A 56992-nucleotide genomic window follows, 5' to 3' on the forward strand; every position below is an offset into this window, starting at 1 on the left:
GTCCATGATGACGCCCTTGGCCAGATGATGCAGGCAGCCCAGCTGATCGGCATCCATGACGAACTTCTCGTAGCTCGACACCAGCCCGCCCTCAAGCCAGCCGCAGGCATGCAGCATGAAGTTCACACCGGCCAGCAGCGCCATGTTCAGGCTGTTCGCCGTCTCATAAGCAGCCTGCGCGTCCGGCAGTTTCGAGCCGCAGAAAGATCCACCCGAACGGTAGGGAAGGCCCAGACGGCGGGCGAGTTGTCCCGCGCCATAGGTGATATGCGCAGCCTCCGGCGTGCCAAAGGTCGGCGCGCCCGAGTTCATGTCGATCGAGGTCACGAAAGCACCGAAGATCACCGGTGCGCCGGGCCGGATCAACTGGCTGTAGGCCACGCCCGCCAGAACCTCGGCCAGAACCTGCGTCAGCGTGCCGGCCACCGTCACCGGTGCCATCGCGCCGCCCACGATAAAGGGGCTGATGATCGCGGCCTGATTGGCCTTCGCATAGACCTCCAGCGCGCCCATCATGACCGAATCAAAGGTCAGCGGGCTGTTGATGTTGATCAGGCTGGTCATCACCGTGTTCTGGTCAACGAAATCCGCCCCGAACAGGATCTTGGACATCTCGACCGAATCCGCGGCACGAACCGGCTCTGTCACCGACCCCATGAAGGGCTTGTCCGACAGCGTCATATGGGCATGCAGCATGTCCAGATGGCGCTTGTTCACCGCCACATCGGTTGGCTCGCAGACGGTTCCACCGGAATGGTGCAGCCACTTGGACATGTAGCCAAGTTTCACGAAGTTGCGGAAATCCTCGATCGTCGCATAGCGGCGACCACCCTCCAGATCACGGACGAAGGGGGGGCCATAGACCGGCGCCAGCACCAGACCCTTGCCACCGATCACCACATTCCGCTCGGGGTTGCGGGCATGCTGGGTGAAGCTTCCCGGCGCGGTAGAGCAGAGCTTGCGGGCCAGACCACGCGGAATATGCACCCGCTCGCCACGCACATCGGCACCAGCGGCCTTCCACAGCGCCAGCGCGCCCGGATTTTCCAGGAAGTTTACACCAATCTCCTCCAGCACCGTCTCGGCGTTGTGCTCGATGATCTGAAGCGCCTCTTCGTTCAGGATCTCGAAATTCGGGATGTTGCGCTCAATGAAGCGCGCGGTCTCGAAGCTGACCCCGGTGCGCTCGGCCCGCCGTGCCGCACCACCACCCCGCGCCCGCCGGCTGCCTGCTGCCACATCACTCATAGAAGAATCCTCCGTTCGCGCCCGCAGGCGCCCGACCTTGCCCCCTATATGCAACCGAAGGCGCGCCAACCGACACCCATTTCCGCCGCATCCGTCCTGAAAACGACATGCAGCCCTTCACGCTGGTTCAAATACCTCACGGGGGGCGCGGCGGTGTGAAACCCCCGCTGCGACAGGGGCCATGGGCGCGATTCCGCCTTGCGATTTTGCCCCTTCAAAGCTAATGCCCGGCCATGACACATCCGCATCAACGCCTGCTTATCATCGACTTCGGCTCTCAGGTCACGCAGCTGATTGCGCGGCGCCTGCGCGAGCTGAACGTCTATTGCGAAATCCACCCCTTCAACCGTGTGGATGACGCCTTCCTCAAGTCCTTTGCACCGCGCGCCGTGATCCTGTCTGGCGGCCCTGCCTCGGTCTATGCGGACGGCGCGCCGATGCCACCGGCGGGGGTCTTTGACCTGGGCGTGCCGATCCTTGGCATCTGCTACGGCCAGCAGGTGATGATGCATTGCCTCGGCGGCAAAGTCGAAGGCGGGCATGGCACGGCCGAGTTTGGCCGCGCCTTTGTCACGCCCACCGCAGACAAGCTCTCGATCCTCGATGGCTGGTTCACGCAAGGCGACGAACAGGTGTGGATGAGCCACGGCGACCACGTCTCGAAACTCGCGCCCGGCTTTCAGGTCTACGGCACCTCGCCGAATGCGCCGTTTGCCATTACCGCTGATGTGGCCCGCAACTTCTATGCCGTGCAGTTCCATCCCGAGGTGCACCACACCCCGCGCGGCGCAAAGCTCTATGAGAACTTCGTGCGTCTTGCGGGCTTCACCAGCGACTGGACCATGTCGTCCTACCGCGAGGACGCGATCGAGAAGATCCGCGCCCAGGTTGGCGACAAACAGGTCATCTGCGGCCTCTCCGGTGGCGTCGACAGTTCGGTCGCAGCCATCCTGATCCATGAGGCCATCGGCGATCAGCTGACCTGCGTCTTTGTCGACCACGGCCTTCTGCGCAAGAACGAGGCGGCAGAAGTCGTCCGCATGTTCCGCGACAACTACAACATCAAGCTCATCCACGCCGATGAGAGCGATCTGTTCCTTGGTGCGCTGGAGGGCATCTCTGACCCTGAAACCAAGCGCAAGACGATCGGGCGGCTGTTCATCGACGTCTTCCAGAAATACGCCAACCAGATCGAGGGCGCCGAGTTTCTGGCACAGGGCACGCTCTATCCCGACGTCATCGAAAGCGTCTCGTTCTCGGGTGGGCCTTCGGTCACGATCAAAAGCCACCACAACGTCGGCGGCCTGCCCGAGAAGATGGGGCTCAAGCTGGTCGAACCCCTGCGCGAGCTGTTCAAGGACGAGGTCCGCGCGCTTGGTCGCGAACTTGGCTTGCCGCAGTCGTTCATCGGCCGCCACCCCTTCCCCGGCCCCGGCCTTGCCATCCGCTGCCCCGGCGAGATCACCCGCGAAAAGCTTGCAATCCTGCGCGAGGCGGATGCGGTCTATATCGACCAGATCCGCAAGCACGGTCTTTATGACGAGATCTGGCAGGCTTTCGCCGCGATCCTTCCGATGAAGACGGTGGGCGTGATGGGCGACGGGCGCACCTACGATTACGCGGTGGCGATCCGCGCGGTGACCAGCGTCGATGGGATGACCGCCGACACCTACCCCTTCACCAATGAGTTCCTGGGCGAAACGATGACCCGCATCATCAACGAGGTGAAGGGCGTGAACCGTGTGTTCTACGACCTGACCTCGAAGCCCCCAGGCACGATCGAGCTGGAATGATCCGGCTGCGCGGTCAGTTGGTCTGCATGACCGCCGAGGAACGCTCGGCGGTGCTTGCCCATATGGGCGAACATATCCGTCTGACGCAGACCGAGCCGGGCTGCCTGTCCTTTGACATCAGCGAAACCGACGATCCGTTCACGTTCGAGGTGATGGAGGCCTTTCGCGACCGCGAGGCCTTTGATCTTCATCAGGCGCGCACGCGCGAGAGCGACTGGTTCATGGCCACCCGCGGTATCCTGCGCGACTTCAGGGTTGAGGAAGTGGGCGACTGATCGCCCGCTTCAATGCACGTCGAGGTGACGCCCGACCGAGCATTGCTCCCAGATCGCGACAAGCACAAGGATCGTGGTCGAGGCAATGTTGAGCGCCAGCAGGTTCATCCATGGCAGGACCAACATCAGGGCCACGCAAAGCCCCAGGCCAACCAGATGCGACAGCGGGAAGTTGCGCCCCGAAATGCGCTTGAACCAGCCATTCCCCGCCAGAAACATCGCAACCCCGCCCAGAACTGACGCAGCCTCGGCAAGGTTTGCCGGATCTGCGGGATGCGCGATCGACCGTTCCGCCCCCACTGCCGTCAGAACGATACCCGCGACAATCGGAATATGGGCATAGGTGAAGGCCAGTCGTGCAAGGCGGCCCGGGTCATCGGAATGCTCGATCTGATGGGCGCCACGTCGAAACCCGACATGGAAATAGACCCACCACAATCCGATTGCCCCGGCCAGCGACGAAAGGAAGGCCACTGTTCCGGGTGTCGTCCACTCCATGCCCGAGAAGGTCGCACCCGACACCAGCAGCGTCTCGCCCAGACAAATGATGACGAACAGCCCGCAACGCTCGGCGATGTGGCCCCCCTTCACGGTCCAGTTCGTCGTAGTGTCGCGTCCCAGTCCGGGCACATATAGCCCGGTCAGCGGACCCGCGTATTCGATGGCAAGCGCGATGGCCCAAAGCTGCAAGCGCCCGTGGTGCGGATCGGCCAGTGCCCCGGCGATCCAGAAGACGGCAGACGCGCAAAACCAGATCGCGATCCGCAGATATGTTCCGCGCAGCAACGCATTGCCTTTGGAGACGACGAACATGAACAGCGAACGCCCCAGTTGCATCGCGATGAAGGCAAGGGCGAACGTCAATCCGCGTTCACCGAAGGCCTGCGGGATCGACATGGAGAGGAACAGCCCCGCCGCCATCAGGGCAAAGAGCAGCCCCCTCACCTCTATCCGTTCGGGATCAAGCCGGTTCAGAACCCAGGTCGTGTAAATCCAGACCCACCAGATCGCCAGAAAGATCAGGGCGGTCTCAAGTGCCCCGGCCAGAGAATAGTGATGCAGCAGAAGGTGGCTGACCTGAGTGATCGCAAAGACGAAGACGAGATCGAAAAACAGTTCGGCAAATCCGACACGGGTGTCGGCATCGCGCAAGATGGGTCTGATCATTGTGATACTCGATCAAGTTCTGTTCGCAGCCAAAGGCTAGGCCTACTGGACAATCCGCGCAAGCGCGGCCACGACTGCCGCGAGGAGCACGCGCATGCAGACCTATCGCCCTATGGCCGCCGCCGTCTGGATGGTCGGTTCCATTTTATCCTTCACCGCTATGGCCATCGCAGGCCGGTCTGTAGCCGCTGTGCATGACACCTTCGAAGTCATGCTCTGGCGGTCTGTCACGGGCTTTGTACTTGTGGTGCTGGTTGCCGGCCTTACGGGCCAGCTTGACGCCGTCCAGACACGCAATCTGCCGCAGCATGTCATGCGAAACGTTGTGCATTTCACCGGACAGAACCTGTGGTTCTGGGCGCTCACCGCGATCCCGCTGGCACAGGTCTTCGCGCTGGAGTTCACCTCGCCGATCTGGGTAATCCTGCTGTCACCACTTTTTCTGGGCGAACGGCTGACGCGGTTCAAACTGCTCGCCGCCGCCATGGGGTTTGCCGGGGCGCTGATCGTGGCTCAGCCCGATTTCAGGTCGCTCGATCCCGGCATGCTGGCGGCTGCCGGCTCTGCCATTTGTTTCGCCTGTACCGCGATTCTGACCAAAAGGCTGACGCGCGGCGAAAGCATTGTCTCGATTCTGTTCTGGCTCACCTTGATGCAGGCTTTCTTTGGACTTGTGGCCGCCTCGCTGGACGGCTCGGTTGCCATGCCGACAACCAAAACCCTGCCCTGGCTTGCCCTGATTGGCGCAGCAGGCGTGATTGCGCATCTCTGTCTGACAAAGGCGCTCGCGCTCGCCCCAGCCAGTATCGTCGTTCCCATCGACTTTGCCCGTCTACCTCTGATTGCATTCGTAGGCGCATCGCTCTACGGTGAGCCCATTAGCCTTGCCGTTCTGGCAGGCGGAACTCTCGTTTTCCTTGCAAACTGGTTGAACATCCGATCCGATGCATGGCAACGGGGTCGCAGTGCGTGACGTAACTTCTTTTTTACGTGGCGTTACGAATTGACCGGGCCAAAATGCGCTGGATAGGGTTTTCTCAACCGGTCGAGGAGGAAGACCGGCACCAACGGGGATGGAAACATGAAGAATTTTACCGCGATCTGCGGAATTCTGTGCGCGATGGCCGGTGCGGCCCATGCTGGCGGGATCGACCGCTCTGGCCAGCCGATCAGCATCATTTTTGAAAAGGGCAACTACGCCGAGTTGAGCTACGGCTGGATCAACCCCAGTGTGTCGGGCAATGACGACGCCATGTTCGGCGGCCGTGCCACCGGCAGCGTCGCGGGGGATCACAACCTGCCGGGGCTCGCGCTGAAGTACGACTTCACCGACAAGCTTTCGGGCGCGATCATCTACGATCAGGCCTATGGCGCAGACATTCTGTACCCCATCGGGCAATCGATCGCCCTGGGTGGCACTAGCGCCCAGATGGACAGCGAAGGTCTGACCGGCCTGCTGCGCTACAAGTTCAACGAGAATTTCTCGGTCCACGGCGGTATCCGGGCCTCGAAGGCAGGTGGCGAAGTGACCTTGGCGGGCCTCGCCTATGGACCGCTCAATGGCTATAACGTCAACTTCGACAACGCCTGGGGCACCGGCTATGTCGCTGGCGTGGCCTACGAGCGGCCCGAGATCGCGCTGCGCGTCGCACTGACCTACTTCTCGAAGGTCGAGCATGAACTCGACACCGTCGAAGCCCTGCCGGTCGGTTTGGGTGGCGCCTCGATCGCCTCGGTGACCACCGTGGACACGCCGCAAGCCTGGCACCTTGATGCCCAGACCGGCGTTGCCGAAGACACGCTGATCTTCGCTAACGTCCGCTGGGTGGACTGGAGCGAGTTCCTGATCAACCCGCAGACCCTTGAGGCGTTGACCGGTCAGGGTCTTGTCAGCCTTGATGATACCACGACCTACACCCTCGGTGTGGGCCGCAAGTTCAACGAGAACTGGTCGGGTACCGCCTTCATTACGTACGAGCCCTCGACAGGTGATGATCTGGTCTCGCCGCTTGCGCCGACCAACGGGTACAAAGGCATCGGCTTTGCCGCGATCTACACGAAGGACAATATGCGTGTGACCGCGGGGGCGCGTTATCTCGATCTGGGTGATGCAGATCCGGAAACCGGCACCCCCGACACCGCCCGCGCCTCGATGACCGGCAACGATGCTGTCGCGCTCGGGATCAAGGTCGGTTTCAGCTTCTGATCGCGACCGATCAGCACGAAACGACATCAAGGCCCCGCGGGATCGGCGGGGCCTTTCTTTATCCAGCATTTTCCGCGTGAATCCGGTTGCGGAACGGGCTAGGAACAGGCCCGGACCGATGGGAAGGCAGATGATGATCTACGCAAGCTCGGCAGAATGGCGCGATGCTGCACGCAAGCGTGTGCTGCTCTTCGGCATGTCGGGTCTGGGCAAGACGCATCTTGCCGCCATGCTTCGCAGCGCCGGTGGCTGGTTTCACTACTCTGTCGACTACCGCATCGGCACCCGATACATGGGCGAATTCATCGCGGACAATTTCAAGCGCGAAGCGATGAAGGTGCCGTTCCTGCGCGAGCTGCTGCTGAGCGACAGCGTCTACATCGCCTCGAACATCACCTTCGACAATCTCGCGCCGCTCTCCACTTATATGGGCAAACCCGGAAACCCCGAGAAGGGCGGCCTGCCCTTTGACGAATACCTGCGCCGGCAAGAGCAGCACCGCGTGGCCGAGGTCGCGGCGCTGACCGATACCACCCGCTTTATCGAGCGCGCCGCCGACATCTATGGCTATGACAATTTCATTTGCGACAGCGGTGGGTCGATCTGCGAAGTCGTGGACCCGTGGAACCCCTCTGATCCGGTGATGACCGAGTTGTCAGAGCATCTGCTGCTTGTCTGGATCAAAGGGTCCGAGGACCATACCGCCGACCTGATCCGGCGCTTTGACCGGGCGCCAAAGCCCATGTACTATCAACCACATTTTCTTGAACGAATGTGGGGCCAGTATCGCGCCGACACGGGGCTTGTTGCAGACCAGGTCGACCCGGATGCCTTTGTCCGCTGGACCTATGCCCAGGCCCTCGCCCATCGCCAGCCGCGCTATCAGGCCATGGCCGATGGCTGGGGCGTGACGGTCACCGCCGAAGAGGTTGCGCAGGTGCGCGACAGCCAAGGCTTCAACGACCTGATCGCCACCGCCATCGACCGCCGCGCTTGAACAGCCCGCCTCCCCTGATTACCTCCTCCGCCGAACGGAGACCGAAATGCCCATTACCCTGCCCGAGAACCTGCCCGCCTTTGACGTCCTCAGCCGCGAGGGCGTGATGGTCATGACACCTGAGCGCGCCGCGCGTCAGGATATTCGCCCGCTGCGCATCGCGCTGCTCAATCTGATGCCCAAGAAGATCCAGACCGAGAACCAGTTTGCCCGGCTGATCGGTGCCACGCCCCTGCAGATCGATTTCCACCTGATCCGCATGACCGAGCATCTGACCAAGAACACGGCCGCCGAGCATATGGAGACCTTCTACCGCCCGTTCGCCGAGGTCGAGGCGAGCGGCGAGAAGTTCGACGGCCTGATCATCACCGGCGCCCCGATCGAGCACCTGCCGTTCGAAGAGGTCACCTATTGGGACGAACTGACCCGCGTCTTCGACTGGACGCAGACCCATGTGCAATCCACCTTCGGCGTCTGCTGGGGCGGCATGGCGATGATCTACCATTTCCACGGGGTCAAGAAGCACATCCTTGACCACAAGGCCTTTGGCTGCTTCCGCCACCGTAACCTTGTCGCGGCCTCGCCCTATCTGCGTGGGTTCTCGGATGACTTCGTGATCCCGGTCAGCCGCTGGACAGAAATGAAGCAGGCCGAGATTGATACGAAGCCCGGTCTGCGCACGCTGCTTGGCTCTGACGAGGTCGGGCCCTGTCTGGTCGAGGATGAGGGACACCGCGCGCTCTATATCTTCAACCATTTTGAATATGAGAGCGACACGCTGAAGCAGGAATATGACCGCGACGTCGCCAACGGCACGCCGATCAATGTGCCAATGAACTACTACCCCGATGACGATCCGTCGCGACCGCCGCTCAACCGCTGGCGCAGCCATGCCCATCTGCTCTACGGCAACTGGGTGAATGAGATCTATCAGAGCACGCCGTTCCGGCTGGACGACATCGGCACCTGACCTGCTACTTGCGCGCCGCGATGTCGCTTGCGGCGCGCCCCTTGGGCCGCCTAGACTTTGGCACTATCCGGAAGGGGAGGATGTGCATGGAACTGCCGTTCGACGGAGCAATCAGCCGGTATTTCGAGAAAGACGCACCAAAGGCCGTGCGAAAGGCGATCAAGGAGGGTGGCGAGCACGACATCCTGTCCAAGGGCTATGCCTATCGGACCGAAATGCCCAAGGCAGACTACGAGCGGACGATGGAGGCGCTTCAGGTCCAACTCGTGCGCATGCAGGCTGGCATCCGCAAGACCGGCCAGCGTGTCATCGTGGTCTTCGAGGGCCGCGACGCCGCAGGCAAGGGCGGCACAATCGGCGCGCTGACCGAAAACCTGAACCCCCGTGGCTGCCAGATCGTCGCGCTGTCCAAACCCTCGGATCGCGAGGCGACGCAATGGTATTTCCAGCGCTACATCGACTGGTTCCCCGGCGCGGGCGAGATCGCGCTCTTCGACCGCAGTTGGTACAATCGCGGCATCGTCGAGCCCGTTTTCGGTTTTTGTACCGATGATCAGCGCGAGGCGTTCTTTCAGCAACTGCCAGATTTTGAACGGCTGATCACGCGTGAGGGGATCATTTTCCTCAAGTTCTGGCTGGATGTCAGCCGGCCCGAGCAATTGCGCCGGATGCTTGCGCGCGAGAAAGACCCGCTGAAGCAGTGGAAGCTGTCGTCCATCGACATCGAGGGGTTGTCGAAGTGGAAGGAATACTGCGATGTGATCGGCGACACGCTGGCGCGTAGTCACCTGCCCGAAGCCCCGTGGACGGTCGTGCGCTCTGATGACAAGCGACGCGCCCGTATCGCGACAATCCAGACCATCCTGCGCGCCGTCGATTTCGAGGGACGCGACAAGGACCTGATCGGCAAGCCCGATCCGCTGATCTGCGGAGGCCCCGAACTGTGGTCCGACGGCGAGAATGACTAAGCGCGGATACCATCACGGCAACCTGCGGCAGGCATTGGTCGAAGCGGCGCTGGCGCTGATCGCCGAACGCGGCCCGCAAGGCTTCAGCCTGTCCGAGGCTGCCAAGCAGGCCGATGTGACACCGGCCGCCGTCTATCGGCATTTCGCCGGTCGGGACGAACTGCTGGCCGAGGTGGCACGGCAAGGATACGAGATCTTCGCCGCATTGATGGAATATGCCTTCGACGAAGGCAAACCCTCCGCACTTGCGGCATTCGAGGCGACTGGCCGAGCCTATCTGGCCTTTGCCCGCAAATACCCCGGCCATTACGTCGCAATGTTTGAAAGCGGTCTTAGCCCACAAGCATGGCCCGAGCTTGCCCCGGTGGCGACCAAGGCCCGTGACGTGCTGGAACGTGCGGCGGCGGGGCTTTCGGGCCACCTGCCCCCTGACCGTCGCCCGCCGCCCTCAATGGTATCGGCCCATGTCTGGGCGATGAGCCACGGCGTAGTCGAGCTTTACATGCGTGGCGCGGCCAAAAGCCCATTTGCACCAGAAGATCTGCTTGAGGCCGGCATTGGCATCTATCTGCGGGGTCTGGGTCTTTTGCCACCTGACAAATGAAAAGGGCCGACGCGTTGCGCCAGCCCTTCGCATTTCCCTAGCCGATCTTAACGGAACAGCACCGCAGCGCTCGGGCTCCAGCCCAGACGTGCCTTGGCGCCGATGTCCAGCACCGGACGCCCCGGCACGTTGCGCATCGACAGACGCAGCGGTTCGGCCGCGCCATCGAGGCGGACGTCGTAATAGGTCATGTCACCGTAGTAAACGACCTCTTCCACCGTGCCGAAAACCTCACGATCGGTCGCATTCTGGCCATCGAACAGGATCGTCAGCGTCTCGGGCCGCAGGCCGATGGTGTTGCCCTCGGACGTGGCGCCGCCCATCACCTGATCGGGCGACAGCGTCATCCGGCCAAAGCCCTGGGCATCGACCTCGACCCCGCTTGCGTCCTCGGACAGAACCGCCGCCGGGGCAAAATTCATCGTGCCGATGAAGTCTGCAACCTTCCGGCTTGCCGGACGACGATACAGCGTCTCCGGGTCGGCAAGCTGGGCGATCTGGCCTTCGAACATCACGGCGATCCGGTCTGACATCACCAGCGCCTCTTCCTGGTCATGGGTCACCAGAATGAAGGTGATGCCAACCTGACGCTGCAGCTTGATCAACTCGACCTGCATCTGTTCGCGCATCTTCTTGTCAAGCGCCGACAGGGGTTCATCGAGCAGCAGCACCTTGGGCTTCAGGATCAGCGCCCGCGCAAGTGCCACACGCTGGCGTTGACCACCCGAAAGCGCATGTGCCGCGCGCTTGCCATAGCCTTTCAGGCCCACCATCTCCAGCGCCTCGGCCACGGCCTTGGCCTTTTCGTCCTTCGAGCGCGGGTCCTTGCGCAAACCGAAACCGACGTTCTCTTCCACCGTCAGGTGGGGGAAGATCGCATAGCTCTGGAACACCATGTTGGTCGGGCGCACGTTGGCCGGCACATTAGCCATATCCTTGCTGTCGATCAGCACGACGCCCGAAGAGATATCCTCGAACCCCGCGATGGTGCGCAGGAGCGTGGTCTTGCCACAGCCCGAAGGCCCAAGCAGAGAGAAGAACTCACCCGCCTTGATAGTGGCGTTGATCCCGCGCAAGGCGTGATAGTCGCCATAATATTTGTGCACATCCCGAAACTCGATCATGTTCGGTTTTTCGGCAGAGAACGTCACAGGAAGCCTCCGGTATCCTTGCCACCCGTCTTGGCGATGCCACGGCGGCGGAAATATTCAGCGATGGTCAGCAGGCAGATCGACACACAGACAAGGATGAACCCGAGCGCCATGACGGCAGGCACCTTGGCCGGGAAGCGGAACTGCCCGAAGATATAGACCGACAGCACCGTCTGGTTGCCGCCGAGGAAGTACGAGATGATGAATTCGTCCAGGCTGATCGTGAAGCAGATCAGCAGCGACGAGATGATGCCGGGCATGACCAGCGGCAGGATGATCAGCCGGAAGGTCGAGGCTGGCGTCTCCCCCAGGTCATAGGCCGCCTCTTCAAGCGAGCGGTCCAGCGACTGGAAGGCCGAGGTCAGGATCGCCATCGCAAAGGGTGTGCACAGCAGCACATGGCCCAGAATGATGGTGAAAAGCGAGAGCGGCACGCCCACCGCCACCAGCACCACAAGCAGGGCCATGGCGAAGATCATCTCGGGCAGCACCATCGGCAACATGATCAGGCCGAGGATCCCGCCCTTGCCCGGAAACTTGTACCGGGTCGAGGCACGGGCCGCGAAGATCCCCAGGATCGTGGCAAAGATCGACGAGGTCACCGCGATCAGCAGCGAATTGCGGAACGCCACGAACAACTGCTGATCCGCCCACATTTCGGCAAACCAGTTTGTGGTGAACCCCTGCAGCGGGAAGGCAATCACCTTGCTGTCGTTGAATGCAAACAGCGGCAGCAGAATGATCGGTGCGTAGAGGAAGATCAGGTAGGCGATCGTGTAGATCTTGAGCGTCGGGTTCCGGTTCATTTCTGCCCCTTCAGGAAACGCTTGTTCAGGAGCAGGAAGGCAACCGATACCAGCGCGACAATCGCCATGGCCGTCATCGCGATGGCCGAGCCGAGCGCCTTGTCGTTCTGCTTGAGCATCACAGCCTCGATCCGGTTTGCGATCATTGGAAGCTTGCCGCCGCCGATCAGCTCGGGCGTCACATAGTCACCGATCGTGGGGATGAAGACGATGAGCACAGCCGCGATCACGCCCGGCATCGACAGGGGCAGCGTCACGCGCCAGAAGGTGCGCAGCTTGCTCTCACCCAGATCCTGCCCGGCCTCAAGCAGCGAGCGGTCGATCTTTTCAAGGCTCACGAAGATCGGCAGGATTGCGAAGGCCGCATAGGCATGGGCCAGCGTCATGATCATGGACCCGATCGAATAGTTGATGATCGTCAGCGGCTCTCCAATGATGCCGAGGCTCATCAGGCCCGAGTTGATGACGCCGTTGTAGCCGAGGATCACCTTCCACAGGAACACCCGGATCAAATACGAGGTCCAGAACGGAATGGTGATCAGGAAAAGCCACAGCGACTTGCGGTCCTGCCGGATGTGGAAGCTGACGAAATACGCCACCGGATAGGCGAGCAGCACCGTGACCAGCGTCACCATCGCCGAAACCGTCAAGGACCGCAGCATCAACGCGCGGTCGATGCGCCCGGTCCAGACCTCGATATAGTTCTGAAAGGTCAGACCGCCGGCGAGACCCGCCTTGCTGTCCACCATCAATGAATACACCACAACGGCAAACAGCGGCGCGGCCAGAAGCAGCGTCGCATAGATTGCCGTCGGGGATATCAGCAGAAGGCCATTGGCGGCTTCTGAACCGCCAAAGCGGCCCTTCTTGGACCCCTGTTCCATCATTCACCCTGTTGAGACCCGCCAAGGCGGAGAAGCTTTTTCATTTTTTGTGGCATGCCGGGCTTGGAAAAAAAAGGGGGCAAATCCCGGGACGCTGCCCATTTCGTGGGGTAAAGAGGGAACGACCACCGAGAAACAATTGATTTTCTGTGGAAAATAATTTGATCATTTTTTTCGTCGGAACGTGCCGGAATCGTCAGACGGCCATGTCGGATGGCGGTTTTTCGAGCAACCGTGCCAGCGTTTCGACCGCCGTCTGATAGCGGTTCAGCGGAATTGCCCCTGCAATGGCAATACGCAGGGCATGGGGTGCGCGACCGTGAATCAGCGCGTATTCATCCGCCTGCCGCACCAGAACCCCCTCGGCTTCCGCTGTGCGGGCAAAGGTTGACCCGCGCCAGCCCGATGGCAACGGGACCCATGCGAAAGGCAGACCGGGTTGCCAGCGCACATCAAAGCGCTGCAATCCGCTGACCAATATCTGCAACCGGCTTGAGAACTCTGCCTGAACCGCGCGCCGCAATTCGGCGGCGGCACCGCTGCGCACAAGGTCAAGCACCAGATCCGACACTGGCCGTGCTAGTGCGAAGAACCCGTGCTGCGCGGTCAACCGCCCAGCCTCGCCCATGCCGACCGGGCAGACCACATAGCCAAAGCGCAGCGCGGGCGAGATGGATTTGGACAGCGAGGCCACATACCAGGTCCGCTCGGGTACGAAGGACCGCAACGACGGAAGATCGCTTTCCGCGATGGAATAGCAGTCATCCTCAACCACCTGCAGGTCATAGCGGCGGGCAATTTCGGCGATACGCGCCCGGCGCTCGGCGCCCATTCGGCTCGCCGTGGGGTTCTGCGCTTCAGGGGTCAGCACAAGGATCTGCGCGCCGTGTCGTTGGCAGGCCGCCTCAAGCGCTTCGGGCACCATGCCCTCACGGTCAATCTCAACCCCCACTACGTCGGCGCGCGTCAACTTGGCTGCGTGACGGATGCCGGGATAGGCCAGATCTTCGGTCAGGATCACGGGTCTATCGCCACGCAGGCAGCACAAGAAGACCAAGAGCAGCGCGTTCTGCCCGCCATGCGTCAGCATGATGTCGTCCGCCGTCACGCCGCCCAGTCGACGATCCGAGAGCCAGTCCACCATGGCAGCCCGCAGCGGCGCCTCACCCCGTTGTGTGGGGTAGTCATCCCAGGAATGCCCAAGATCGGCGCTGATGCGCTGCATCGCGGCCGAAAAAGCCGCACCCTGCCCCACGTCCGGCAACTGCGGCGATCGGAAATCGACCAGCCACGGCTCGGACGACAGGTCGCGCTCCTGAAACAGGGCCTGTGTGGGGCCAAGGCGCGGCGCCCGCGCCGCGACAAAGGTCCCGCGCCCGACCGTCGCCGCCAGCAACCCTTCCTGCGTGGCGAGCTGATAGGCGCGACTGACGGTGCCAGGCGTCACATGCAGATCCCAGGCCAGATCCCGCACCGTGGGCAGCTGCGATCCCGGCGGCAACTCCCCTGCCCGGATCGCCTCACGCAGGGCGCGGGTCAGGGCCAGATACTTCGGGCCGGGAAATTGAGTCAGGTCTGGGCGCCAAGTTGTATCAGTCACAATGTTCCTCTGGCAGCGGCCGGCAAAGTTTTGTATCAATATACTTACGCAATAACGCGCATTGTATCAACACAAAAGGTGCTATCATGGCCCGGTCACAGATGACCGCCCCGACGCTTCGTCCGCTCTCAGTTCAGCCGCTGCCGCCGGTTTCGCGCGTATTCGTCGCGCTGGCGCAGACCGTGCTCACTTGGGAGTTGCGCCGCGCTGGACGCCATGCCCTGCGTGATCTTGATGCGCATCTCCTTGATGACATCGGTCTGACCGCCGTTGACGCGCGGATCGAGGCTGACAAGCCGTTCTGGCAGGACTGACCGCCTGCCTCCTCAACACCGTGATCGGTGTACCCCTGAACTGGCCGGGCTTTGCCCGGCCTTCTTTTTTGCCCCCCCACGCCCCCGAGGGCGCAATCCACCCCCGACCCAAAGCAAAAGGCCCGCGGAAACCGCGGGCCTTTCGGTCTGCCATGGGGCAGAAATCAGCGCTTCGAGAACTGGAAGCTGCGGCGAGCCTTGGCCTTGCCGTACTTCTTGCGTTCCACCACGCGGCTGTCGCGGGTCAGGAAGCCTGCCGCTTTCAGCGCACCGCGCAGCGAGGGTTCGTAAAGCTGCAGGGCTTTCGAGATGCCGTGCTTCACAGCACCAGCCTGGCCCGACAGACCACCACCGGCGACGGTGGCGTACACGTCGAACTGGCCTTCGACATTGGCAACCTGGAAGGGCTGCTTCAGGATCATCTGCAGAACCGGACGGGCGAAGTAGACGGCCATTTCCTTGCCGTTCACCACGACCTTGCCCGAGCCGGGCTTGACCCACACGCGCGCCACAGCGTCTTTACGCTTGCCGGTCGCATAGGAACGACCGAGGGCGTCACGCTTGGGCTCACGCGCAACAGCTTCGGCAACAGCCGGAGCGGCAGCGGCGCCCGAGACGGCCGATTTCAGATCGTCGAGAGATTTGATGTCAGCCATGATCACGCGCTCCGGGTATTTTTCGGGTTCAGCACCTTCACGTCGAGGACGGTCGGTTGCTGCGCTTCATGCGGGTGCTCGGCGCCGGCGTAAACCCGGAGGTTCGCCATTTGCTTGGCGCCCAGCGAGTTGCGGGTGATCATGCGCTCAACGGCCTTGATCACGACGCGCTCGGGGTGCTTGCCTTCAAGGATTTCGCGCGCAGTGCGCGACTTGATGCCGCCCGGGTGGCCGGTGTGCCAGTAGTAGCGCTTGTCGGCGCGCTTGTTGCCGGTCATCTGCACCTTGTCGGCGTTGATGACGATCACGTTGTCACCCATGTCCATATGGGGGGTGAACGTCGGCTTGTTCTTGCCGCGCAGGATGTTGGCGACGATCGTGGCGAGGCGGCCCAGAACAACGCCTTCAGCGTCGATCAGGATCCACTTCTTCTCGATATCCGCCGGTGTAGCGGTGAAGGTTTTCATATCGGAACCCATGGAATTGGCGGGGTAACTGCACCCCGGAATCTCGGATGGGGGCTTTTCCCTGATATCGGCGCGCAGGTCAAGCGCAGTGACATTTATTAAATTACATAAATTCAATGACTTGCAAAATAGGTATCAATATACCCCATGCAACCGCCCTTGATGGGGCCCTTTGCCCCAGCCACAGGCACGGCGCCCGCCCCGCCCTCTTAGCGCAGGACAGGCGGCTTGTCGGGGTTCATGCCGGGCGCCGCGGGCGATGGTGCCTCGGGTGCCTCCGGCACCGGAAGATCGAAGCGCAGCGCCACGCGCGCCAAAGCCTTCGCGGCAACGCTTCCCGATGCAAGGAAGGTTACGTCCATCTCACCCGCCTCGATCCCCGAGAATGTCAGCACCTCGGACGCGGCCCGCGCAAGTGCACCCTCTGCCCCTTCGACCGCGTCGATAAAGGCGAGCACATGGCCCTGACGCCCGTCAGAGTAGCGGACGGTCGCAAGAAGGGCATGTGCCGCAAGCCCGCCTGCCCGCGCCAGTTTGGCATCGAGTCCCGAAAGCAGGCTTTCCGGCAGCGCCCCCGGTGCGGCAAAGGATTCAGGTACCGCCTCCGCCTCGCTTGGGCCATGGGACAGCGCGTCCGCTAGCCAATCCACCGCAAAGGCGGGCAGCAGCAGCGATGAAGGCGCAACCCCAAGGTTGATCCCGAGACCAATGCCCTTGCCCGCCAGAAGCTGCGCGACAACCCGCCCCGGCAGCGCAGCATAGGGGGCTGGCACACCGGTAAATGCCCCAAGCCGTTCTTCATTGTCAAAGATCAGCACAAAGGGTCCGTCCTCAAGCTCGAACACACGCGGCGACAGATCCTCACCCTGTGCTTCCTGCTCAAGCAGCAGGATCATCTCGCCATCGGCCAGGCGCTCGTAGAACCGCAGCCGCGGCGCGTCATCACCGTCCGGAGCGGTGACCATCGCCTCATAGGCCAGATCAAGCGGGGTCATGGCATATCTCCTTGTCCGATGCAGCACCTGTCGCAATGGGCCACGTCTCGTGCTTTGCCTCGGCCTAGCCCCTTGGGCTGCGCCCGGCAAGCGGCGAAATCAGCGCACCCTGGGCGCGCAGGGGCGCAGGCGCAAGCGGGGGCTCGCGCACGGCGTGAGCGCATCGCGCGCGACCATTGCCCTGACGCCCGGTCAACGTTATGCGGAACGCTATCGCAACTGGGCGGCCTCTATGTATCGCGTCTCGACCTTCATCCGGAATTTCGCAATCGCACTGGCTATCGGCAGCCTCGTTGCGACGATTTGGGTGAACCTCTCGCCGGAAAGTTACTACGACGTGATGGAGGCGCGGCTTTTCACGCTGTCCGCCCCCAACTGGATCATGCCTGACCATGCACGGATCACGCTGATCTCGGTCACATCCCAATTGCTGATGGCGCTCTTCTTCTTTCTGCTGGGCAAGGAATTGTGGGAGGCCACGATGCTCGAGCGCGGCGCCTTGCACGGCACGCGTGGCGGGCTTCCCTTTCTGGCGAGCATCGGCGCCGCGGTCGGTGCGGTGGCCGTCTGGATCCTGGTCTCGGCACTGATCGAGACCGCGATGGAGGCCCGGCTTGGCATCGGCTGGCAGGTTCCGATCGGCGGCGACACGATCATCGCCTATGTGATTGGCCGGCAGGTTTTTGGCCGGGGCCACCCTGCCCTGCCGCTGCTTTTGCTTATCTGCATCGGGCTTGACCTGATGGGGCTTCTGGCGCTTGCGCTGCAGGTGCCAGAAACGCCCACGCGTCTGCTGTGGCTGCTTTTGCCGGTCCTTGCCAGTATCGGCGTCTGGTTCTTTGCCGCGCGCCACGCACAGGGCCGGACAGAGCGTGAGCGGCAAGAGGCGCTTCACCTCTGGCCCTATATGCTTGCCGGGGCGATCAGCTGGATCGGAGTTGCTGCGGCAGGACTTCCGGGCGCGCTTGGGCTTTTGCCGGTGATCCCGGCCATCCCGCATGCCCGCCGCGCCTTCGGGATGTTTGCCGAGGCCGAAGAGTTGCTGCACGACCCGCTGAACCGGTTGGCGCATCTGACCATTCGGCCGCTGATGCTGATCCTGTTCCTGTTCGGCCTGACGCGGGGCGGGATCGACCTTGGTGCCTTTGCCCCCACGACGATTGTAACGCTGGCCGCACTCTGGTTCGGAAAGCCGCTTGGTCTTTTGGCCGGGGTGCTGATCGCCACGCGGGTCTTGCGGATGCCCTTGCCGACCGGCGTCGATGCGCCTGACCTGATGCGCATCGGCCTGCTGACCGGGATTGGCTTCACCGTACCGCTGGTGGCGCTGCAGACCGCCTTGCCCGGCGGCGCCATGGCCGAGGCCGCGCGGCTTGGCCTTGCGCTCAGCCTTGTGATGATCCCGGTCGTGCTGGTGCTCTTTCGCACCCGATAGGACCCGGACCTGAACGGCCGAGATTGCAAAGCCCGGCGGTGCTGACATAATCCCGCCCGGATGATCGTCGATAGTCTGGCCGGCCGCATCCCGGTGACCCGATGTTAAGGGTTTGCGACTAGGCCAGAAGAACAACGCGGCGCAAAGCATCCCGACAAGGACTAAAAAGGCGGATGATCGAGTTCGAGAATGTCAGCAAGTCCTTCTGGACGGGGACGCAGCGCAAGGTGATCCTTGACCGCGCCTCGTTCAAGGTGGAGCTGGGCAATTCGCTCGGGATCCTTGCCCGCAATGGCACTGGAAAAACCACGATCATCAACATGATGGCCGGGCTGGAAAAACCCGATGAGGGGCGCATCATCCGCACCTCGCGCGTGTCCTTCCCACTGGGCTTCATGGGCGGCGTGGTCAGCAAACTCTCTGCCACCGAAAATGCGCGCTACATTGCCCGCATCTATGACCTCGACCCCGATTATGTCGAGGCGTTCTGCCGCTGGCTCTGCGGACTGGGTGAATACTTCGACATGCCGCTCGGCACCTACAGCGCGGGCATGCGGTCGCGCTTTTCCTTTGCGCTGATGCTCGCGCTCGACCTCGACATCTATCTGATCGACGAGGGCATGCCCAGCACGACGGATGTGGAGTTCAACCGCAAGGCTGGCGCGCTGCTGAAGGAACGGCTTGACCGCACGACGATGATCATCGTCTCGCATCAGGCATCGACGCTGGAAAAATTCTGCCGCTCGGCCGCGGTCTTGCGCAACGGGCAGCTTTACATGTTTGAAACCCTGGAAGAAGCGAAGCGCCTTTATGACTACGAAGCTCACCGCTAGCAGGTTCCGCCTGCGCCGCAGGGATGCAACCGGAACCTCGGTGCCGCCGCAAGCCGAGGCAGGGGCGGACCTGCCCTTTGCCCCGCCAGTCGAAGACGGGTTCGGCGCGCTTGGGGCCTCGACCGACGATCTGCCGCGCGCCACGGTGACACCCCCGGCAAACGAGGCGGATCTCGATGCGATCCGCGCCGAAGGGCTGACCGCACGCCAGCTGCGCCTTGCGCGGCGGCTGGCTCAGAAGCACGATTTGCCGGCGACGTCGGATCTGGATGCGGTCCGGCTTTTGCGGGATGCGGGTATCGACCCCTTCCAGCGGACCAGTCTGCTGGAACTGCTTCCCGGCGGCGCGACTGGCGCTGACAAGGCAACGCCAAATCTGCCCGACGTGCCGCGTGCGATTGGCGTCCCTTCAACCGAGGTCCGCGTCGAAAAGAATCACGCGCGCGAGTTGATGGAGATCCAGCGCGATCTGGTCCGGCGCAGGCGGCGGCGGTCACTGTTGCTCGCCATGCGGCTCTTTCTGTTTGTCGGATTACCAACCATCGTGGCCGGGCTTTACTACTATCGCTGGGCCACCCCGTTCTACGCCACCCACGCCGAATTCGTGATCCAGCATGCCAGCGCCGCCCCGGTCGGTGGATCGGGAATTGGGGGGCTGTTGCAGGGAACGACGCTTGCCACATCGCAGGACTCGATTGCTGTTCAGGGCTATCTGCAATCGCGCGAGGCAATGAACCGCCTTGATGCCGACCATGGCTTCCGCGCCCATTTCGAGAACCCCGGCATCGACCGCATCCAGCGGCTTGAACCCAACGCCTCGCAAGAGGCTGCCTACAAGACCTACCGGCGCAACATCCAGATCTCTTATGACCCGTCCGAGGGGCTCGTGAAGATGGAGGTGATCGCCGCGGACCCGCAAAAGGCCACAGATTTCGCCAATGCCCTTGTGGGCTATGCCGAGGAGCAGGTCGACCATCTGACGCAGCGGATGCGGGGCGACCAGATGGAAGGCGCACTGGAGCGCTACAAAGAGGCCGAGACCAACCTGCAACAGGCGCAGCGCCGCGTGGTCGAGCTGCAGGAAAAGTTCAAGATCCTTAGCTCTGACGTCGAAGTGTCGCTGATCACCGGTCAGATCACCAATCTGGAAACCCAGTTGATCACCGAAAAGCTGTCTCTGGAACAGATGATCAGCAACCCACAGCCCAACCGCGCCCGGATGGAGCCCGTCCGTCAACGTATCGGCGTGCTTGAGGCGCAGATCGACACGTTGCGCGCCCGCCTGACGGAACAGACCGGCGACGGCGAAAGTATCGCCGTCGTCCAGAGCGAGCTTCTGACCGCACGCACCGATGTGGAAACCCGCCAGATGCTGCTGGCGCAGGCCCTGCAGGCGATGGAGGCATCGCGCACCGAGGCGAACCGGCAGACGCGGTATCTCTCGCTTTCGGTCAGCCCGATTCCGCCCGACGAGGCCGCCTACCCACGCGCGTTTGAATATACCGTGGTTGCGTTTCTCATTTTCAGCGGTATCTACCTCATGATCTCGATGACCATCGCCATCCTGCGCGAACAGGTCTCGGCTTGAGGAGAGCTTCATGAAAGAAGTGCGCATCGGCGGGCTGACCGTCAGCAACGACCACCCCCTGCTTGTGATCGCGGGCCCCTGCCAGCTGGAAAGCCTCGATCATGCGCAGATGATCGCGGGCCGCATGGCCGAGGTCTGCGCAGCCGCCGGGGCGCAATATGTCTTCAAGGCGAGCTACGACAAGGCCAACCGCACCTCCTTGAAAGGTCGGCGCGGGCTTGGGATCGAGGCTGGCCTGAAGGTGCTTGAGGCCGTGCGCGCGATGGGCATGCCGGTTCTGACCGATATCCATGACGCCGATCAGGCGCGTGAGGCCGCGAGCGTCGTCGACGTGATCCAGATCCCCGCCTTCCTCTGTCGCCAGACCGACCTGCTGCTGGCCGCGGGCCAGACCGGCGCAGTCGTGAACATCAAGAAGGGGCAGTTCCTGGCCCCCTGGGATATGGCAAATGTCGCCGACAAGGTCGCATCGACAGGGAACGATCGCATCCTGCTGACCGAGCGTGGCGTGAGTTTTGGCTACAACACACTGGTTGCCGACATGCGCAGCCTGCCCACGATGGCGCGGACCGGCTGGCCCATCATCATGGATGCCACCCATTCGGTCCAGCAGCCGGGCGGCCAGGGTGGCAGCTCGGGCGGGCAGCGCGAGTTTGCCCCGGTCATGGCGCGCTGTGCGGTGTCCATCGGCATCGCGGGCGTCTTCATCGAAACACATGAAGACCCTGACAACTCTCCGTCGGACGGGCCGAACATGATCTACCTTGACCAGATGCCCGCGTTGGTCGACAGCCTGATGCAGTTTGACCGTCTCGCCAAGGCCAACCCGCTTCGCGTCTGAGCGGTTTGGGCTTTCAACCCATGATTGACCAAAGGGGGCGTTCGCGCCTCCTATTGTTTTCAGATGGTTGCGCCCCTCCGAATGTGAAGCGCGCCGCGCGCCAGAATGCTTGACAAAATTAGTCAGGACGTTTAGCCCACCCCCAGCAATGCAGCCCGCCTTTCCGCCAGTCAGCATGCGTTCCCTCTGACCGACAGGAAACGGATATGGCGAATACGCTTACGATCGACGCATCGGCAATGAACGGCGTCAACCTTACCACCTGGATCAACGAATACTTCGCGCAGTTCACAACTGCCTCGACCGCCTTTTATGGTGGCACCCCGGATTCCGCCTATGGCGGGACCTACTACATGAACGGCAGTCAGGTTCTGGCCACGCTGAACGAACTGGTCGACGAAACCGCAACCCCCACCGACAGCGGCGTGCTGATCGAAGGGTCGGACATTGCCTATGACTTCATGCACTACGGCTCGTCCTACGGGCATGGCATTTCTGGCTCGATCGACAGCCTGACCTTCGGCACCTGGATTGACGGCACCACCACCGGCACCCGCGGTATCGGGGCCGAGGGCGAGATCACTGGCTATGACGCGAGCCTGATCATTGACGGCTTCGACGTTTCAGCCGCCGCCGGCGCGGGCACCGACACCACAACGAACGCGACCTATGAAATTTACAGCGCAATCCGCAATCTGGATGCCGACGCACTTGAAGCCGTGATGGAGCGCTATGCACTTGAGGTGTATGGCTCTTCCGGCGACGACACGATCGACGGCTTTGCGTTTGACGACGTCTTGATCGGGGGCGCGGGCAACGACAGCCTGCTCAACAGCCAGGGCGCCGACCTGATGCTTGGCGGTCTGGGCCGCGACACCATCCTTGGCGGCTATGGCGCAGACTCGCTGCAAGGTGGTGCGGGCGCCGATCTGATCATCGGCAACCAGGGTGCTGATGTCATCCTTGGTGGCGCTGGCGCCGATACGCTTCGCGGCGGGCTGGGCATGGACACCGTCACCGGCGGCGCAGGGGCTGACACGTTCGAGATCGTGCCTGGTGGCGCGCGTGATACCATCACCGACTTCACGGTTGGCACCGATGTCCTCGACGTTTCGGCACTTGGTGTGGATTCGCTCTCGGACTTCGCCATCCGCACCAACGAAACCGGGGTGGAGCTGCGGCTCGACACCGTGCGCATCCAGCTCGATGGCGTGTCGGCTGCCGAACTGACGAACGACATCTTCGTCTTCTGATCATGGCGCGTGCGGGCTTGGGTCCGCACGCCCTCCCCCGGAATGCCGGAGTTGTTCATGCGACTTTCCCACCGCGCCCTTCTGATGATCTGCCCACTGGTTTGCGCCCTGCCCGCAATCGCGCAAGAGGCAGGGCTGGGCACCGATGCGCCCACTGTTCTGGCCGAGGTCACGCTTTACGCCGATGAGGAGGACACGTCCCCATCGCAGAGCCGGATCACCGCCACAGACCTTTCAACCCGTTTCCAGGGCGCCGGGCTGGACCGCATCCTGCGCGACATGGCGGGGGTCACGGTACAGGGCGGCACAGGCGAAGGTGGCGAGACCGCGGTCAACATTCGCGGCCTGCAGGATCAGGGCCGTGTGGCCGTTACCATTGACGGCATGCGACAGAATTTTGCCAGATCGGGCCACGGCGCCAATGGCACCTTTGGCGTCGACACTGAAATGCTGCGCGACCTCACCGTCACCCGTGGGCCAGGTGCCGAGGTTGGCGCCTATGGCGGCGCAGTCGCCATGCGCAGCGTTGCCGCCGAGGATCTGCTGCTGGCCGGCGCGGAACATGGCGGAGAGGTCCGGCTGCGCTATGGTGACCTGCTGGCCGAACCCACGGTCCACGCGGCCTTCGCAACCAAGGTGGGAACATCCGCCGATCTGACCATCGCCGCAACGCGGACACGGACGGATGACTATACCGCGCCGGATGGGACCGAGGTTTATGCCGCGCAGGATACCGACAGCAGGCTCGCGACCTTTGGTCTTGATCTGGATGACGGCGGGCGGGCGACGTTGGGTTTCAAAACGCTCGACGAAACCTATGTGACCGGGCGCAGCGCTGGCACACCGCGCAACACAGAGCTTTCGACCGACAGCCTGTTCCTCGCCTACGCCAATGATGACGCGCTGAATGGCTGGGCGATCGACGGGCGCATCTACGATACCGGAACCACCTTGGCCCAGCAGGGGCTTGATCCCGATACCCTGCAGCCCAACGGCGAGGACCGCAGCTATGATACCGCGACAACCGGCCTGCGCCTTGAAGGACGCAAAGAGGCCGAGATCGCCGGACGCCTGCATGACTTTACCCTGCGGCTTGAGGGGTTCCGCGATCGCGTGACCACCGATGATCCGGGCGCGGACAGCCTGACGCCGTCGGGCACGCGTGAGATCTGGTCGCTCGCCTTGACTGACCAGGTGGAAATCGGCGCCGCGCTGGTGACCTTCGGGCTTTCGGCCGACAGCTACCGGATGGACAGCGATTCAGGTGACGCACGGGGTGAGGCGCTGTCGCCGCGTATCGCGGTGGAGCTGCCGCTGGCTGCGGGCTTTTCGCTGCATGGCGCGGCGGGCTTGACCTTCCGTCCCCCAACCCTGAACGAGACGCTGGTTGACGGGATGCACCCGGAACCCGCGGATTTTCCGATCCGCCCCAATCCGGACCTTGATCCGGAACGCGCGCGCACGATGGAAATCGGCCTTGGCTATGACGGCGAAGGGGTGCTCACCGATGCCGATAGCCTGCGCGTTCGTGCGACCATGTTCCGCAATCAGGTGAGCGATTACATCGGACTTGTCTGGACCGGCGGCATCTTCGACGGCTACTACCAGTACGACAACATCTCCCGCGTCAAGATCGACGGGATCGAGCTGGAAGCCGCCTATGAGCTGGATGGCTACTACATCTCTCTCGCCGGTCAGCACATGGACGGCACCAATCAGGACACGGGCGAGGATCTGTCGCGCGTCATGCCTGACCGTATCAGCCTGACGGCTGGCTACATCACCCCCGATGAGCGGCGCGAGTTCGGCGCACGCGTGGTCCATTCCGCAGCCAAGGAAGACGGCGACTTTGCCACCGACGCCTGGACGACCGTGGATTTGTACCTGCGTCAGGACCTGACCGAAACCGCGAGCCTGAACCTCGCACTGAACAACATCTTCGACGAAACCTACACCCAACACCTCGAAACCCAGCCTTCGCCAGGATTCAACGCCCAGGCCTCGCTGACGTTCCGGTTCTGACGGACGCAGTAGACAGAAAGGACGGACCATGACCCTGAACATCAAGCTTACCGCGGCCGAATCCGGCACAGGCGTAAACTTCAACACCTATCTGACGGCGCAGTTCAAAGGGTTCACCCCCTACCAGATGCCGTTCTTCCTCGAACAAACCGGCAGCACCGAGACCACCCAGATCCTGCATCTGGACACGCCGGTGACGGGCGACGAGGCCGACACCCGTGTTGTGTTGCTGGAGGGCGACGACTTCCTCTACACCTTCTCCAACCACACTGTCAGCGGCACGATTGATACAATCCGTCTGGGCACGCTGGGCAATGCCTGGGACGCCTCGGCCAGTGATCTGGCGCTGACGAACGGGCTTGTCACCAACATGGCCTCGGTCGTCACGATCTCGGGCCTGAACATCACCAATGCCGCTGGTGTTGCGGGCGATGTGCACGAGATCGTTGCCGGAATGATGGGCGGCGGCCCGTCGGGTACCGATGCCGATGCCGACCCGATCCTTGATGCGATCTGGTCCGAGGCCCATAACGTGACCGGCACCGCATGGAACGATACCTATCTGGGCACCCGCTTTGGCGACACCGTGCGCGGCGGCGGCGGGGCCGACACACTGAACGGACGGGCCGGAGCAGACGTTCTTCTGGGCGGCGCCGGCAAGGACCGTCTGATCGGCGGCAATGGCGCTGACCGGATCGAGGGCGGAGCGGGGGCCGACAGCCTGACCGGTGGCGCAGGCAGTGACCGCTTCGTGTTCAAGACAGGCGCCGAGGTTGCGGGTGACCGGATCACCGACTTCTCGGTGGCGCAAAATGACATCATCGACCTGTCGGCCATCGACGCGAACGAAGACGCGGCCGGAAATCAGGCCTTCCGCTGGATCGGCTCAGGCGCCTTCACCGGCGTTGCGGGTCAGCTGCGCTATCAGGTCACGGCGTCAGACACCCGCATCTTGCTCGACACCGACGGCGACAGCACTGCGGACTTCAGCATGGTGCTGACCGGAAAGCCCGCGATCCAGGCCGACGATTTCATCCTGTAATATCCAGCGCATAGACAATGGGCCGCCGCCGTACTGGCTGGCGGCCTTTCCTTTCCAATCTTCGGCTAGCCCAGAACGGCGTTGACCGAAAGCGCCACGATGACGGTGTTGTAGAAGAACGACACCACACCATGCGCCAGAACCAGCCGTCGCAGGCTGGCGCGCTCGACCACGACATCCGAGACTTGCGCCGTCATGCCGATGGTCAGGCTGAAATACATGAAGTCCCAGGCATCGGGCGTCCTGGTTCCCGGAAAGGCAAGGCCCCGTGCATTGCCCTGATACCACAGCGCTGCATAGTGAAACGCAGCCAGCACATGCAGCGTCAGCCATCCCAGTGGCACCGAGGCCACCGCCAGCGCCGCGTCCACCGCGTTATCCTGCGACAGGGCATAGCCTATGGCTGTCAGGCTAAGCGCCACCGAGCCAAGCGCCAGCGCCGCGATAAGCGGCACACCCTCATCTGAAAGCTCGGCATGGCGGCGCAGCGCCTCGGGCGTCTGGCGGGACACGAACATGGCGATCATCGCCAGATAGGCCAGAAAGAAGCTGTTGGCGGCCAGAAGTGCCGCCCGCAGTGGCGCCACCCCAAGCAGATAGGCGGCGCACCCGATCAGCAGGCCGAGCAGGAACGCCGCCAGAAAACGCCGGTGTCGCGCGAACATTCTACTTTGCCTGAATGGTCTGCAAATACTCGGCCAGTTGCACAAGGCGGCGCGGCGTCGGGGTGGGGATACCATCGCCGCTGTCAAAGAGCACCATCTGGTCGCTTTCCAGCAGCGGCGCGAAACGCGGCATCAGCGTTCCATCCGGCGCGCGAGTATAGCCCCAGATCTTGCTCATGACACGGGTCATCGGGATCTTGCCATCGGGCCCCGCCAGCTGCGTCAGATCCGCCGGTTTCTTGTCAAGCCCGGCGGCGGCAGGGCCATCGCCCTTGCCCCCCGCCCCATGGCAAGAGGCACAGTAATTGGCAAAGTCCTGCGCCCCCGTCGGCTCCGGTTCGGGCAGCGCCGACTTCACACAGGCGGCAAGGGGGATCAGGCTGGCAATAAGGGCGAGCGTGCGCAACTGCATGGGGCGTCTCCATTTTTTTGCAACAGAAGCACGCCCCCGCATTTCCCGCAAGGGTCAGACGACGCGGCCTGCCTGCAGACGCACGATCCGGTCCATGCGGCCGGCAAGGTCCATGTTATGCGTGGCGATCAGCGCCGACATGCCGGTGTCACGCACCAGCGCCATCAGCGCGCCGAACACCTGATCCGACGTCGCCGGATCAAGGTTGCCCGTCGGCTCGTCGGCCAAGAGGAGGTCGGGCGCATTGGCCAGCCCCCGGCAAAAGGCCACGCGCTGCTGTTGCCCACCCGACAGCGCCGCCGGGCGATGCTCGGCGCGGTCATCCACCCCCACGGCCTGCAACAAGCGCAAGGCGCGCGCCTCGGCCTCTGCCCGGCCGGTGCCATTCGCCAGTTGCGGAAGCACGACATTCTCCAGCGCCGAGAACTCGGGCAGCAGGTGATGGAACTGATAGACAAAGCCCACCCGGTCCCGCCGTGCCGCCGTTCGCTGCCGATCCGACTGGCCGGTATAGTCCTGCCCGCCGATCAGCACCCGGCCGGAATCTGGGGCATCCAGCAGCCCAGCGATATGCAGAAGCGTGGATTTGCCGGCGCCGGAGGGTGCGACCAACGCTACGACCTCACCCGCCGCGATGGTCAGATCGACCCCCCGCAACACGATGACCTCACCGGGTTTTCCCCGGTTATAGGCCTTCTCAACGCCTTCAAGACGCAGGGTATCACTCATAGCGCAGCGCCTCGACCGGGTTCATGCGCGCGGCACGCCGCGCGGGAAAGATGGTGACGATGAACGAAAGCGTCAACGCAAGCCCCGCCGCCGCCGCCACGTCCTGCCAGTGCAACACCGCCGACAGATGATAGATCGGTCGCACTTCGGGGTCCCAGACACCGCCGCCCGCTGCCCAGTTCACAAAGTCGAAGATCGGGGTGAACCAGATCGAGAAGGCACAGCCAAGCACGATCCCCACCAGTGTCCCGATGATGCCAGTGACCGCGCCGCACAGAAAGAAGATGCGCAAGATGGACCCCTCGGTCAGGCCCATGGTCCGCAGGATCCCGATGTCGCGCCCCTTGTTCTTCACCAGCATGACAAGGCCCGAGATGATGTTCATCGCAGCGATCAGCACAAGGATCGACATCAGGATGAACATCATGTTGTCCTCGACGGTCAGCGCGCGCAGAAAGCTGCCCGCACCGTCCCGCCAGCTCCAGATCATCGCGGTCGGTCCGCCGGCCTGCAGAAGCGGCATCTCGAACCGCTCCACATTCTCGGGATCGTCGACCATCACCTCGATCTCGTCGGCGCGGCCTTCGCGGTTGAAGAAACTTTGCGCCTCGGCAAAGGGAAGGTAGACGCGCGTGCGGTCAATCTCGGGGCTGCCGGTGGTGAAGACATAGACCACCTCATAGGCATTGACGCGCGGCGAGGTGCCAAAGGCGGTCTTGACCCCATCGGGCGAGATCAGGCGGATGCGATCCCCCACGGCAAGGTTCAGATCGCGCGATATCCCTGACCCGATGGCAATTCCCTCTTCAAAGCGGGAAAGATCGCCAATGTCGTCCGCCCCATCCACCACGCTTGGCAATCCGGCGAGATCAGCCGCCGAGGTGCCGTGCACCTCGACCCCGGCATTGACCCCATTCGCCGTTGCCATCACCTGCCCACGGATCAGCGGGGCTGCGCGGATCACGCCGGGGACATCCGCAATGCGCCCGGCGATCTCGGCATAGTCGGTAAAGCCGCGCTGCATCCGGCCGCTTTCGTCCACCTGACCGCTGGAATAGACCGTCACATGGGCATTGGCCCCCAAAAGCGTGCTGACAAACTCGGCGCGGAAGCCCGCGCGCACGGCCATGGTCGCAATCAAGGCAAACACCGCCAGCGCGATGCCGATGACGCTGATCCAGGTCATGACGCTGACGCCGCCTTCGGCGCGGCGCGCGCGCAAATAGCGCCAGGCGATCATCCATTCGAATGCGGAAAAGGGGGCGGTGCGGCTGCTCATGGTCCTGACCGTTGTTTGCGCGGCACCCTGCCGCCCAAGGCCAGCAAGGTCAAGTCACCGCAGGGTGATCGACCGGAACGGGGGCTTTGCCCCCACCCCAAGGTATCTTCCGCCAGAGTGAAAGGATCTCTCACGCTGGCCCACATTCCTTCGGGGTGAGCCTCTGAGAAAGGCGGGGGGCAGACGCCCCCACCTATGGTCGGTCTCAGGGATGCGCGGCGTAAATCTGCGCGATGCGGTCGATCGCAGCCTCGGCCGACATCTCTTCACTTTCACCCGTGCGGCGCGATGTCAGTTCCACCACGCCATTCGCAAGCCCGCGGGGCCCCACCGTGATACGCCACGGCAAGCCGATCAGGTCCATCGTGGCGAACTTGGCGCCCGCGCGTTCGTCGCGGTCGTCATAGAGCGGGTCAAGGCCCTTGGCCTTCAACGCCTTGTAGAGGCCCTCACAGGCGGCATCGGTCGCGCTGTCACCCTGTTTCAGGTTGACGATCCCGCAATGGAACGGGGTCACGCCCTCGGGCCAGATGATGCCCTTGTCGTCGTGATTGGCCTCGATCAGCGCGCCCAGAAGGCGCGAGACGCCGATGCCGTGCGAACCCATTTCAACCGGGACGCGGCTGCCATCGGCGGTGACGACCGTCGCGCCCATCGCGTCGGAATATTTGGTACCGAAGTAGAAGATCTGGCCGACCTCGATCCCGCGGCCAACCTTGCGGCGCTCCTCGGGGATCTGGTTGAACACCGCCTCGTCATGCGTCTCATCCGTGCGCGCGTAGAGGGTGGTGAACTCTTCGCAGATCGCGGCCACTTCGGCGCGGTTGTCGTAGTCCACCTCGCGCGCGCCCAGTTTCAGGTCCGGCACCTTGGCATCATAGAACACCTCGGATTCCCCCGTCGATGCGAGCACGAGGAATTCGTGGGTGTTGTCGCCCCCGATCGGGCCAGAGGCCGCGCGCATCGGGATTGCGGTCAGGCCCATGCGCTCGTAGGTGCGCAGGTAGCTGACCATGTGGCGGTTGTAGGCATGCAGGGCATCGTCCTTGGTCAGGTCGAAGTTGTAGCCGTCCTTCATCAGGAATTCGCGCCCGCGCATCACACCAAAGCGCGGCCGAACCTCGTCGCGGAACTTCCACTGGATGTGGTAGAGCGTCAGCGGCAGGTCCTTGTAGCTGTTCACATGGGCGCGGAAGATGTCGGTGATCATCTCCTCGTTCGTCGGGCCATAGAGCATCTCGCGTTCGTGCCGGTCCTTGAAGCGGAGCATTTCGGGGCCGTAGGCGTCGTAGCGGCCGCTCTCGCGCCAGAGGTCGGCCGGTTGCAGCGTCGGCATCAAGAGCGGGATATGGCCCGCGCGGATCTGCTCCTCATGCACAATCTGCTCGATCCGGCGCAGCACCTTGAAGCCGAGCGGCAGCCAGGAATAGATCCCTGCCGCCTGCTGCTTGATCATGCCGGCGCGCAGCATGTAGCGGTGCGAGACGATCTGCGCCTCGGCGGGGTTTTCTTTCAGCACGGGAAGGAAGTAGCGCGACAGACGCATCGGTGGCCTCATGGCAAAAGCATTTGGCCGTTCCTAGCGGGTTGCGACTGGCCCGGCAAGGTTTGAGCCGCACCCGGCAAAGCAAAAGGCCGCCCGAATGGGCGGCCCTGCATATCGAAGGACTGGCCGATCTTACTTGATCTTGCCTTCCTTGTATTCCACGTGCTTGCGCACCACCGGGTCATACTTGTTGACCGTCATCTTCTCGGTCATGGTGCGGGCATTCTTCTTGGTCACATAGAAGTGCCCGGTGCCCGCCGTCGAGTTCAGACGGATCTTGATCGTCGTCGGCTTCGCCATAGTCGTCTCTCCTGCATCCGGGGAAACAACGTCGCCCGGTCAAATCCTTTGAAGCCTGCCTTTTACGGATGCGGCGGGCAGAGTCAACAGTGAAAACCCTGCCCCCGGCACATTCTTGCAGGGCTTCAGAGCTGTGCCTTGCCGGCCCCCGCATGGATCGCCGCAACGGTGGCGTCGTCAAGGTGCAGCGCCGTCGCCAGCCCGCGCAGATAGGCCCGCTCGGCATCGGTATCGACCGAGATTGCCATCAGCGCCGCCGAATAAACCTGGGTGCGCGCGGTCTCGCCCACGGCGGCGGCAAGCGCCGCGATATCAAGGGGCGCGTCCAGCTCGGCCTTGACGAACGCGATCTCTTCATCGCTGGCGTCCGAAAGATGCGACAGGATCGTGTCGCGCTCTTGCGCGTCGATCTCACCATCGGCCTTGGCGGCTTGAATCATCGCACGGATCATCAGACGTGCATTTTCTTCGGCCATGGGGCCTGCCGGGGTCGCCCCGGTCAGCGCGCCCATCATCTCGCCCATGTTCTTGGCACCGACGGTGGCCGCGCCGGTCATTGCCGCGATCAGGCTGCCAAGACCCGCCTCGGCCTGTTCGGTCATCTGAGCGGCATTCGGACCCAGTTTGCTCATCATGTCGCGCACGGCGGCGCTACCGCCGGGGATGCCCAGCTTGTCAGCCATGGCCCCCATCTGATCGACCATGCCCCCGGGCGCGCCGGCCCCACGCATCTGATCTTTCATGCCCTGCAGACCGCCGGCGCCACGGAACTTTTCTACGCCCTTGGCAGCGGCAAAACCTACGGCCAGCGTGGCCAGCGTCTTGATGAAGCTCATCGCAATCTCCTCATGAAAAAACCCGAGTCGTGGCGCAGGATAACCTGAGCAAATGCAAAAACAGGAAGAAATGTTTGCGACGCGCGGATGGCCTGTAAGCCGGATTCTGTCCAAGGGGTTTCCCCCTCTGGATGACCATTCCTCTATGCGCCGCGTTACCACGGCGCTTTAGCTGCCAACCCGGGCACTCTTGGGCTGAAACGTCCCTTGCGGAGGTCTCCGGCAGCCTTGCGGCTGATGCCCGGACCTTTCCGCGCGAGGCCCCTATTCGGCATTGCTCCGGGTGGGGCTTGCCGTGCCGGTCCTGTTACCAGTCCCGCGGTGGGCTCTTACCCCACCGTTTCACCCTTACCCTGCACGCAGGGCGGTTTGTTTTCTGTGGCGCTTTCCCTGGGGTTACCCCCGCCGGGCGTTACCCGGCACCCTTGTTCCATGGAGTCCGGACTTTCCTCGCGGCCCTTGCGGGCCCCGCGGTCATCCAGCCATCCGCGCGAGGGACCGATTACGCCCGGGCGGCGCGGGCGTCAACCGGAAAGCGCGCAGCAAGATCAGCGATCATCACGCGGTCGGTGTCTGACAGAGGACCAGTGGCGTTTGGGCGAAAGCGCAGGCGAAATGCGGCGAGCACAGCATCTTCCGGCGCGGGCGGATAGCCAAAGGCGCGGGCGTCGTCGAGGAAGGTCCCGGCCTCGCCGCCCTCATCCGGCCAGACGGCAAGCCCTTGCACCGCCAGACGGCGCCAGTCAAAACGCGGACCCGGATCGGCCTTGCGCAGAGGGGCCATATCGCTGTGGGCTATGACCCGTTCAGGCGGGATCTGCCAGCGATGCAGGATATCGGCCAGCAGCCGTTCCAGCGCAGCGATCTGCCCCTCAGGGAAGGGTGCATCGCCGGGGTTTGCAAGCTCGATCCCGATCGATTGCGAATTCACATCGCCGCAAGCCCCCCAAGCCCCTGCCCCGGCATGCCAGGCGCGCAGCTCTTCGGGGACCAGCGCCGATACCTCGCCTTGCTCGGAAATCAGGTAATGCGCTGAAACCTGTGCATCGGCATCGCACAGACGGGCGGCGGCCTCGGCGCAACTGGGCATGGCGGTGTAATGGATCACCACGAGGTCCGGCAGCGCACCATTCCGGCGCGTCCCAAAGTTGGGTGAAGGCCAGCCCATCAACATGGCAGATTAGCGCACGGCATTGCGGAACGGGGTTGGATCCCAGCCACAGGCAAAGCCGTCGCCATCGGGATCAAGCCCCTTGCGGTCCTTCTCTGGCCCACCGGAGTCGAGGAAGGCCGACTGCGCCTGATCGGCCGAGGAATAGCCCTGACAGACCTTGGCCGGATCGCGCAATTGCAGCGACGAGCGTTCATAGGTTGGCTGGCCAACCGCGTTGGTGGTCGTCAGCGCATACTGAACGAGGTTAGGTCCGCTGCCGGCGCGCGTGGGCAATGAGGCGGGATCGACCGGCGTCACCGGGGCCACGGGCGTCGCGCTGTAGGGCACAGGCGCGACCGGCGTCGGCGGGGTTGGCGGGATCCCTGAGCTATCAGCCCCGATCACGGCGCCCGATGCGTCGAGAGAGGCCCCCGGCGCGAGCGAGGTGCCGGACGCCGCGTCAATCGCCGCACCGATCCGTTCCGGGGAAAAGCCGCTCGGCGGTGTGGTTGTGGGCGGGATGGCCGCCCCGCCATTCAGCGCCGCGTCACGTTGCGCCTGATAGGTGCCGTAATCCTGAAAGCCCACACCGGCGGCCGAATTGGGCATCGTGGGCGTGCAGGCCGCCACGGCCAGTGGCGCGAGGATGGACAGGATCAGATGCGAACGGCGCATGACGACTTTCCGAAGGCTGTGGGCGCTGGCCCCATGACGCAGGAAAGGGAACCCCGGCGCACAAGCCCGCGATCCCCCGATGGTTCCCCCGTTTGGGCGATTACCACCATTTCTGCGGTTTTGCCACAAAACCTGCAGCGCGTTCCAGCACATAGGCGTGATTGAGAAGGTCGCCCTCCTCCCACGGCCGCCCGATCAGTTGCAGCCCAAGCGGCAGCCCGTCAGCGTCAAGACCCACGGGAACCGAAACACCGGGCAGACCGGCAAGGTTCAGCGTCACGGTGAAGACGTCGTTCAGGTACATCTCGACCGGATCGGCGCTCTGCATCTCGCCCAGACCAAACGCCGGGGTCGGCGTCGCAGGCGTCAGGATCGCATCGACGCCCGCCGCGAAGGCCTGCTCAAAGTCGCGCTTGATCAGCGCCCGCACCTTGCGTGCGCGGTTGTAGTAGGCGTCATAGAAGCCCGCCGACAGCACATAGGTACCGATCATGATGCGGCGCTTCACCTCGGCGCCAAAGCCCTCGGCGCGGGTCTTTTCATACATCTCGGTGATGCCATCACCTGCTGACAGCTTGGCGCGGTGGCCATACCGCACGCCGTCATACCGCGCGAGGTTCGACGACGCCTCGGCGGGGGCAATGACGTAATAGGCAGGCAGCGCATATTTGGTATGCGGCAGCGAGACATCCACAATCTCTGCGCCTGCGTCGCGCAGCATCTCGGCGCCCTTGTCCCAGATCTTCTGGATTTCCGGGCGCAGGCCCGGCAGGCGGTATTCCTTGGGAAGGCCGATCTTCTTGCCCCGGATATCGCCCGTCAGCGCGGCCTCAAAGTCAGGAACCGCGATGTCGGCGCTGGTCGAATCCTTCTCGTCATGCCCGGCCATCGCGCGCAGCATGATCGCGGCATCGCGCACCGATTTGGTCATCGGGCCTGCCTGATCGAGGCTCGAGGCATAGGCGATGATCCCCCAACGCGACACCCGGCCATAGGTCGGCTTGATGCCGACGATCCCGCAGAACGCGGCAGGCTGGCGGATCGAGCCGCCGGTGTCGGTGCCTGTGGCCGCAATGCAGAGGTCCCCCGCAACAGCGCTGGCCGACCCGCCCGAGGACCCGCCCGGCGAAAGCTCGCGGTCGTCCACCCGCCAGGGGTTCACGGCCGGGCCATAGCACGAGGATTCGTTGGACGAACCCATGGCAAACTCATCCATGTTGAGCTTGCCCAGCATCACCGCGCCCGCCTCGAAAAGCCGTGTCGTCACGGTCGATTCGTACTGCGGCAAAAAGCCCTTGAGGATGTTCGACGCCGCCTGGCTGGGCACGTTCTTCGTGCAGAACAGATCCTTGATGCCCAGCGGGATGCCGCAAAGGTCGGGCGCATCGCCCGCCTTGAGGCGAAGATCGGCGGCGCGCGCCTGATCAAGCGCGATGTCGGGCGTCTTGTGAACAAAGGCGCCAAGCCCATCGCCCGCATCGATCGCGGTCAGGCAGGCCATGGTCAGGTCGGTTGCCGACAGATCACCCTTGCGCAGCGCATCGCGCGCGGCGGCGATGGTCAGTTCGTTCGCGTTGCTCATTCCACCACCTTCGGCACGGCAAAAAAGCCCTCACGGGCGTCGGGGGCGTTCTTCAGCACCAGATCCTGCATATTGCCATCGGTGACCACGTCCTTGCGGCGCTTCAGTCGCATGGGCGTGACCGATGTCATCGGCTCCACACCGTCGACATTCACCTCGTTCAACTGCTCCATGAAGCCGAGGATGTTGGACAGCTCGCCCGCCAGTGCCGGCAGGTCACCATCATCCACCTGGATGCGCGCGAGTTTCGCCACCCGGCGCGCGGTTTCGACATCAATCGACATGGGTCGAGCCCTTTCTGATCGTTTGCCCCCGTTTAGCGGCGCGGCGGCGCGCGCGCAAGGCAAAGGGGCGCAGGCCATGCCCGCGCCCCTTTCCGTTCGTCATGCCCGATGTCAGGCCTTCGCCTCACGGATCAGGCGCAGGATGTCGCGTGCGGCATTGGGGATGTTCGTGCCGGGGCCGAAGATCGCCTTCACCCCGTTCTGGTAAAGGAAGTCATAGTCCTGCTGCGGGATAACCCCGCCGCAGATCACAAGGATATCCCCTGCCCCCTTGTCCTTCAGCGCCTGCACCAGTTTGGGCGCCAGCGTCTTGTGCCCGGCCGCCTGACTGGAAATGCCGATGACATGGACGTCATTGTCAACGGCATCCTGCGCGGCTTCCTCGGGCGTCTGGAACAGCGGGCCCACATCAACGTCAAAGCCGATATCGGCAAATGCGGTGGCGATAACCTTGGCGCCACGGTCATGGCCGTCCTGCCCCATCTTCACCACCAGCATCCGCGGGCGGCGACCCTCGGCCTCGGCAAAGGCTTCGACGTCCTTCTGGATCTGGGCAAAGCCGTCATCGCCCTCATACGCCGCGCCGTAAACCCCGGCGAGCGTCTTCACCTCGGCGCGGTGGCGACCAAACACTTTTTCCATGGCGTCCGAAATCTCCCCGACCGATGCACGGGCGCGCGAGGCCGCGACCGCCGCTTCCAGAAGGTTGCCGCCCTCGGCCGCGCGCCGGCCAAGCTCGGCCAGAGCCGCCTGACAGGCTGCCTCGTCGCGGGTGGCGCGCATGCTGTTCAGCCGCGCGATCTGGGCGTCGCGCACCTTGACGTTGTCGATATCCAGAATGTCGATCGGGTCTTCCTTGGCGAGGCGATACTTGTTCACCCCCACGATGACCTCTTCGCCGCGATCGATCATCGCCTGACGCCGCGCGGCAGATTCCTCGATCCTGAGCTTGGGCATGCCGCTGGCGACGGCTTTGGTCATGCCGCCCATCGCCTCGACCTCTTCGATCAGCGCCCAGGCCTTTTCGGCAAGCTCGGCCGTCAGGCTTTCGACATAGTAGCTGCCGGCCAGCGGGTCGACGACCTTGGTGATGCCGGTCTCTTCCTGCAGGATCAGCTGGGTGTTGCGCGCGATGCGGGCCGAGAACTCGGTGGGCAGCGCGATGGCCTCATCCAGCGCATTGGTGTGCAGCGATTGCGTGCCACCAAGGGCCGCCGCCATCGCCTCATAGGCCGTGCGGACGACGTTGTTGTAGGGGTCCTGCTCTTGCAGGCTGACGCCCGAGGTCTGGCAATGGGTGCGCAGCATCAGGCTGCCCGGCTTCTTCGGCGCGAACTCGGCCATGATGCGGTGCCAGAGCAGGCGGGCCGCACGCAGCTTGGCGGCCTCCATGAAGAAGTTCATGCCAATGGCGAAGAAGAACGACAGCCGCCCGGCAAAATCATCGACGTTCATGCCCCGCGCCAGAGCCGCACGCACGTACTCGCGCCCGTCCGCCAGCGTATAGGCAAGCTCCTGCACGAGGTTCGCGCCCGCCTCTTGCATGTGATAGCCCGAGATCGAGATCGAGTTGAACTTGGGCATCTCTTTCGAGGTGTATTCGATGATGTCGGCAATGATCCGCATCGAGGGTTCGGGCGGATAGACATAGGTGTTCCGCACCATGAATTCTTTCAGGATATCGTTCTGGATGGTGCCCGAAAGCTCTGCCCTTGGCACGCCCTGCTCTTCGCCAGTGACGATGAAATTGGCGAGGATCGGAATGACTGCGCCGTTCATCGTCATGGAAACGCTGATCTTTTCCAGCGGGATACCATCGAAGAGGATCTTCATGTCCTCGACCGAGTCGATCGCGACGCCGGCCTTGCCCACATCGCCCACAACGCGCGGGTGGTCGCTGTCATAGCCACGGTGCGTCGCAAGGTCGAAGGCGACCGAGACGCCCTGCTGCCCGGCGGCAAGGGCCTTGCGGTAGAAGGCGTTCGACTCCTCGGCCGTGGAAAAGCCTGCATACTGACGGATCGTCCACGGTCGGCCCGCATACATCGTGGCCCGCACGCCGCGTGTGAACGGCGCCACGCCCGGCGCGCCGCCCATATGGGGCAGCGACGCGGTATCCTCGGCCGTATAGAGCGGCTTGACGGCAATGCCTTCAAGCGTGTTCCAGGTCAGACTATCGGGGCTTCTGCCCTTGAGTTCCTTTTCAGCCAGCTTGCGCCAGGTCTCGATTTGGTCGGTCATGTCGAACCTCGGGTTCCGGCGGGACGCGCCGGGGGTTTCACACCCCCGGACCCCCGTGGGATATTTGGAAAAAGAAGAAGAAAGGTGCGCTTGGGACGCTCCTCACTCGAACTCCATGATGACGTCATCAACCTTGAGGCTGGCGCCTGCGGCGGCATTGATCTTGCGAACCACGCCCTTGCGTTCGGCCTTGAGGATGTTTTCCATCTTCATCGCCTCGACCGTGGCCAGCGCCTGACCTTCCTGCACCTCTTGCCCCTCTTCGACGCTGATCATTACGACGAGGCCGGGCATCGGGCAGAGCAGGAATTTCGAGGTATCGGGTGGCAGCTTTTCCGGCATCAGGGCCGCCAGATCGTGCTGGCGCGGGGTGCGGACGTGCACCTTCAGGTCGGCCCCGCGCAGGCGGATGCGGAAGCCCATCGGGATCTTGGCCGACTTCAGGACAAGCGGACTGCCATCGACCGTCAGGCGGGCCAGAGGCTGCCCCGGCGTCCAGTCGCTTTCGACCCGCAGCGCGGCACCATCGGCGAAGGTAACCGTCGAGCCCGAGCGGTCGGCTGCAATGGTCACCGGGAAGGACTGGCCCTGCAGGCTGACGACCCAGTTGTCGCCCACGCGGCGCTCGTGGTTGTCCATCGTGCCCGAGATCTTGGTGCGACGAATTTCGCCGACACGGTTCATCGCGGCGGTAGCGGCGGCCACGCGGCGCAGCATCGCGTCATCCAGAGAGACACCATTGAAGCCCTCGGGATATTCCTCGGCAATGAAGGCGGTGGTGATATTGCCGCTGGTAAAGCGCGGGTGGTCCATCACGGCCGAGCAGAACGGCAGGTTATGCCCGATGCCCTCGACCTCGAACGTATCGAGTGCAAGGCGCATGTCCTCAATTGCCGCTGCGCGGGTCGGGCCCCAGGTGCAGAGCTTGGCAATCATCGGGTCGTAGAACATGCTGATCTCGCCGCCTTCATAGACGCCGGTATCGTTGCGCACGATGCCGCCCTGTGCCGTCGGCCCCTCGACCGGCGGACGGTAGCGGGTCAGGCGCCCGATCGATGGCAGGAAGTTGCGATAGGGGTCTTCGGCATAAAGCCGGCTTTCCATCGCCCAGCCATTGATCTTTAGGTCGGCCTGCGTGAAGGGCAGCGGCTCACCCGCAGCGACGCGGATCATCTGTTCGACAAGATCAACGCCGGTAATCAGTTCGGTGACCGGGTGTTCCACCTGCAGGCGGGTGTTCATCTCGAGGAAGTAGAAGTTCCGCGCGCCGTCGACGATGAACTCCACCGTTCCGGCGCTGGTGTAGCCCACGGCGCGGGCCAGCGCGCAGGCCTGCTCACCCATCGCTTTGCGGGTCGCCTCGTCCAGGAATGGCGAAGGGGCCTCTTCGATGACCTTCTGGTTCCGGCGCTGGATCGAGCATTCGCGCTCATGCAGATAGACGCAATTGCCGTGTTTGTCGGCCAGAACCTGAATTTCGATGTGGCGCGGTTGGGTCACGAACTTTTCGATGAAGATGCGATCATCGCCAAAGCTGTTCGCGGCCTCGTTCTTTGAAGACTGGAACCCCTCGCGGGCCTCCTCGGCGTTCCAGGCGATGCGCATCCCCTTGCCACCACCGCCGGCACTGGCCTTGATCATCACCGGATAGCCGATCTGGTCTGAGATCTTTACAGCCTCATCGGCATCCGCGATCAGGCCCATGTAGCCCGGAACGGTCGAGACGCCGGCTTCTTGCGCGATCTTCTTCGAGGTGATCTTGTCGCCCATCGCCTCGATCGCGGGGCTGGGCGGGCCGACGAAAACGACGCCCTCACGCTCAAGCGCGGCGGCGAAGTTCATGTTCTCGCTCAGGAACCCGTAGCCCGGATGCACGGCCTCGGCGCCGGTCTTGCGGATCGCCTCCATGATCTTGTCGATCACGATATAGGACTGGTTCGCAGGCGGCGGGCCGATATGCACAGCCTCATCCGCCATCTTGACGTGCAGCGCATTGCGGTCGGCATCCGAATAGACGGCAACCGTCTTGATCCCCATCTTGCGCGCGGTCTTGATGACCCGGCAGGCGATCTCTCCGCGGTTGGCGATCAGGATCTTCTTGAACATACGGCTTCCTTCCCTCAACAGCACGCGGGCCTGCGTGCAGAGCAATAGAAAAGGCCAGCCGGGGTATTCCCCCGACCGGCCCTGATGACTGGTTCCGCTGCCGCAGTGGCGGCAATCAGATCGGCGGCAGCGCCACGATCAGCAGCTGTAGGCGCCCGCGACGTTGCAGGAAGCCCCACCGGCAAGCGCGCCAAGGGCTGCGCCGGCAACCATGTTTTCGTCAAAGGCATCGGCCGCGGCTGCGCCGACAAGCGCACCGGCAACCGCACGGCCGCCCTGCGTTTGCAGCATGCCGGGCTGGCCATAGCCGTTCGACTGCACACAGCCCGCCGTTGCGACGGCAAGGGTACCAAAGAGAATGAGGGTGGAAAGACGCATGCTCGGCCTCCGTTAAGGGATGTTCTATGCGCCTTTTCTAGCGCATCCACCGGCAGCCGAAAGCAGGAACGTCGTGCGCGGACTGAGCCGGCAAAGTCCTGCCGATCACAGCTGCGCGAGGATGAGAAAAGACGCCCAGCCTGCAAAAGGCCGGGCGCAAAGTCCGTAGAAGGGTCACATGGAATGTGAAGGGCACGCATTTGGGGACGAGTAACCCTGCACCGAACATGGGGCGCACAACCGCAGCACGCAAAGACAAACTCTGCACACACGCCGACTTGCGCGGTGTTTTGCCCAGATGCCAAGGGGTTGCGCGGAAACATGCTCACTCGTCCTCGTCTTCGTCGTCGAAGTCGTCCCAGTCGGGCTCTTCGGCGTTTTCCACAAAGATCTCAGGAAACGAGGCTTGGGTCTTTTTCAGGTCAAGCCGCAGGAGCGCCTCGTAGGACGCAGGGTCGAAGGGGTCTTCCGCCGGCACGACCTCGCGCCCGAAAACCCACGACAGGCGACCGGCATCCAGATTGCCGCGCTCAAACGGCTCTTCGCCGAAGCACTGCCAGATGGCTTTCAGGAACGCGGCATCGGCGGCAAGATCAACCTTCTTGCGGTCCTTGTAGCGCTCTCGGCGGATGATCTTGGTTGGGCCATCCTTGCGGTTCTCGCGACGGATGGTGAACTGGAAATCGGTACCCGGCATACGGCCCGGGAAGCCCCGATGCTTCAGCATGCTGCACCTCCGATCTCGAAGGTGCAAAAGACGGCGGGCCGGGCGTTATGCCCGAGGGCCGGACCGGCCCGCCGGCAGAGATCAGTTGTACTTGCCGGTGTAAACCGGTTCAGTCGTGACAGGGGTCTCTTCGACCACGACGACTTCTTCTTTCTTGGCGCAAGCGGTGATGAAAGCCAGCGCGCAGATTGCCATCGTGATACGGATACCGTTCGACATCCTATTCTCCTGAATTCCTGAGGGGCGTCCGGGCGGATCACCGCGCCATGCCCCTGAACTGCAAAACGAAACGCGTCTTCGCGCTTCGAGGCGACATTACCGCCAAACGCAAAGCTTTGACACGCCCAAAAAGCGCCAATTTGGCGATGTGACGTTGCTGCATCAGCGGGTCGGCGCAGAACTGCCGTTCTCTCAAGAGTGCTCGGTCGCATCAGTACATCTCCCAGACGCAGGTTCCGTCCTGAATGGTGAAGGCTTCGAAGAACTGCGTCACGTCGGGCGCGCTTTCCCCAAAGGGGATCGGCTTGTCAGACAGAGAAATGATGATCTGACCGGGCTTCGGGCCGAATTCCGCAATGCGCGACAGGGCAAAGCCCTGACAAAGCGCCTGCATGTCAGCCAGAGCAGTCTCGGCATCCACCGCAGCTGCACCCCTGGCAATCTGGGGCGCAACAAAGCGGAAGCGCATCGTAAGGCCGGTTGGCCCCGCCTCGTTCCAGATCACATCCTGCAAGGTTACCAGCTGTCCCGATGGCACATCGATGGGCGAGGCATCGCCCACCAGAATAACGTCGCCTGCCGCCGCGGCGGGGGACGGAACCACAGCCCCGGTCATGGCCGACCGTCCCGCCCGCCCAGGGCAGTCCGGCGATGGGGCATCGCTGCCCCCGTGCCGGCGGTTGGTGTGACGTGAATCATGGATTGTCCCCCTTGTTCGCGATTGGCGTTACAGCGGGATGTTATCGTGCTTCTTCCACGGGTTTGCCAGCTTCTTGCCCCTCAGCGAGGCAAAGGCGCGGGCAACACGACGTCGGGTCGAATGCGGCTGAATCACCTCGTCGATAAAGCCGCGCTCTGCCGCGACAAAGGGATTGGCGAAACGATCCTCGTAATCCTTGGTGCGCGCGGCGATTTTCTCGCGGTCACCCAACTCGCTGCGATAGAGAATCTCGGTCGCACCCTTGGCCCCCATCACCGCGATCTCGGCGGTGGGCCAGGCATAGTTGAAATCGCCCCGCAGGTGCTTTGATGCCATCACGTCATAGGCCCCGCCATAGGCTTTGCGGGTGATGACCGTAACCTTCGGCACTGTCGCCTCGCCATAGGCGAAGAGAAGTTTCGCCCCGTGCTTGATGACGCCACCGTATTCCTGGCTGGTGCCTGGCAGGAAGCCGGGCACGTCGACAAGAGTCAGGATCGGGATCTCGAACGCATCGCAGAAGCGCACAAAGCGCGCGGCCTTGCGGCTGCTGTCGATATCAAGGCAGCCCGCCAGAACCATCGGCTGGTTCGCGACCACGCCAACCGTCTGCCCCTCGATCCGGATAAATCCGGTGATGATATTACCGGCATAGTCTTTCTGGATTTCGTAGAAGTCGCCCTCATCCGCGACCTTCAGGATCAGTTCCTTCATGTCGTAGGGCTGGTTCGGGTTATCGGGGATCAGCGTGTCGAGACTGTCCTCCACCCGCGCCGGGCTGTCGAAGAAGGGTCGGACCGGCGCCTTGTCACGATTGTTGAGCGGCAGGAAGTCCACCAGACGGCGCACTTCGGCCAGCGCCTCGACGTCGTTTTCAAAGGCGCCATCGGCGACCGACGACTTGCGGGTATGGGTTGAGGCGCCGCCGAGTTCCTCGGCCGTCACCACCTCATTCGTAACTGTCTTCACCACATCGGGGCCAGTCACGAACATGTAGGACGTGTCTTTCACCATGAAGATGAAGTCGGTCATGGCGGGCGAATAGACCGCACCGCCTGCGCAGGGGCCCATGATGACGCTGATTTGCGGCACCACCCCGCTTGCCATGACATTGCGCTGGAAGACCTCGGCGTAGCCCGCAAGGCTCGCCACGCCCTCCTGAATCCGCGCACCGCCGGAATCGTTCAACCCGATCACCGGCGCGCCATTCTGCATCGCCATGTCCATGATCTTGCAGATCTTCTGGGCGTGGGTTTCCGACAGCGAGCCACCGAACACGGTGAAATCCTGAGAGAAAACATAGACCTGCCGACCGTTGATCGTACCCCAGCCGGTTACCACGCCGTCACCGGCGGGACGGTCCGCCTCCATCCCGAAATCGGTGCAGCGGTGGCGCACGAACATGTCGAACTCTTCGAACGATCCTTCGTCCAGCAGAAGCTCGATCCGCTCGCGTGCGGTCAACTTGCCCTTGGCGTGCTGCGCCTCGACCCGACGCTGGCCGCCCCCGGCCCGCGCCACGACGCGACGGTTTTCAAGCTCTTGCAGGATGTCTTTCATGGCGGACCTCTTCCCCGGGAATCGGACGCACAATATTATTGCGCTGCAGCATCGCAAAACGAAATTGCGAAAATTTGCAAATTATTGGCAGAGGCAAAGCTGCAAATTGCAAATAAGGCGCGGGACGCCACCCCGGCGACCAAGGAACTCCAGCCACCACCCTGCGGGATTCGACCTCATATGCCTTCAATTCATGAGCCTAACCGGCCCCAAGTCTCATTTCGATGACGAAATGTGCAAAGAGTCGTCTTTGAACACAATGCATCCCGACATCAGCAATTCGGCGCGATCGGTCTGAACGGCGGCACGCCCAAGGTTATGCAGGGCCACCAGAATGCTGCGCCGTCCCGCGTGCAGCAGGGCCAGTTTCTGCGCAAGCGAACGTACAACAGCGCGCAGGGCGTACAATGCAGGACTTGTGCGCTCCCCTTGAAACCCGGCGCAGGATCGTGCCTTTGCACATCCACCCACATCCCAGATCGAGGTGCCCCGTGCCCGCCCTGCCCGTCCCCGTCATCACCATCGGCCTGCTGCTGGCCTCGAACATCTTCATGACCTTCGCCTGGTATGGCCACCTGCGCTTCAAGACGGCACCGCTTTTGGTGGTGATCTTCGTGTCCTGGGGCATCGCATTCTTCGAGTACCTCCTGATGGTGCCTGCGAACCGCTTTGGCCACGGCCATTTCTCGGCGGCCGAGTTGAAGACGATCCAGGAGGTCATCACCCTTGCGGTCTTCGGCGTCTTTTCGGTGTTCTTCCTGAAAGAGCCGCTGACCTGGAACCAAATCCTTGGCTTCAGTTTCATCGCACTGGGCGCGTTCTTCATTTTTCACAAGTGGTAGTCGCAGACAGGACGGACAGCCCGCCCTCGCCCCCTTAGGGATGTGGGATGCCCGATCATGCCCCATCCCGCTTCCTCGACCCGACGACACCGCCCAAGGTTTTGACGCTGACCCTGCTCGCCGGGATCTCGGCGCTGTCGATGAACATCTTCCTGCCCTCGCTTCCCTCGATGGCCGCTTGGTTCGACGCGCCTTATGCCTTCATGCAATTGTCGGTCGCGCTGTATCTGGCACTGTCTGCTGCGCTGCAGATCGTGATCGGGCCGATCTCCGACCGGTTCGGACGGCGCAAGGTGGTGCTTGGCGCACTGGTCCTGTTCCTGCTGGCAACAGTCGGCGTCTTGCTCGCCCCGACGGCAGAGGTGTTTATCGTCTTCCGCATGGCACAGGCGGTCATCGCGGCCGGGATGGTGCTGTCGCGCGCCATCGTGCGTGACATGGTCAGCGATGCCGAGGCCGCCTCGATGATCGGCTATGTCACGATGGGGATGAGCCTCGTGCCGATGATCGGCCCGGTGATCGGCGGCGTGCTCGATGAGATCTGGGGCTGGCAGGCGAGCTTTGCGTTTCTGCTGGTGTCTGGCGTTCTGGTGACAATCCTGTGCTGGCGCGATCTGGGAGAGACATCTACCCCGTCCGGCCTCGGCCTCGCGGCGCAGGTGGCACAATACCCTCGGCTGCTGGCCTCACAACGCTTCTGGGGCTACAGCCTGTCGGCGGCGCTGGCTTCGGGCTGCTTCTTTGCCTATCTGGGCGGCGCGCCCTTCGTGGGGACGCAGATCTTCGGTCTGACCTCCAGCCAGATCGGAGCACTGTTCGCCCTGACGGCCGTGGGTTATGCGGTGGGCAACTTTCTTGCCGGGCGCTATTCCGTTCGCATGGGCATGAACCGCATGGTCCTGGTTGGCACCATGGTCACGACGCTCGCCTGCCTTTTGATTGTTCTGGTGTCGGTGTCAGGGCTGATGGGGCCGTTCTGGTTCTTTGGCCTGACGCTGTTCATGGGGCTTGGGAACGGCATCAGCCTGCCCAATTCCAACGCGGGCATCCTTTCGGTCAGACCAGAGCTTGCGGGCACGGCCTCGGGCCTCGGCGGGGCCATCGTCATTGGCGGCGGCGCGGCACTGGCGGCGTTGGCGGGCGCGATGCTGACACCGGGCGCTACCGAACTGCCGCTGGCGATCCTGATGCTTGTGACCTCGATCGGGTCGGTGATCGCGATCCTCTGGGTCATGCGCCGGGCACGACAGCTGGGTCTTGCGGGCTGACGCTTGACAGAACAGCTTTGCAAACGGCAGATACGCCATTAGCAAACCTGCCAGCCGCACGTCTGCCATTTCATGGGGGCCAGCATGTCAACGCAAAAGCTCTATGCCGGGGTCAAGCTGCGCGAGCTGCGCGGACGGCTGGGCGTCACGCAAAAGGCCTTTGCCGACAAGCTGGGCGTATCGCTGCCCTATCTGAACCAGATGGAGAACAACCACCGCCCGGTTTCTGCCGGGGTCGTGCTCTCGCTGGTGCAGGAGTTCGGCTTTGACGTGACCGAACTGACCACCGGCGATTCCGAGCGGATTGTGTCGGACATGCGCGAGGCCCTGGCCGACCCGGTGTTTCAGGGCGGAACGCCGCCGCTCGCCGATCTGCGACTGGCAGCGTCCAACGCCCCTGCACTGGCGCGGGCTTTCCTCGATCTGCACCGCGCCTATCGGCAGACGCATGAGCGCCTCGCCTCGCTGGACGAGGCACTTGGGCGCGAGGATGCAGCACTGAAGCCATCACCCTGGGAAGAGGTGCGCGACTTCTTCCACTATTGCGACAACTACATCGATGCGATTGATCGGGCGGCCGAGCATTTCGCCATGCCCGGCGGCCAGCGCAAGGACCCGGTCGTGACCGCGACCGAGGCCCTGACCCGCGCGGGCGTCGATATCAGCTTTGCCGACAGCCCGCTGTTGCGCAGCTATCAGGCCGAGGGGCGCAAACTGGCGATCTCGGCCCGCGCGGCGGGGCCCACACAGCGGTTCCAGCTGCTCTATCAGGTGGCGCTGACCACGCAGAACGATCTGCTGGATGCGACGCTGGATCTTGCCCGCTTTGCGACGCCCGAGGCCCGCGACATCGCCAAGATCGGCCTGGCCAACTATTTCGCCGGCGCCGCCCTGTTGCCCTATCGCGCCTTTCAGCAGGCTGCGCTGGACGAGCGGCACGATCTGGAGCGGCTGGCCGATATCTTTGGCGCCAGCATCGAGCAGGTCGCGCACAGGCTGTCGACCCTCCAGCGCCCCGGTGCAAAGGGGATTCCCTTCTTCTTTGTGCGCGTCGATCAGGCCGGCACCATCACCAAGCGCCACTCGGCCACGCGGTTGCAGTTCGCCCGATTTGGCGGCGCCTGCCCGCTGTGGAACGTGCACCGCGCCTTTGAAACGCCGGGCCAGTTCCTGCGGCAACTCGCTGAAACCCCGGACGGCGTGCGCTACCTGTGCCTCGCCCGCGATGTCAGCAAATCAGGCGGCAGCTTCAACGCACCCGTCCGCCGCTATGCGATCTGCATCGGCTGCGAGGTCCAGCACGCCGACGCATTGGTCTATGCCGATGGCCTTGACCTGCGCGGCAAGTTTGAACCCATCGGCATCTCGTGCCGCATCTGCGACCGCCGCGACTGCCACCAACGCTCTGTCCCGCCGCTTGAACGCCGGCTGAGGGTCGACCCCGACCGGCGGGGGATCCTGCCCTATCAGATTGCGGAGTGAGGGGGAGTGCCCCTTAATTTGCCAAGGCTCGTTGAGGAGTTACTGTGGAAAAGTATTCGATTCGGCATGATAAAATCGCCACTAGGTCTTCATACCTAAGAGATGGGAAGTTTGCTTTTGGAATTATAGTTGGGCTGCTAACCCCAATATTAATCTTCATAGCCAACGAGTTTTTCAGAGGCGCCGAGGACAGCTCACAATACTTAATCATATCACCGATCATCATTTCGCTTCTTGTTGCGATGGCCTCAACCTACTTCTCCGCCAATGCACTCCTTGAACAACGCAGGACGCGTGAGGCCAGTACTGACCCCGTGCTTGTTGTGCATCTCGGACAAAGAGAAGATGCTCGCGAACTAGTTACGTTTAACATATCGAATGTTGGAGCCGGGGCAGCACTTAAGGTGCAACTCAATGTGGACAAACCACACGATGAGGCGGACGAGGATCTCAAAAGGAACTACTTGCACAACATCTTTGCGCCCCGGGAGCCTTTCGCGGTTTTGCTTCAAGGACAGTCAATAGAATTCAATTTTGCTCTCGGCTGGCACTTGTTAGGGCAGGACACCTCGGGGACTGTCGATCCGAACCGTCCGTTGAAACCGTTGTCGCCATTTTTAGCAAGGATATCCTATGAGGACTTGACTGGTGCAGAATACAATGGGGAATTCGTTATTGATGTTCGCGCAATGCGAGGTCTAGGATCACATAAATCACCGCAAATGAGAATTGCGTCTGCGCTGGAAACTATCGCGAAGCGCAAATAGCTCCCCACTTGGTGTCACGAATCAACGGCCCCAAAACCCAAAAGGCCCGGCAGTGCCGGGCCTTTCGTTCATCTTGCTCGCCGTTCAGCCGTTCACGCGCTTCCAGATCTGGTCCTTCAGCGCGGCGCGTTTCTTGCGCAGCTCTGTCTCGTGCTCGTCCGACATCGGCTGGACGCGGGTTTCGGCGCGGTGCACGGCGCGGTTGACCTCGTGGTATTCCTCCACCAGCCGGGCGAAATGCGCATCCGTCTCTTTCAGTGCCGAAATGCGGGTGGCCTCGGCCGGGAATTCTTCCAGCAGGTCGTGGGGTGTATTGGACATGCGCATGTCTCCTTCCGTGTCATTGCGCAGTCACACTAGCCGCCCGGAACGCCCCCGCCTTTGACCCGGATCAAATGGCGCATGGAAGATGCACGAAAAAGGCCCCTTTCCGGGGCCTTTTCCATCAGCGCTGTGCGGTGCGCCAGTTCGGGTTGATCCACGGCTCCAGATTCGCGGCCGCAAGCGGCGTCCTGCCAAGGATATGGTCAGCCGCCTTTTCGCCCGTCATGATCGAAGGTGCGTTCAGGTTGCCGTTCGTCACCCGCGGGAAGACTGAACTGTCGGCAAGGCGCAGCCCTTCAACACCGATCACGCGGGCCTCGGGGTCGACCACCGCCATGGGGTCGTCAGCCGCGCCCATGCGGCAGGTGCCGCAGGGGTGATAGGCGCTTTCGACATGCTCCATGATGAACGCGTTCAGCTCGTCATCCGACTGCACGTTCACGCCCGGCTGGATCTCGGACTTGAGGAAGGGCTTGAAGGCATCCTGCCCGATGATCTCGCGCGTCAGGCGGATGCAGCGGCGGAAGTCGTCCCAGTCGGACGGGTCGCTCATGTAGTTGAAGAGGATCTTCGGCGACACGCGCGGATCGCCCGAGCGCAAGCTGACGCTGCCGCGCGAGACAGAGCGCATCGGTCCGACATGGGTCTGGAAGCCATGCCCCTCGGCTGCGGCCTTGCCGTCGTAGCGCACCGCGATCGGCAGGAAATGGTACTGGATGTCGGGGTAGTCGACGCCGGGCTTGGAGCGGATGAAGGCGCAGCTTTCGAACTGGTTCGAGGTGCCGATCCCCCGCCGCGCAAACAGCCATTGCGCGCCGACCAGCGCCTTGCCCCAGAGGTTCCAGTATTTGTACAGCGTGACCGGCTGGCTGGCCGCGAATTGCAGGTAAAGCTCCAGATGGTCTTGCAGATTCTGGCCCACGCCGGGACGGTCGGCCACAACGGGAATACCATGCTCACGCAGATGCGCCGCCGGGCCGATGCCCGAAAGAAGCAGCAGCTTGGGCGAGTTGATCGACGAGGCAGCGATGATCACCTCACGGTTGACCGGGATGGTGACGATGCGGCCCTTCTGCTCGATCTCGACACCCGTGGCGCGTCCGTTCTCGATCACGATGCGGCGGGCGAAGCCCTTTTCCACCTTCACCCGGCCAGTCTTGATCGCGGGCTTCAGATAGGCATTTGCGGCCGACCAGCGCCGGCCCTGCCAGATCGTCGCCTCCATGGCGCCGAAGCCCTCTTGCTGGCGACCGTTGTAGTCAGGCGTCACCGGGTAGCCCGCCTGCTTGCCCGCCTCGATGAAGGCGTTGAACAGCGGATTGTCCCGCGGGCCTCGCGTCACATGCAGCGGGCCATTGGCTCCACGATAGTCGTGATCGCCGTTCCCCTCGTCGCCGTGCCAGCTTTCCATCCGGCGGAAATAGGGCAGCACATCGGCGTAGGACCAGCCCGCCGCGCCCTGTTCGGCCCAATGGTCAAAGTCGCGGGCATGGCCACGCACATAGACCATGCCGTTGATCGAGGACGACCCGCCGATCACCTTGCCCCGCGGGGTGGCAAGGACGCGCCCGCCCAGATGCGGCTCAGGCTCGGTCTGAAAGCCCCAGTCGTAGATGCCCATGTTCATGGGATAGCTCAGCGCGCCCGGCATCTGGATGAAGGGCCCCGCATCGGTGCCGCCAAACTCGATGACGGTCACGCTGCGCCCGGCTTCGGCCAGACGATAGGCTATGGCGCAGCCAGCCGATCCCGCGCCGACGATGACGTAATCGGGTGCCATCAGTAGGGTGCCTCCACCGGGCCCATGCCCACGTAGACCGATTTGACCTGTGTGTAATGCTCGACCGCGGCCTTGCTGTTTTCGCGCCCGACGCCCGAGGATTTGACACCGCCGAACGGCCCTTCGACCGGGGTCAGGTTGTAGGCGTTGATCCAGCAGGTGCCGGCCTGCAATTGCGCAACGACGCGGTGACCACGCGAAAGATCAGCGGTAAAGACACCGGCTGCGAGACCGAATTCCGTTGCATTGGCGCGGGTTACGACCTCTTCTTCAGTGTCGAAATCAAGGACGGCCATGACCGGGCCGAACACCTCTTCGCAGGCCAGCGTCATGTCATCGGTGATATCGGCAAAGACGGTCGGCTGCACATAGAAGCCGGAGTTCAGATCGGCGCGCCCGCCGCCTGCAACCAGACGACCGCCTTCGGCACGGGCCTTCTCAATATAGGCCAGCACCTTTTCAAGCTGCACGGCACTGACCAGCGGCCCAAGCTGGGTGTCGGGGTCCAGCGGGTCGCCAAGGCGGATCGCGGCGGTGCGTTCGGCAAGACGCGACAAAAAGCGTTCCTTGATGCCCTTCTGGACAAAGACGCGCGTGCCGTTCGAGCAGATCTGGCCGGTCGAATAGAAGTTGCCCAGCATCGCCGCGCCGATTGCGCTTTCAATATCGGCATCCTCGAACACGATCAGCGGCGACTTGCCGCCCAGTTCCATCGTGACATGGCGAATGCCCTCGGCCGCGGCAGCATAGACCTTGCGACCCGTGGGAACAGAGCCCGTCAGCGAGACCTTGGCCACACGCGGATCGGTGACCAGCGCACCGCCAACGGCTCCCCGGCCCTGCACGACGTTGAACAGACCCGCCGGAAGCCCGGCCTCGATCAGGATTTCGGCCAGCTTCAGCGCGCCAAGCGGCGTCACCTCAGATGGTTTGAAGATCATCGCATTCCCGAGGCTTAGCGCGGGCGCGGCCTTCCAGCAGGCGATCTGGCTGGGATAGTTCCAGGCGCCGATGCCGACGCAGACCCCCAGGGGCTCACGAATCGTGTAGACGAAATCGCCCCCCAGAGGCACCGTCTCGCCGGTCACCGTCGGGGCGAGGCCCGCGAAGTATTCCAGCGCGTCGGCACCCGAAGGCCAGTCCGCCACGGTGGTTTCCTGAATGGGCTTGCCGGTATCCAGCGTCTCAAGCTCTGACAGCTCGGCATTGCGCTCGCGGATCAGATCCACCGCCCGGCGCAGGATGCGCGCGCGCTCGACCGGCCGGGTCTTGCCCCAAGCCTTTTGCGCGGCCGTGGCCCCTGCCAGAGCGGCCTCGATCACGGCCGGCGTTGCCTCATGCAGCCGCGCGATCACCTCGCCCGTGGCGGGATAGACCACATCAATTACCGCCCCTGCCGTATCCTCGACATAGGCACCATTTACGAAATGACTGGCCTTGGGTTGAGCCCGCATCTGTGCCCCCTTTCAGTTCCGTTTTCCAGTTTCTGACGCCACGAATTCCATCACCGTGGCCACTGCCGAGGCCGAATCAGGCGGCCCCTCCTTCAGCGCCTCGCGCAGGTAAACCCCGTCGATCAGCGCCCCGAGGCCCGCCGCAACCGCATCGGCCCGCGTGCCGACCAGCGGACGCAGGCAGGCCAGAAGGTTCGACCGCAGCCTGCGCTGATAGACCGACAGCAGCCGCCGCGCCTCTGGCACGGTCTGGGCCAGCACATAGAAGTTGAGCCAGGCCCCGATCGCCTCGCGCCGAAAGTTGCCCGGCGTAAAGCTTGCCCGCACGATCGCCTGAAGCCGCGCCTCAGGATTGCAGGCGCTGGCAGCCAGCGCACCCCGCACTTCAGCGCCATAAAGCGACAGAATATGGCGCATTGCGGCAAGGAAAATGTCTTCCTTGGACCCGAAGTAGTGATGCGCCAGCGCCGATGACATCCCTGCGCGCTTGGCAATCTGGCTCACCGTGACGTCCAGCGAACCGGCACGGCCGATCTCCACGATGGTCGCTTTGACCAACGCGGCCTTTCGGATAGGCTCCATCCCGAGCTTGGGCATCTGGCGGCACCTCGCAGAAAATGCTTGCCAAACCGAGCTAGCGTGTTTTTTATTGATCCGTCAATCAACAAAAAGCGCGCAGACGCTTCTGGCCAACGACCACAGGGAGTCGACATGAAGAATCTTAAATCCGGCCTCATGGCCTCTGCCGTAGCTTTCGCCTTTGCGGGTACCGCTTATGCCGAAGGCTGCGACAAGGTAACCTTCTCGGATGTCGGCTGGACCGACATCACCGCCACCACGGCAGCCACCAGCGTCATCCTCGAATCGCTGGGGTATGAAACCGAGACAAAGCTTCTGTCGGTGCCGGTGACCTACACCGCGCTGGCCGAGGGCGACGTCGACGTGTTCCTCGGCAACTGGATGCCCACGATGGAGGCCGACATTGCCCCCTACCGTGATGCGGGCACCGTCGAAACCGTTCGCACCAACCTTGAAGGCGCGAAATACACGCTGGCCACCAACGAGGCCGGCGCTGCGCTTGGCATCAAGGATTTCGCCGACATCGTGACCCACAAGGATGCGCTGGAAGGCAAGATCTACGGGATCGAGCCGGGCAATGACGGCAACCGCCTGATCCTCGACATGATCGAGAAGAACGCCTTCGGCCTTGACGGGTTCGAGGTGGTCGAAAGCTCGGAACAGGGGATGCTGGCCGAGGTGGCACGGACCACGGGCGACCAGCAGCCGATCATCTTCCTCGGCTGGGAACCCCACCCGATGAACGCCAACTTCAAGATGACCTATCTGACCGGCGGCGACGACTTCTTCGGCCCGAACCTGGGCGGCGCGATCGTTGCGACCAACGTCCGCAAGGGCTATGTCGCCGAATGCCCGAACACCGGCAAGCTGCTGCAGAACCTCGAATTCTCGTTGAAGATGGAGAACGAGATCATGGGCGCCATCCTGAACGACGGCGAAGACCCCAAGGATGCGGCAGCCGCCTGGCTGAAGGCGAACCCCGATGTTCTGGGCCCCTGGCTTGACGGCGTGACCACCAAGGATGGTGGTGACGGTCTCGCAGCAGTCAAGACGGGCCTCGGCCTCTGACGCATAGCGCCATCGGGTTCCCCCGCCACTACGGCGGGGGAACAGTTTTTCATGCCCGCCCGCCCGAAAGGATGCCCGCCGGATGCTCGACTGGCTGACCGAAAACAAGCTGCCGCTTGGCAAGATTTCGAAGGTCTCCTTCGAATGGATGAAGGAAAACCTCAAACCCCTGTTCGATGCCATGGGCGCCGTGATGGAGGCGCTTATCGACGGGATCCTGTGGGTGCTGCAATCGCCCCACCCGCTTGTTGTAATTGCGGCCTTCGTGGCCCTGACCTGGTACCTGCAGCGGTCTTGGAAAGTCGTGCTCTTCGTGGTGCTGGCCTTCGCCTTCATCCTGAACCAGGGCTATTGGGAGGAAACGACCGAAAGCCTGACGCTGGTCCTGTCCTCTTGCGTGGTGTGTCTCGGACTCGGCGTGCCGATCGGGATCTGGGCGGCGCATCGGCCCAAGGCCTATGCCGCGATGACCCCGGTTCTTGACCTGATGCAGACGCTGCCCACCTTCGTCTATCTGATCCCGGCCATCGTTTTCTTCGGCATCGGGATGGTGCCCGGCCTGATCGCTACGGTGATCTTCGTTCTGCCCGCACCCATCCGTATGACGCATCTCGGCATCTCGACCACGCCGATGCCGCTCCTTGAGGCCGCGACCGCCTTTGGCGCGACCAAACGGCAGGTGCTTTGGAAGGTCGAACTTCCCTACGCCTTTCCGCAGATCATGGTGGGGCTGAACCAGACCATCATGCTGTCGCTTTCGATGGTGGTGATCGCCGCGCTGGTCGGTGCGAACGGGTTGGGCGTGCCGGTTGTGCGGGCATTGAACTCGGTCAACACCGCGCTTGGATTTGAATCGGGCCTCGTCATCGTCGTCGTGGCCATCATGCTGGATCGCATGCTGAGGGTGACGCGCAAATGACCGCAGTAGAATTTGACCGCGTCTCCATCGTCTTTGGCGACGACCCCGACAAGGCGCTTCCCCTGATGGACAAGGGCATGTCCCGCGCCGAGGTGCAGAAGGCCACGGGCCAGGTGCTTGGCGTGCACGATTGCTCGCTCAGCGTGCAGGAAGGCGAGATCCTCGTGCTGATGGGGCTCTCCGGTTCGGGCAAATCGACCCTGCTGCGCGGCGTGAATGCGCTGAACCCCGTGGTGCGGGGCGAGGTGCGGGTCTCGGATGGCGACCGGATGGTTTCGGTCACCAAGGCCGACCCCGAAACGCTGCGGCGCCTGCGTCTGTCGCGGATTGCCATGGTGTTCCAGCAGTTCGGCCTGCTGCCTTGGCGCACGGTGCGCGAGAATGTGGGCCTCGGCCTTGAGCTTGCCGGCACGCCCATTGAGGCACGGCGCAAACCCGTGGACGAACAACTCGATCTGGTCAACCTGACGCAATGGGCGGACCGCAAGGTGGGTGAGCTGTCGGGCGGCATGCAACAGCGCGTAGGCCTTGCGCGTGCCTTTGTGACGCAAGCCCCGATCCTGCTGATGGATGAGCCGTTTTCGGCGCTCGACCCGCTGATCCGCACCAAGCTGCAGGACGAGCTTCTGGACCTGCAAAAGCGGCTGAAGCGCACCATCGTCTTCGTGAGCCACGATCTGGATGAGGCCTTCAAGATCGGCAACCGCATCGCCCTGATGGAAGGGGGCCGGATCGTTCAATGCGGGACCGCACGCGAGATCATCGCCAACCCGATCAACGATTATGTGCAGGACTTTGTCGCGCATATGAATCCCTTGAACGTCTTGGCAGCCCGCGACGTCATGCGGTCCGGCCCTGCGGCCGATGCCCGCCATTGGGTCGATGCAGAGGCGCCGCTCAAGATGGTGATGGAACTGTTGCGCGATGGCGCCACCGAGCTTGCCGTGACCGAGACGGGTAACACGATCGGCAGAATCACCAGCGCCGAGGTTCTTGCACGACTGGTGGACCCGCGCGCGCGCCCCGACGCACCAAGCGCGGCGTGAACGGAGAGCGGTGACGGGGGGCTGTCTGCCCCCCGCGGCGCGGTTCGCGCCGTCCCCCCGAGGATATTTCCGAAAAGAAGAAGATGGGGGGCTGGCCTGCCCCCCTCTCCTTTTACCAAGTATCCTCAGGGGGTGAATTGCCGCAGGCAAGAGGGGGCGCGAGCGCCCCCCTTTGCTTCATCTTACAAGCACGTTCCGAAGCGTCATTCGACGATGGGCGCCTCGGCGGCAGCTTTGCGCTTTGGCGACTTGGTGGCGGCAGTCTTGGCGGTAGTAGCCTTGGTCGCTTTCGGCTTTGACTTTGCGGCGGCCTTGGGCTTTGCCTCACCCGATGCTTTGGCCGTTTTCCGGGCCGGTTTTTTCGGGGATTTCCCGGCCTTCTCGGCAATCAGCGCCAGCGCTTCGTCGAGCGTGATGCTCTCGGGCTCTGCCCCTTTGGGCAGCGTCGCGTTGACCTTTTCCCATTTCACATAGGGCCCGTAGCGCCCTGGCATGACCGAGACGACACCACCATCCGGATGCGTGCCAAGTTCGCGCAGCGGTTGGGCGGGTGCAGATCCGGCACGGGCCCCACCGCGCGCCGCCTTTTGTGCCAGCACCTCGACCGCGCGGTTCATGCCGATGGTGAAGACCTCATCCACTTCCGGCAGGTTGGCATAGACGGCGTTGTGTTTGACATAAGGCCCGAACCGGCCAATCCCGGCTTCCACTTGCGCTCCGTCCTCGGGGTGCGCACCGATCACACGCGGCAGATTCAAAAGGGAAAGCGCACGATCAAGATCCATGCTTTCGGGCGACCACCCCTTGGGCAGGCTGGCGCGCGGCGGCTTTGGCACATCGGCCGTGACCTCACCCTTCTGCACATAGGGGCCGAAGCGGCCTGCACGCAGGGTTACGGGCTGACCATCCGCGTCCTGCCCCAGAAGCTTGCCGTCGGGCGAGATCGCGCCCGAATCCTCACCGACCGAGATCGGGCGGGTATAGCGGCATTCGGGATAATTGCCGCAGCCGATGAAGGCGCCACCCGAGCGGGCAGTTTTCAGATGCAGCCGGCCCTGACCGCAGACCGGGCAGGCCCGCGGGTCGCCCCCATCCGCGCGCGGCGGATAGAGGTGCGGGCTGAGGAAATCGTCGATCTTCTCCAGCACCTCGGTGATGCGCAGCTCTGACGTCTCGGCAACCGCGGCCGAGAAATCGCGCCAGAACCGTGCCAACACTTCCTTGTAATCCCGCTCGCCCGCCGACACATCGTCGAGCTGGCCTTCCAGATCGGCGGTGAAGTCATACTCGACATACTTGCGGAAGAAATTGGTCAGGAAGGCCGTGACCAGACGCCCCTTGTCCTCTGGGATCAGGCGGTTCTTGTCCTTGCGCACATATTCGCGGTCCTGGATCGTCGAAAGCACCGAGGCATAGGTCGAGGGGCGACCAATGCCCAACTCTTCCATGCGTTTGACCAGCGTTGCCTCGGTATAGCGCGGCGGAGGCTGGGTGAAGTGCTGATCCGACGAGACAGTGCGCTTCTCGGTCGGCTCTCCTTGCATCAACTGCGGCAGGCGGCCCTCGTCGTCCCCCTCTTCGTCGCGGCCTTCGTCATAGACCTTGAGGAAGCCGTCGAACATCACGACCTGGCCGGTTGCGCGCAGCCCAACCTGCCCGTCCGGGCTGGTGATATCGACCGTCGTGCGCTCCATCCGCGCGGCCGCCATCTGGCTTGCGATGGTGCGCTTCCAGATCAGGTCATAGAGCTTGCGCTGATCGGCCTCGACCAGCCGTAGCTTTTCGGGCGCCGCTGACATGTCGGTCGGGCGGATACATTCGTGCGCCTCTTGCGCGTTCTTGGCCTTGTTCTTGTACATGCGCGGGCTGTCGGGCACATAGGCCGCGCCAAACCGGCTGCCGATCTCGGCACGAGCGGCCATGACCGCTTCGGGGGCCATGTCGATGCCATCGGTC

Annotated in this window: 55 protein-coding genes and 1 other RNA gene (2 of these 56 cut by a window edge); 23 read left to right on the forward strand and 33 right to left on the reverse strand. The window is 63.0% G+C overall.

Annotated features, from left to right (window positions below):
• Positions 1–1248, reverse strand: partial view of a trimethylamine methyltransferase family protein gene (locus tag FQU74_RS08890; protein WP_146286032.1) — the 5' portion only. It extends 297 nt beyond the left edge of the window; the window shows 1248 of its 1545 coding nt (coding positions 1–1248); its start codon is at positions 1246–1248; its stop codon lies off the left edge, out of view.
• Between the two features lie 233 nt (positions 1249–1481).
• Here FQU74_RS08890 and guaA point away from each other — a divergent pair, with 233 nt between their 5' ends.
• Both guaA and FQU74_RS08900 read left to right on the forward strand, forming a co-directional pair.
• Positions 1482–3041 (forward strand): glutamine-hydrolyzing GMP synthase, encoded by a 1560-nt coding sequence (gene guaA, locus FQU74_RS08895; RefSeq protein WP_146286033.1) that lies wholly within the window; start codon positions 1482–1484, stop codon positions 3039–3041.
• On the forward strand, positions 3038–3316 hold the full coding sequence (locus tag FQU74_RS08900) for a putative quinol monooxygenase (protein WP_146286034.1): 279 nt from the start codon (positions 3038–3040) through the stop codon (positions 3314–3316). Before guaA ends, FQU74_RS08900 begins: the two co-directional genes overlap by 4 nt.
• Positions 3317–3325: 9 nt before the next feature.
• On the opposite strand, the gene FQU74_RS08905 is transcribed toward FQU74_RS08900, so the two are convergent.
• Positions 3326–4483: a low temperature requirement protein A gene (locus FQU74_RS08905; protein WP_146286035.1), complete on the reverse strand. Its 1158-nt coding sequence runs from the start codon at positions 4481–4483 to the stop codon at positions 3326–3328.
• A 94-nt stretch (positions 4484–4577) separates the two neighbouring features.
• On the opposite strand from FQU74_RS08905, the gene FQU74_RS08910 reads away from it, so the two are divergent.
• The 6 genes from FQU74_RS08910 to FQU74_RS08935 all read left to right on the forward strand — a co-directional run bounded on the left by FQU74_RS08910 (position 4578) and on the right by FQU74_RS08935 (position 10228).
• A complete protein-coding gene (locus FQU74_RS08910; protein WP_146286036.1) occupies positions 4578–5456 on the forward strand; it encodes a DMT family transporter in 879 nt (292 codons plus the stop codon).
• Between the two features lie 108 nt (positions 5457–5564).
• Positions 5565–6689: an OmpP1/FadL family transporter gene (locus FQU74_RS08915; protein WP_146286037.1), complete on the forward strand. Its 1125-nt coding sequence runs from the start codon at positions 5565–5567 to the stop codon at positions 6687–6689.
• Between the two features lie 133 nt (positions 6690–6822).
• Positions 6823–7686: an ATPase gene (locus FQU74_RS08920; protein ID WP_146286257.1), complete on the forward strand. Its 864-nt coding sequence runs from the start codon at positions 6823–6825 to the stop codon at positions 7684–7686.
• A gap of 46 nt (positions 7687–7732) precedes the next feature.
• Positions 7733–8656, forward strand: a complete 924-nt coding sequence (gene metA, locus FQU74_RS08925) for a homoserine O-acetyltransferase MetA (RefSeq protein WP_146286038.1) — start codon at positions 7733–7735, stop codon at positions 8654–8656.
• 86 nt (positions 8657–8742) lie between these two features.
• Positions 8743–9624 carry a polyphosphate kinase 2 gene (gene ppk2, locus FQU74_RS08930; RefSeq protein ID WP_146286039.1) on the forward strand — a complete coding sequence of 294 codons (882 nt, stop codon included), beginning with the start codon at positions 8743–8745 and terminating at the stop codon, positions 9622–9624.
• Positions 9617–10228: a TetR/AcrR family transcriptional regulator gene (locus tag FQU74_RS08935; RefSeq protein WP_146286040.1), complete on the forward strand. Its 612-nt coding sequence runs from the start codon at positions 9617–9619 to the stop codon at positions 10226–10228. The genes ppk2 and FQU74_RS08935 overlap by 8 nt, the downstream gene beginning before the upstream one ends.
• Positions 10229–10275: 47 nt before the next feature.
• Here the strand turns inward: FQU74_RS08935 and FQU74_RS08940 are convergent, their stop codons facing one another.
• From FQU74_RS08940 to FQU74_RS08955, 4 genes are all read right to left on the reverse strand, one after another.
• Entirely contained in the window at positions 10276–11352 is a 1077-nt protein-coding gene (locus FQU74_RS08940; protein ID WP_188781556.1) for an ABC transporter ATP-binding protein, read from the reverse strand.
• A gap of 23 nt (positions 11353–11375) precedes the next feature.
• Positions 11376–12185 carry an ABC transporter permease gene (locus tag FQU74_RS08945; protein ID WP_146286042.1) on the reverse strand — a complete coding sequence of 270 codons (810 nt, stop codon included), beginning with the start codon at positions 12183–12185 and terminating at the stop codon, positions 11376–11378.
• A complete protein-coding gene (locus tag FQU74_RS08950; protein WP_146286043.1) occupies positions 12182–13069 on the reverse strand; it encodes an ABC transporter permease in 888 nt (295 codons plus the stop codon). The genes FQU74_RS08945 and FQU74_RS08950 overlap by 4 nt, the downstream gene beginning before the upstream one ends.
• A gap of 196 nt (positions 13070–13265) precedes the next feature.
• Positions 13266–14669, reverse strand: coding sequence for an aminotransferase-like domain-containing protein (locus FQU74_RS08955; protein ID WP_146286044.1), 1404 nt, complete (start codon positions 14667–14669; stop codon positions 13266–13268).
• Positions 14670–14755: 86 nt separating this feature from the next.
• Between FQU74_RS08955 and FQU74_RS08960 the strand changes: the two genes are divergently transcribed.
• Positions 14756–14983, forward strand: a complete 228-nt coding sequence (locus FQU74_RS08960; RefSeq protein WP_146286045.1) for a DUF1127 domain-containing protein — start codon at positions 14756–14758, stop codon at positions 14981–14983.
• A 164-nt stretch (positions 14984–15147) separates the two neighbouring features.
• Here the strand turns inward: FQU74_RS08960 and rpsI are convergent, their stop codons facing one another.
• From rpsI to FQU74_RS08975, 3 genes are all read right to left on the reverse strand, one after another.
• Positions 15148–15639 (reverse strand): 30S ribosomal protein S9, encoded by a 492-nt coding sequence (gene rpsI, locus FQU74_RS08965; RefSeq protein ID WP_146286046.1) that lies wholly within the window; start codon positions 15637–15639, stop codon positions 15148–15150.
• Between the two features lie 2 nt (positions 15640–15641).
• Positions 15642–16106 (reverse strand): 50S ribosomal protein L13, encoded by a 465-nt coding sequence (rplM, locus tag FQU74_RS08970; RefSeq protein WP_146286047.1) that lies wholly within the window; start codon positions 16104–16106, stop codon positions 15642–15644.
• Between the two features lie 209 nt (positions 16107–16315).
• Positions 16316–17101, reverse strand: coding sequence for an SseB family protein (locus FQU74_RS08975; RefSeq protein ID WP_146286048.1), 786 nt, complete (start codon positions 17099–17101; stop codon positions 16316–16318).
• 154 nt (positions 17102–17255) lie between these two features.
• On the opposite strand from FQU74_RS08975, the gene FQU74_RS08980 reads away from it, so the two are divergent.
• The 7 genes from FQU74_RS08980 (at position 17256) to FQU74_RS09010 (ending at position 26115) form a co-directional block, all read left to right on the forward strand.
• A complete protein-coding gene (locus FQU74_RS08980; RefSeq protein WP_158635560.1) occupies positions 17256–18536 on the forward strand; it encodes a Na+/H+ antiporter NhaA in 1281 nt (426 codons plus the stop codon).
• A 173-nt stretch (positions 18537–18709) separates the two neighbouring features.
• Positions 18710–19369, forward strand: coding sequence for an ABC transporter ATP-binding protein (locus FQU74_RS08985; protein WP_146286050.1), 660 nt, complete (start codon positions 18710–18712; stop codon positions 19367–19369).
• A complete protein-coding gene (locus tag FQU74_RS08990) occupies positions 19347–20957 on the forward strand; it encodes a KpsE/RkpR family capsule polysaccharide export protein (RefSeq protein WP_146286051.1) in 1611 nt (536 codons plus the stop codon). The genes FQU74_RS08985 and FQU74_RS08990 overlap by 23 nt, the downstream gene beginning before the upstream one ends.
• Positions 20958–20967: 10 nt before the next feature.
• Positions 20968–21798 (forward strand): 3-deoxy-8-phosphooctulonate synthase, encoded by an 831-nt coding sequence (kdsA, locus tag FQU74_RS08995; RefSeq protein ID WP_146286052.1) that lies wholly within the window; start codon positions 20968–20970, stop codon positions 21796–21798.
• Positions 21799–22004: 206 nt separating this feature from the next.
• A complete protein-coding gene (locus tag FQU74_RS09000) occupies positions 22005–23051 on the forward strand; it encodes a calcium-binding protein (RefSeq protein ID WP_146286053.1) in 1047 nt (348 codons plus the stop codon).
• Positions 23052–23108: 57 nt separating this feature from the next.
• A complete protein-coding gene (locus FQU74_RS09005) occupies positions 23109–25073 on the forward strand; it encodes a TonB-dependent receptor domain-containing protein (protein ID WP_158635561.1) in 1965 nt (654 codons plus the stop codon).
• A gap of 28 nt (positions 25074–25101) precedes the next feature.
• Positions 25102–26115, forward strand: coding sequence for a calcium-binding protein (locus FQU74_RS09010; protein WP_146286055.1), 1014 nt, complete (start codon positions 25102–25104; stop codon positions 26113–26115).
• A gap of 65 nt (positions 26116–26180) precedes the next feature.
• On the opposite strand, the gene FQU74_RS09015 is transcribed toward FQU74_RS09010, so the two are convergent.
• From FQU74_RS09015 to FQU74_RS09100, 19 genes are all read right to left on the reverse strand, one after another.
• The gene (locus tag FQU74_RS09015; protein WP_158635562.1) at positions 26181–26780 is read right to left on the reverse strand and encodes a DUF1345 domain-containing protein; all 600 of its coding nucleotides are present in this window, start codon (positions 26778–26780) and stop codon (positions 26181–26183) included.
• A 1-nt stretch (position 26781) separates the two neighbouring features.
• Complete coding sequence (locus FQU74_RS09020) at positions 26782–27192, reverse strand: c-type cytochrome (protein ID WP_146286057.1); 411 nt, start codon at positions 27190–27192, stop codon at positions 26782–26784.
• Between the two features lie 54 nt (positions 27193–27246).
• Positions 27247–27921: an ABC transporter ATP-binding protein gene (locus tag FQU74_RS09025; protein ID WP_146286058.1), complete on the reverse strand. Its 675-nt coding sequence runs from the start codon at positions 27919–27921 to the stop codon at positions 27247–27249.
• Positions 27914–29200, reverse strand: coding sequence for a lipoprotein-releasing ABC transporter permease subunit (locus FQU74_RS09030; RefSeq protein WP_146286059.1), 1287 nt, complete (start codon positions 29198–29200; stop codon positions 27914–27916). The genes FQU74_RS09025 and FQU74_RS09030 overlap by 8 nt, the downstream gene beginning before the upstream one ends.
• Before the next feature lie 205 nt (positions 29201–29405).
• Positions 29406–30746: a proline--tRNA ligase gene (gene proS / locus FQU74_RS09035; protein ID WP_146286060.1), complete on the reverse strand. Its 1341-nt coding sequence runs from the start codon at positions 30744–30746 to the stop codon at positions 29406–29408.
• A gap of 132 nt (positions 30747–30878) precedes the next feature.
• The gene (gene rpmG / locus FQU74_RS09040) at positions 30879–31046 is read right to left on the reverse strand and encodes a 50S ribosomal protein L33 (RefSeq protein ID WP_011750518.1); all 168 of its coding nucleotides are present in this window, start codon (positions 31044–31046) and stop codon (positions 30879–30881) included.
• A gap of 125 nt (positions 31047–31171) precedes the next feature.
• Positions 31172–31882 carry a DUF533 domain-containing protein gene (locus FQU74_RS09045; protein WP_146286061.1) on the reverse strand — a complete coding sequence of 237 codons (711 nt, stop codon included), beginning with the start codon at positions 31880–31882 and terminating at the stop codon, positions 31172–31174.
• 79 nt (positions 31883–31961) lie between these two features.
• Positions 31962–32372: RNase P RNA component class A (gene rnpB / locus FQU74_RS09050), an RNA gene on the reverse strand.
• A gap of 12 nt (positions 32373–32384) precedes the next feature.
• Positions 32385–33050, reverse strand: coding sequence for an N-acetylmuramoyl-L-alanine amidase (locus FQU74_RS09055; protein ID WP_170246207.1), 666 nt, complete (start codon positions 33048–33050; stop codon positions 32385–32387).
• 12 nt (positions 33051–33062) lie between these two features.
• Positions 33063–33710 (reverse strand): hypothetical protein, encoded by a 648-nt coding sequence (locus FQU74_RS09060; RefSeq protein WP_146286063.1) that lies wholly within the window; start codon positions 33708–33710, stop codon positions 33063–33065.
• 100 nt (positions 33711–33810) lie between these two features.
• Entirely contained in the window at positions 33811–35292 is a 1482-nt protein-coding gene (gene gatA, locus FQU74_RS09065) for an Asp-tRNA(Asn)/Glu-tRNA(Gln) amidotransferase subunit GatA (protein WP_146286064.1), read from the reverse strand.
• Positions 35289–35576 (reverse strand): Asp-tRNA(Asn)/Glu-tRNA(Gln) amidotransferase subunit GatC, encoded by a 288-nt coding sequence (gene gatC, locus FQU74_RS09070; RefSeq protein WP_146286065.1) that lies wholly within the window; start codon positions 35574–35576, stop codon positions 35289–35291. The genes gatA and gatC overlap by 4 nt, the downstream gene beginning before the upstream one ends.
• A gap of 111 nt (positions 35577–35687) precedes the next feature.
• Complete coding sequence (gene scpA, locus FQU74_RS09075) at positions 35688–37817, reverse strand: methylmalonyl-CoA mutase (protein WP_146286066.1); 2130 nt, start codon at positions 37815–37817, stop codon at positions 35688–35690.
• 102 nt (positions 37818–37919) lie between these two features.
• On the reverse strand, positions 37920–39923 hold the full coding sequence (locus tag FQU74_RS09080) for an acetyl-CoA carboxylase biotin carboxylase subunit (protein ID WP_146286067.1): 2004 nt from the start codon (positions 39921–39923) through the stop codon (positions 37920–37922).
• A 138-nt stretch (positions 39924–40061) separates the two neighbouring features.
• The gene (locus FQU74_RS09085; RefSeq protein WP_146286068.1) at positions 40062–40301 is read right to left on the reverse strand and encodes a hypothetical protein; all 240 of its coding nucleotides are present in this window, start codon (positions 40299–40301) and stop codon (positions 40062–40064) included.
• 325 nt (positions 40302–40626) lie between these two features.
• Positions 40627–41028 (reverse strand): hypothetical protein, encoded by a 402-nt coding sequence (locus FQU74_RS09090; protein ID WP_146286069.1) that lies wholly within the window; start codon positions 41026–41028, stop codon positions 40627–40629.
• A gap of 81 nt (positions 41029–41109) precedes the next feature.
• A complete protein-coding gene (locus tag FQU74_RS19415) occupies positions 41110–41247 on the reverse strand; it encodes a hypothetical protein (protein WP_170246208.1) in 138 nt (45 codons plus the stop codon).
• A 211-nt stretch (positions 41248–41458) separates the two neighbouring features.
• Positions 41459–41863, reverse strand: a complete 405-nt coding sequence (locus FQU74_RS09095) for a DUF6497 family protein (protein ID WP_229704292.1) — start codon at positions 41861–41863, stop codon at positions 41459–41461.
• A gap of 111 nt (positions 41864–41974) precedes the next feature.
• The gene (locus FQU74_RS09100) at positions 41975–43507 is read right to left on the reverse strand and encodes an acyl-CoA carboxylase subunit beta (RefSeq protein ID WP_146286070.1); all 1533 of its coding nucleotides are present in this window, start codon (positions 43505–43507) and stop codon (positions 41975–41977) included.
• 491 nt (positions 43508–43998) lie between these two features.
• Between FQU74_RS09100 and FQU74_RS09105 the strand changes: the two genes are divergently transcribed.
• From FQU74_RS09105 to FQU74_RS09120, 4 genes are all read left to right on the forward strand, one after another.
• A complete protein-coding gene (locus tag FQU74_RS09105) occupies positions 43999–44349 on the forward strand; it encodes a DMT family protein (protein WP_146286071.1) in 351 nt (116 codons plus the stop codon).
• Between the two features lie 47 nt (positions 44350–44396).
• Positions 44397–45617: a multidrug effflux MFS transporter gene (locus FQU74_RS09110; RefSeq protein ID WP_146286072.1), complete on the forward strand. Its 1221-nt coding sequence runs from the start codon at positions 44397–44399 to the stop codon at positions 45615–45617.
• An 84-nt stretch (positions 45618–45701) separates the two neighbouring features.
• The gene (locus FQU74_RS09115; protein ID WP_146286073.1) at positions 45702–47099 is read left to right on the forward strand and encodes a helix-turn-helix domain-containing protein; all 1398 of its coding nucleotides are present in this window, start codon (positions 45702–45704) and stop codon (positions 47097–47099) included.
• A 44-nt stretch (positions 47100–47143) separates the two neighbouring features.
• Positions 47144–47866, forward strand: coding sequence for a hypothetical protein (locus FQU74_RS09120; RefSeq protein WP_146286074.1), 723 nt, complete (start codon positions 47144–47146; stop codon positions 47864–47866).
• Between the two features lie 84 nt (positions 47867–47950).
• Here the strand turns inward: FQU74_RS09120 and FQU74_RS09125 are convergent, their stop codons facing one another.
• The 4 genes from FQU74_RS09125 to betI form a co-directional block, all read right to left on the reverse strand.
• Complete coding sequence (locus tag FQU74_RS09125) at positions 47951–48187, reverse strand: HP1242/YdcH family protein (RefSeq protein WP_146286075.1); 237 nt, start codon at positions 48185–48187, stop codon at positions 47951–47953.
• Positions 48188–48311: 124 nt separating this feature from the next.
• On the reverse strand, positions 48312–49970 hold the full coding sequence (gene betA, locus FQU74_RS09130; RefSeq protein ID WP_146286076.1) for a choline dehydrogenase: 1659 nt from the start codon (positions 49968–49970) through the stop codon (positions 48312–48314).
• A complete protein-coding gene (gene betB, locus FQU74_RS09135) occupies positions 49970–51424 on the reverse strand; it encodes a betaine-aldehyde dehydrogenase (protein WP_146286077.1) in 1455 nt (484 codons plus the stop codon). The genes betA and betB overlap by 1 nt, the downstream gene beginning before the upstream one ends.
• A 12-nt stretch (positions 51425–51436) precedes the next feature.
• Positions 51437–52021 carry a transcriptional regulator BetI gene (gene betI, locus FQU74_RS09140; RefSeq protein ID WP_146286078.1) on the reverse strand — a complete coding sequence of 195 codons (585 nt, stop codon included), beginning with the start codon at positions 52019–52021 and terminating at the stop codon, positions 51437–51439.
• A 114-nt stretch (positions 52022–52135) separates the two neighbouring features.
• On the opposite strand from betI, the gene FQU74_RS09145 reads away from it, so the two are divergent.
• The 3 genes from FQU74_RS09145 to choV all read left to right on the forward strand — a co-directional run bounded on the left by FQU74_RS09145 (position 52136) and on the right by choV (position 55036).
• Complete coding sequence (locus FQU74_RS09145; RefSeq protein ID WP_146286079.1) at positions 52136–53071, forward strand: choline ABC transporter substrate-binding protein; 936 nt, start codon at positions 52136–52138, stop codon at positions 53069–53071.
• A gap of 82 nt (positions 53072–53153) precedes the next feature.
• Positions 53154–53990 carry a choline ABC transporter permease subunit gene (gene choW / locus FQU74_RS09150; protein ID WP_146286080.1) on the forward strand — a complete coding sequence of 279 codons (837 nt, stop codon included), beginning with the start codon at positions 53154–53156 and terminating at the stop codon, positions 53988–53990.
• Positions 53987–55036 (forward strand): choline ABC transporter ATP-binding protein, encoded by a 1050-nt coding sequence (gene choV, locus FQU74_RS09155; RefSeq protein ID WP_146286081.1) that lies wholly within the window; start codon positions 53987–53989, stop codon positions 55034–55036. Before choW ends, choV begins: the two co-directional genes overlap by 4 nt.
• A 203-nt stretch (positions 55037–55239) precedes the next feature.
• Here choV and topA read toward each other — a convergent pair whose 3' ends face one another.
• Positions 55240–56992: the 3' portion of a type I DNA topoisomerase gene (gene topA / locus FQU74_RS09160; RefSeq protein ID WP_146286082.1), read on the reverse strand. 887 nt of this gene lie beyond the right edge of the window; only the last 1753 of its 2640 coding nucleotides appear in the window; its start codon lies off the right edge, out of view — the gene reads right to left on this strand; its stop codon occupies positions 55240–55242.

Source organism: Gemmobacter aquaticus (assembly GCF_007859075.1).
Taxonomy (GTDB): domain Bacteria; phylum Pseudomonadota; class Alphaproteobacteria; order Rhodobacterales; family Rhodobacteraceae; genus Gemmobacter; species Gemmobacter aquaticus.

Bases quoted from the DNA above. Each gene is read 5' to 3' on its own strand.
- guaA (WP_146286033.1), top strand. From the start codon at position 1,482: ATGACACATCCGCATCAACGCCTGCTTATCATCGACTTCGGCTCTCAG.
- FQU74_RS08900 (WP_146286034.1), top strand. From the start codon at position 3,038: ATGATCCGGCTGCGCGGTCAGTTGGTCTGCATGACCGCCGAGGAACGC.
- FQU74_RS08905 (WP_146286035.1), bottom strand. From the start codon at position 4,483: ATGATCAGACCCATCTTGCGCGATGCCGACACCCGTGTCGGATTTGCC.
- FQU74_RS08910 (WP_146286036.1), top strand. From the start codon at position 4,578: ATGCAGACCTATCGCCCTATGGCCGCCGCCGTCTGGATGGTCGGTTCC.
- FQU74_RS08915 (WP_146286037.1), top strand. From the start codon at position 5,565: ATGAAGAATTTTACCGCGATCTGCGGAATTCTGTGCGCGATGGCCGGT.
- FQU74_RS08920 (WP_146286257.1), top strand. From the start codon at position 6,823: ATGATCTACGCAAGCTCGGCAGAATGGCGCGATGCTGCACGCAAGCGT.
- metA (WP_146286038.1), top strand. From the start codon at position 7,733: ATGCCCATTACCCTGCCCGAGAACCTGCCCGCCTTTGACGTCCTCAGC.
- ppk2 (WP_146286039.1), top strand. From the start codon at position 8,743: ATGGAACTGCCGTTCGACGGAGCAATCAGCCGGTATTTCGAGAAAGAC.
- FQU74_RS08935 (WP_146286040.1), top strand. From the start codon at position 9,617: ATGACTAAGCGCGGATACCATCACGGCAACCTGCGGCAGGCATTGGTC.
- FQU74_RS08940 (WP_188781556.1), bottom strand. From the start codon at position 11,352: ATGATCGAGTTTCGGGATGTGCACAAATATTATGGCGACTATCACGCC.
- FQU74_RS08945 (WP_146286042.1), bottom strand. From the start codon at position 12,185: ATGAACCGGAACCCGACGCTCAAGATCTACACGATCGCCTACCTGATC.
- FQU74_RS08950 (WP_146286043.1), bottom strand. From the start codon at position 13,069: ATGGAACAGGGGTCCAAGAAGGGCCGCTTTGGCGGTTCAGAAGCCGCC.
- FQU74_RS08960 (WP_146286045.1), top strand. From the start codon at position 14,756: ATGGCCCGGTCACAGATGACCGCCCCGACGCTTCGTCCGCTCTCAGTT.
- rpsI (WP_146286046.1), bottom strand. From the start codon at position 15,639: ATGGCTGACATCAAATCTCTCGACGATCTGAAATCGGCCGTCTCGGGC.
- rplM (WP_146286047.1), bottom strand. From the start codon at position 16,106: ATGAAAACCTTCACCGCTACACCGGCGGATATCGAGAAGAAGTGGATC.
- FQU74_RS08975 (WP_146286048.1), bottom strand. From the start codon at position 17,101: ATGACCCCGCTTGATCTGGCCTATGAGGCGATGGTCACCGCTCCGGAC.
- FQU74_RS08985 (WP_146286050.1), top strand. From the start codon at position 18,710: ATGATCGAGTTCGAGAATGTCAGCAAGTCCTTCTGGACGGGGACGCAG.
- FQU74_RS08990 (WP_146286051.1), top strand. From the start codon at position 19,347: ATGACTACGAAGCTCACCGCTAGCAGGTTCCGCCTGCGCCGCAGGGAT.
- kdsA (WP_146286052.1), top strand. From the start codon at position 20,968: ATGAAAGAAGTGCGCATCGGCGGGCTGACCGTCAGCAACGACCACCCC.
- FQU74_RS09000 (WP_146286053.1), top strand. From the start codon at position 22,005: ATGGCGAATACGCTTACGATCGACGCATCGGCAATGAACGGCGTCAAC.
- FQU74_RS09005 (WP_158635561.1), top strand. From the start codon at position 23,109: ATGCGACTTTCCCACCGCGCCCTTCTGATGATCTGCCCACTGGTTTGC.
- FQU74_RS09010 (WP_146286055.1), top strand. From the start codon at position 25,102: ATGACCCTGAACATCAAGCTTACCGCGGCCGAATCCGGCACAGGCGTA.
- FQU74_RS09015 (WP_158635562.1), bottom strand. From the start codon at position 26,780: ATGTTCGCGCGACACCGGCGTTTTCTGGCGGCGTTCCTGCTCGGCCTG.
- FQU74_RS09020 (WP_146286057.1), bottom strand. From the start codon at position 27,192: ATGCAGTTGCGCACGCTCGCCCTTATTGCCAGCCTGATCCCCCTTGCC.
- FQU74_RS09025 (WP_146286058.1), bottom strand. From the start codon at position 27,921: ATGAGTGATACCCTGCGTCTTGAAGGCGTTGAGAAGGCCTATAACCGG.
- FQU74_RS09030 (WP_146286059.1), bottom strand. From the start codon at position 29,200: ATGAGCAGCCGCACCGCCCCCTTTTCCGCATTCGAATGGATGATCGCC.
- proS (WP_146286060.1), bottom strand. From the start codon at position 30,746: ATGCGTCTGTCGCGCTACTTCCTTCCCGTGCTGAAAGAAAACCCCGCC.
- rpmG (WP_011750518.1), bottom strand. From the start codon at position 31,046: ATGGCGAAGCCGACGACGATCAAGATCCGTCTGAACTCGACGGCGGGC.
- FQU74_RS09045 (WP_146286061.1), bottom strand. From the start codon at position 31,882: ATGAGCTTCATCAAGACGCTGGCCACGCTGGCCGTAGGTTTTGCCGCT.
- FQU74_RS09055 (WP_170246207.1), bottom strand. From the start codon at position 33,050: ATGGGCTGGCCTTCACCCAACTTTGGGACGCGCCGGAATGGTGCGCTG.
- FQU74_RS09060 (WP_146286063.1), bottom strand. From the start codon at position 33,710: ATGCGCCGTTCGCATCTGATCCTGTCCATCCTCGCGCCACTGGCCGTG.
- gatA (WP_146286064.1), bottom strand. From the start codon at position 35,292: ATGAGCAACGCGAACGAACTGACCATCGCCGCCGCGCGCGATGCGCTG.
- gatC (WP_146286065.1), bottom strand. From the start codon at position 35,576: ATGTCGATTGATGTCGAAACCGCGCGCCGGGTGGCGAAACTCGCGCGC.
- scpA (WP_146286066.1), bottom strand. From the start codon at position 37,817: ATGACCGACCAAATCGAGACCTGGCGCAAGCTGGCTGAAAAGGAACTC.
- FQU74_RS09080 (WP_146286067.1), bottom strand. From the start codon at position 39,923: ATGTTCAAGAAGATCCTGATCGCCAACCGCGGAGAGATCGCCTGCCGG.
- FQU74_RS09085 (WP_146286068.1), bottom strand. From the start codon at position 40,301: ATGCGTCTTTCCACCCTCATTCTCTTTGGTACCCTTGCCGTCGCAACG.
- FQU74_RS09090 (WP_146286069.1), bottom strand. From the start codon at position 41,028: ATGCTGAAGCATCGGGGCTTCCCGGGCCGTATGCCGGGTACCGATTTC.
- FQU74_RS19415 (WP_170246208.1), bottom strand. From the start codon at position 41,247: ATGTCGAACGGTATCCGTATCACGATGGCAATCTGCGCGCTGGCTTTC.
- FQU74_RS09095 (WP_229704292.1), bottom strand. From the start codon at position 41,863: ATGACCGGGGCTGTGGTTCCGTCCCCCGCCGCGGCGGCAGGCGACGTT.
- FQU74_RS09100 (WP_146286070.1), bottom strand. From the start codon at position 43,507: ATGAAAGACATCCTGCAAGAGCTTGAAAACCGTCGCGTCGTGGCGCGG.
- FQU74_RS09110 (WP_146286072.1), top strand. From the start codon at position 44,397: ATGCCCGATCATGCCCCATCCCGCTTCCTCGACCCGACGACACCGCCC.
- FQU74_RS09115 (WP_146286073.1), top strand. From the start codon at position 45,702: ATGTCAACGCAAAAGCTCTATGCCGGGGTCAAGCTGCGCGAGCTGCGC.
- FQU74_RS09125 (WP_146286075.1), bottom strand. From the start codon at position 48,187: ATGTCCAATACACCCCACGACCTGCTGGAAGAATTCCCGGCCGAGGCC.
- betA (WP_146286076.1), bottom strand. From the start codon at position 49,970: ATGGCACCCGATTACGTCATCGTCGGCGCGGGATCGGCTGGCTGCGCC.
- betB (WP_146286077.1), bottom strand. From the start codon at position 51,424: ATGCGGGCTCAACCCAAGGCCAGTCATTTCGTAAATGGTGCCTATGTC.
- betI (WP_146286078.1), bottom strand. From the start codon at position 52,021: ATGCCCAAGCTCGGGATGGAGCCTATCCGAAAGGCCGCGTTGGTCAAA.
- FQU74_RS09145 (WP_146286079.1), top strand. From the start codon at position 52,136: ATGAAGAATCTTAAATCCGGCCTCATGGCCTCTGCCGTAGCTTTCGCC.
- choW (WP_146286080.1), top strand. From the start codon at position 53,154: ATGCTCGACTGGCTGACCGAAAACAAGCTGCCGCTTGGCAAGATTTCG.
- choV (WP_146286081.1), top strand. From the start codon at position 53,987: ATGACCGCAGTAGAATTTGACCGCGTCTCCATCGTCTTTGGCGACGAC.